Below are 55,598 nucleotides of genomic sequence, written 5' to 3' on the forward strand. Positions count from 1 at the left end.
CATCCACAGCCAGGGCGTGACGATTTTGCTGGTCGAGCAAAACGCCAGCCGGGCCCTGCAGATCGCCAGCCGCGGCTATGTGATGGAGTCGGGTGAGGTGACGATGACAGGTGAGGGCCGAGCCTTGCTGAGCGACCCCAAGGTGCGGGCGGCTTATCTGGGGGAATAAGCGTGGGGCGGATTCCCGACCCCGCGGTGCCCGGTAAAGGAGCGGCCGAGTGAGCGGCCGCTCCCGCATCGATCATTTCTTCTTGTAGCTGAACTTCTGTCCGCTGACGGTGGCTTCATACATCAAGCCGCCATGCGGCAGGGTGAAGATCGCCATGCCGTGGTTGTAGGCGCCGACCGATTTGGCATTCTCGCGCCCGCCGCTGATTTGTGCGGAGGATCCGGTCGTTGTGGCCTTGGCGCCCGCGCCGGCGGTGATGGCCACGGCCGAAGCCTCGGCGCCGAACTCAAACTCGCCCTTGGTGAAGGTCTTCAAGGCGGCTTGGTCCTCAAAATAAATGATCTGGCTGAAGCCTTGACCGCCGAGTTGAAACCCGACGCTGACCTGGGTCATCGAGGTATTGCCAATGTGCTTGCCTTGCTCATAGACGCGACCCTTGCCGTAGGCGCCGCCGATGCCGATGCCGGCCTTGCCGATGGTCGGGAAGACTGCGTAGCCATAGGCCTTTTCCGCAATCCTGCCGCTCTCCTCGGCCTTGGCAAAAGCCTTGACCGTGTTTTGGTATTCGTCCGCCATGACGGGTGCTGCGGCCAGGGCCATGAGAGAAAGCCCCAGGACAGAGAAAAAGCGTCGCTTGTTCATAAGTGTTCCTTGCGGTTGGAAAAAACTGGCAGTGGATTGGGCCTCGCGTTGCTTTGCATCACGCCTTTGAAATTTCACTTTAATCGCATTTGTTGAGCGGCAGGTGACAAGCTGTATCTGCTGAGTAAAGCAGAAGTTAGGGGCTTGTCCCCAGCGTCCATTTGATCAAGGTACGGAACAGGGCCTCGCGGGGAAAGCCGCGCTCACTGGTGCTGGCGCGCATCCAGACGCTGGGGTGGCGTTCGCGCGGCAAGGCAATGTCCCAGTGGTCGGCCCTGACTTCGGCCAACAAACTGCTGTTGGGGAGCATGGCGTCGCGGCTGAGCAACTGGCCGTCATTGCGCGGGTCGACCGTGTTCAGCGCGCTATGGAAAGGGCGCAAGGAAACGCCCACCTCGCTGCTGGGGACAAAACCGACCACCGAGTGATAGCGCAGACCTGGCGGCGGCGGATTTGCCACCAGCCAAGCAACGCTTTCTCGCTGGGTCACACTGCTGACTTCCTGCCCATCGGATGCCGAGCAAGAAAAGGCTTCAATGCGAGGCGAGATGGTTTCAAACAAGTCTTCAAAATGATCGGCCAAGCGCGTGCCCATGACCACGCCCGCCACCGAGATCAGATCAGAGACGGCCCGCGGCACACCCGCAGGCTCGGCTTGCAACAAGCTCAAGGCCCGCAGGCTGTCTGGCACGCCCTTGGAATAGGCCACCAGAACAATACGCTGCACCCCCGGACGCGCGGCCTCCTGGCGGATCGCCTCGGCCACGCGCTTCCCATTGGCCGCACTCGATTCGCGGCCCGGCAAGGCCACCATCCGAATACCCGCCAAACCTAGATCGGCATACTGACGGTAGGCCTCGGTGCGGTTCAGGCTGCGCTCACGAACCAGTCCATCGCCAAAGGGGACGGACTGGTCATCAAAGCAGTCGGAGAACAAGCCTGGAATTAAGAGGACCGAGGTGCCAGGCGCCAAGGCTTCAAAGCGTTGATGGAGTGCCTGAAGGTCTTTGTCGCTGCTGGCCATGCCAGAGCCAGGCTCATCCGATGTGGGACTAAAGCCATACATCCAGGCTTGCACCGGCTGGGGCTTGGCGCCGGGGTGCGCGTGCAACTCTTGTTGGAACAGCGCGCCAAAGCGCTGCCGCTCGTCGCTGATGCCTGCCGCTGCGATGGGCAGGTTCACGATGGGATGCGGCCTCATCACAGCGGGTGGAGTCACCCAGCTGGCACAAGCGCCGAGCCATAGCGGCGCGCAAAGCAGCAGTGCAAATCTTGCTTTCAGACGCAGTGAATTCACGGTCAGTTCATACCCACGGTGGCTTCTGTCAGAAAAAAGCGTTCAGCCCTGCGATTGGCTTCGCTGCGGTTTTCGTTGCGTGTTTCCGCGGTGGCGTCAAAGTCAATCTTGGCGGCCTGGACCGCGCGGCAAGTCATATAGGCCTTGGCGCGCGGCTCGTTCAAATCATCGAGACGGGTGGCCAGCAGGTCGACCACTTTGGCCTTGCGCCGGAACAGATCCACATGGCCAGCGTAATCACTCGGCTGTTCGGTTCGCAGCGAGGCGATACAGGCTTCAAAGCTATGTCCCTTGCACCAGCGAGGCAAGTCGGCCAGTACCAGAGTTTTGGTGTCGGCGCTGACAAACTGCTTGACCTGCAAAATGGCATCCAGCAAGGCATCTTGATACACCTGGGCGTGTTCATACAAGCTCTGGTCGCAGCCTACGCAGTCAGGGCCGAAACGGTCGACGAGCCACCCGAGCAGGCTGCCGCGCGACTCTCTTTGCCTGCGAACCAATTCATGGTCAAAGGCTTGAATGTGTTCAAGGGCCACATCCAATGAGCCGCAGGTCTGCGCCTCCCAGGCGGCTAAGAGATCGGCATCGCTTCGTGTGGGCTGCTCACCGCGCGGCATCAATTCCCCGATCACCTTGATGCGGTTGGCGGCTTCGTCGTAGGCGAAGCTGATGCGGCGGTAGGCGATCGGCCAGTCCGACAGGGAGCTGACGTTCAGTTCCAGCACCGGTCGGGTATCCAACTCTCGATGGGCGGCCCAGAAGCCGCGATGGGTGTGGGCCGACACGTACACCAGGGGGTGGGTCACCTGAGACATCAAGTTGCGCAGCAGCAACCGAGAGGGCAGGCCGAGTGCGCGCCAGTTGTGGTGACCGGCAAAGATGACCAGGTCGCCATCACGCATGGCCTCGGTCACCCAGTGGGTGATGGCGCGGACTTGATCCAAGTTGACATGACCGATGCTGCCTGGGCTGCGCCCCATCAAGGTATCCCAGCTGCTGACCAGGGCGCCGGCTTGATTGGTGTCCAGGCCGATCACGATCACTTGGCGGGCGGCGTCTTTGGCTCGCGGCAGCTTGATGCGCTGCGCCAGAAAAGAGTCGGCATAGGCAAAGCCGTCCAGCACATGGGCCTCGATGCCGCTGAGAAAGGCCTCGGAATTGGGGTTGCGCCAACTGACACGGTAGGAGCCCTTGGCGGGTGGCGCAGCAATGCCGGGTTGGCTGGGTACGGCGGCTTGTCCGGCCAAATACATCTGAATGAAATCGCGCTTGCTGAAGGCTTCATTGCTTGATTTGTGCGCCTTGTTTTCCATCTCTGCGCCGCGACGACAGGCTTGGTTCCACTTCAGCGCGTCGCGGTTGAGGATGTCGTCCATGATGCTGTAGCCATAAATGCCGAACATCAGTCCGTCGTGATTGCCGGGTAGGATGGCGCCGGCGCGCCCTGCGGCATTGAAGACCTTGCTCATGCGTTGCGCTTCGGAGCGGCAGGACATGTCCAGCACATCACCCAGATGGAGGAAGTGCTCATCCGGGTGTGCTTGCAGCGCCCACTCCATGATGCGACGCCCGAACAGGGGTTGCTCGGGTGGGCGCTGCGCCACCTCCACATAGGCATCAATCGCGCTGTCGTTGTCGTACAGCGGCCAGCCGGTCGGCTCATGCTCTTGCGTGTCGCCCAGGGCCACAATCGGCGTGGTCAAGGTTTGGTAGTCGCCTTGGTCTGGATCTTGGCTGTCGGGTGCGGCTTGGGGTGAAAAACTCGCGCAGGCGCTCAAGGCTGCGCTGATGATGAGCAGCACAGCCAGAGCGAGGCGTCGATGAAAGCTTGCGTACATCCCGGGCCTGTCTCAGTAGTAGCTCGAAGGCAGCCATTTGAAGAACCAACTCTGCAGCCGCTGCCAAGGGCTGCGGGCCGGCGCTCTGTCCAGTACTTCCCCTTTCTCGCCATGCCAGACCACGAGCTGCTGATCATTCAGCGCCAAGCGCCAACTGTTGGCACTGCTCATATCCCGCTCCATGCGCAGGGCCAGACTCGTAGCCAAGGCCGGGCTGTCGATGATCACGCCCATTTCTGAGTTGATGATTTCAGACCGAGGGTCCAGGTTCATTGAACCGATGAAGCTGCGTGAACGGTCGATCACCATGGCTTTGGTGTGCAGACCCGCGAAGCCTGAACGTATCGGGTCGGTATCGACATGCTCGGCCTTGATCGCGGGGTCAGGCCTTAACTCGTGCAACGCTGCGCCGGTTCTGAGGATGGGGGCGCGCCAGTCCTCGTAGTGGGCATTGACGGCCGGCACATCGTGGGAAGCCAGCGAATTGGTCAAGAGGCGCACCCGCACGCCTCGCGACTGCAACTCCGCCAAGTCTTGCATGAAGTGGGCATCGGGAATGATGTAGGCATTGGTGATCAAGACTTCGCGCTGCGCCGATCGCATCAAGGTCCGAAAAGCCCCCGGCATATGGTTTTGCACACCCTCTGCCCGGGAGGGCGAGTCGGTGTGAACCGCGCTAAGGCCCGGGGTCAAGGAGGCGCCAAAGGCTTGTTGTTCTGCGTGCTCGCTGTGTCGTCGGCTCAGCAGGGCTTGTAGTGCGGCTTGATGGGCCATCGCCGCGGGCAAGTCGACCAGCGTACTCAGGAGAGGCTTGTTGCCATCTCCCGCAGCGCGCTGCGGGATGGCTTGGACCCAGTCGCTATTCCAATAGCGGTCAAACACGGCGCTGGCCTGCCGGGCGACCGGCCCCACGCCCAGAACATCCAGGTCGTGGAAATTGAATTCCTCATTCAAACCGAAGTACTCGTCGCCGATATTGCGTCCCCCAATAATGGCGACCCGGTTGTCCACCACCATCTGCTTGTTGTGCATGCGGCGGTTGATGCGGCTGAAGTCACTGGCGCCTTCTGTGATGCGGCCCAGCCAGTGGCGCTGATGCCAGGCATTGAAGGTGCGGATCTGGATATGGGGGTGCGAGTCGACGGCGGCCAGCATCTCGTCGCGCAACTCGAGCGCCGACATATTGCGCAGCATGGTGCTCAAGTCATCGACAAGCAGGCGCACCTTCACCCCCCGATCGGCCGCGGCAATCACCCGAGCCATCAGCAACTGGCCGCTGGTGTCAGCAAACCAGACGTAGTACTGCAGATCGATGCTGTGGCTGGCCTGATCGAGCAGGGCCAGGCGCCATTTCAGACCTTCCGAGTTTTTGTCCAGCAAGCGAAAGCCGGACTTCTCTGGGCCATGCAGTGCCTTAACTTGCGCCTCGGTCTGCGCCCAAACGCCCGTGTCTTGGGGCGGCGTGGCGTAGGCTGCAGGGGGCTTGGGGCCGGGTAGAGGCGCGCTCGCGCAAGCGGCCAACAAGAGCAGCAGCCCCCCGTACAGGCAAACTCGCACAACCGTCGATGCAGCCGGCGGCTTGGCGTTCAACGAGAACAGAGCTGGAATCATCAGTTCAAAGCCTGAGCGAGCGTGGTCAAAGCAAGACCTGCGGTGGATGCTAACGCCAAACTCAAGGTGCGGGCCGGCTTGGGGCGCTCAGCCCTGGCGCCAGGGCATGACATGGACCAAGGCCATCTCGAGGCGCACACCGAGCTGCGTCCCCAGGCTCAGTTGCCGGCGTTCGCTGCCCGACAATGTCAACAAGAGGCTGATCCCTGGAGCGCGATCCAGACTGAGGCTGCAAAGACTGATTTCACCCAGATGCCTGGCCTGGGTGACCGTGGCCGAAAACTCGTTGGGCAAGCCTTCATCGGCCTTGTCGAGCAAGGCAATGCCATCCCCTGGAATCACCCAGTGCACCGCCTGGCCTTCGCTCAGACGGCCTTTGTCGCGTACCTTCAGCACAGGCGCAGAAGCAGCGTCTGCGCCATCAACACACCAGCGCAACTGGCCCCACCCCGGTTCCTCGGAGGGGCCCAGCCAATGTCCCTGAAAGCGATTGTGAATCCCGACCAGATCGGCGACGCGGGCATTGCGGGGGGCCTGGTGGATTTGTGCCGGGCTACCCGATTGCAGCACCACGCCTGCATCCATCACCACCAAGCGATCCGCGAGCAGGCGGGCCTCGTTCAGGTCATGGGTGACCAGCACGATGGGGATGTGCAGATCGCGCCGCAGATCGGCCAGCAATCGGTACAAGGCCTGGCGGTTCATCTGGTCCACGGCCGAGAAGGGTTCATCGAGCAGCAGCAAGCGCGGTTCGCGCGCCAGCGCCCGTGCGACCGCGACCCGTTGCTGCTCGCCCCCTGAGAGTTGTGCGGGCCTGCGAGTCAGCTGCGCCGCGCCCAGGCGCACATGTTCGAGCCAGTGCCGGGCCTGGGCCATCCGCTGTTGGCGAGGCAGATGCAGCAGCGACAGGGCCACATTGTGCAAAGCGTCCAGATGCGGCATCAGGGCATAGTTCTGGAAAACCAGGCCCACATGTCGCTGCTGTGGTGGCACGAAAAGCCCGGATTTGCTGTCGGACCATAACTTTCCACCCACACGGATGTAGCCCTGCTGCGGACGCATCAGGCCGGCCAGCACACGCAGCATCGAACTTTTGCCTGCACCCGAGGGGCCCACAATCGCCAGCAATTCACCGGCCTCGCAGCGCAGCGCGCCCGACAGTGGCATCGGATGCGTTTGTTCGATGTTGGCCTCCAAGGCCAGATGCAGAGTTTGATCGGCCATCAACGCCGCACCGCCAAGCGCGCCGAGGCGAAGAAGGAGGCTCCGACCGCCAACAGGGACAGCATCAGCAGCAGTGCAGACATGCGATCCGCCCCTGCCAGGTCAAAAGCCTGCACCCGGTCGTAGATGGCAATGGCAATGGTTTTGGTTTCGCCGGGGATGCTGCCGCCCATCATCAAGACCACCCCAAACTCGCCCAGGGTATGTACAAAGGTCAGCACCATGGCAGACAAGATGCCGGGCCAGGCGAGCGGCAACTCGACGCGCCAAAAGGTCTGCCAACTGCTCAAGCCGCTGAGTGCGGCGGCTTCCCCAAGTTGGCGAGGGATTGCCTCAAAGGCACGCTGCACCGGTTGCACTAGAAACGGAATGTTGAAGATCAGCGAGGCAATCACCAAGCCGAGAAAGTTGAAGCTCAGCTTGAGTTGGAAATGGGTATCCAGCCAGCCCCCAAGCGCGGAGCCCGCGCCAAGATTCACCAAGAGGTAGTAGCCGAGCACGGTCGGCGGCAGAACCAGAGGCAAGACCACCAGGGCTTCGATTGCCGATTTGCCGGCGAACTGGGTGTAGGCCAAAAATCGGCCCAGCCAGAGTCCCAGCGGCAAGAGCAGCAGCAGGGTGACGCCGGCCAGTTTGATCGAGAGCGCAAAGGCTTGCCAGTCCATGGAGGGAGTCAGCTTCAGTCTTGAGGAAGAGCGAAACCATAGCGCAGCAAGACCTGCTTGGCTGCCGGCGTCGCCAGATACTCATAAAAATGACGCGCAGGAGCGGGGGCTCCCTTGAGCAAGACCATGCGCTGACGCAGGACCTGGTGCCAACTTGAATCGATCAAGGCAAAGCGGCCCCTTTCGGCAATGGCGGGCGCGAGCGCCAAGGATTGCGCGATGATGCCGGCCTGCGCCGCGCCGGACACCGCAAACTGGGTCGCCTGGGCCACGTTCTCACCCAGCACCAACTTGCCTTGCAGCGCCTGCCAGAGCCCGGCGTGCTGCAAAGCCTCTTGTGCCCTGGCACCGTAGGGCGCATGTTCCGGGTTGGCAATCGCCAGCTTTTTCAGTCGGCCATCCTTGAGGGCCGCGGCCAAATCTCGCAACTCGGCATCGGCCTGCACCGGCGAGGACTTGGCGACATACAGACCGATGCGCCCCAGCGCATAGGCCCGCCCCCGGTCTTCGGTCTTGCCCGCGGCTGCGAGTCGAAACACCCAATCCTCGTCGGCTGAGAGATACAGATGGAAGGGTGCGCCTTGCAGAATCTGTGCATGGAAGTTGCCCGAGGAGCCAAACACCAGGCGCAGGGCTTGACCGCTTTGCCGTTCATATTGGTCCGCTAACTCTTGCAGTGCAAACTTCAGATCGGCGGCCGCGGCCACAAGCGGCGTGTTTGCAGCGGCGGTACTGGGTTGCGGGCCAAGCATGAGGCCGCAGCCAAGCCCAAGGCCAAGCCCTCCTTGCGCCAATTGCGCCAAGAAACCGCGGCGCTGCAGGGTCGGACCTGGCGCTTGATCCTCGGTTTCAGCTTCGGTGGGAGCTGGAAAAGCGAAGGCTTTTTTCCGTTTGAGAGGTTTGCGGGCGTGGCCTTCGGATTGCATGTCTGTGTTGGGCTGGTGTCGTCGGTCGGGCGCCAGAATTATTCACCGGGCTGAAGCCACTTCGCGTGTGCGAGCGCGGCATTTCTTCGCTGCGGTGATGCGCTGAGGACCACCCATGGGGCGAGGTACTGGCGCTGGCCTGCCGACTGGGTCTTAGGTCTTGGTGACGTCTGTTCCCCTCATGCATCAGGTGAGCCTGCGGAAAATGCGGGAATAACCCTGCTTCGTACCCCTGATGTAACCCACGCGGGGGGTGAATCTTGTAATATGGTTACCAACTTTCACCATGCCGAGTTACACGGCTGCGCGTATGAACAAAACCCTTCTCGCCGTCACCGAGCGCATTCGTCAGCGCAGCGCCTCCAGCCGAGGCGATTATTTGCAACGACTCGACCGCATGGCGGGTCGCAAGCGTGGCGTCGAACGGATGGGATGCGCCAACGTGGCGCATGCGGTGGCGGCGATGCCGGCCAACGACAAGCTGCGCATCGTGGCCGAGAAGGCGCCGCACCTGGCCATCATCACGGCCTACAACGATATGTTGTCGGCGCACCAGCCTTACGAGGCTTATCCGGCACTGATTCGAGATGAAGCGAACAAGCAGGGCGCGACCGTCCAAGTGGCGGGCGGTGTGCCGGCCATGTGCGATGGTGTGACTCAGGGCCTGCCCGGCATGGAACTGAGCCTTTTTTCGCGCGACAACATCGCCATGGGCACGGCCGTGGGCCTCAGCCACGATGTCTTTGACGCCGCCTTGCTGCTGGGCATTTGCGACAAGATCGTGCCGGGTCTGTTGATCGGTGCCTTGCACTTTGGTCACCTGCCTTGCATCTTTGTGCCGGCCGGCCCGATGAGCAGCGGCCTGCCCAACAATGAAAAAGCCAAGGTTCGTGAACTGTTTGCCCAAGGCAAGGTGGGCCGCGACGAGCTCTTGAAGGCCGAGTCGGCCGCTTATCACGGTGCGGGTACTTGTACTTTCTACGGCACGGCCAATAGCAATCAGATGCTGCTGGAAGCCATGGGGCTGCATGTGCCGGGCGCCGCCTTTGTGCACCCGCATGAGCCCTTGCGCGAGGCCCTGACCCGCGAAGCGGTGCGCAATGCCTTGGCCATCACCCACCGTGCACGCTACACCCCGATCGGCCGCTTGGTCGATGAGCGTGTCATCGTCAATGCCATGGTGGCCTTGCTGGCCACCGGTGGCTCGACCAACCACCTGATCCACTGGGTGGCGGTGGCGCGGGCGGCCGGCATCCTGATCGACTGGACCGATTTCTCGGAACTGTCCGGCGTGGTGCCCTTGCTCAGCCGCGTCTACCCGAACGGCTCGGCCGATGTGAACCAGTTCCAGGCGGCGGGCGGCCCGGCCTTCGTGATCCGTGAGTTGATGGATGCCGGCCTGATGCATGCCGATGTCTTGAGCGTGGCCGGTGATTCGCTGCGACCTTTTGGTCGCTTGCCGACCTTGGGCGAGAACGGCTCCGTGCAATGGCAGGACCTGCCTGCCGAGAGCGGGGACGATACCGTGGTGCGCAAGCCCGACGCGCCCTTCAGCGCCAGCGGTGGTTTGAAGTTGCTGGACGGCAATCTGGGCCGCGCGGTCATCAAGACTTCGGCTGTGCCGGAAGACCGCCACATCATTGAAGCCCCAGCCAAGATCTTCAGCGACCAAGAGTCGATGCTTGCGGCGTTCAAGGCCGGTGAATTGGAGCGCGATGTGGTCGTGGTCGTGCGTTTCCAGGGACCGCAAGCCAATGGCATGCCCGAGTTGCACAAGCTCACGCCGCCGCTGGCGGTCTTGCAAGGCAAGGGCTTCAAGGTCGCCTTGGTGACTGATGGCCGCATGAGCGGCGCTTCGGGCAAGGTGCCTGCCGCCATCCATGTGTCTCCTGAGGCGCTGGCGGGTGGGCCTTTGGCCAAGCTGCGTGATGGCGACATCGTGCGCATGGACGCCGTCAGCGGCGAGTTGTTGGCCCTGGTGCCAGCGGCCGAGTGGGCAGCACGGGAATTGGCCGTCATCAGCCCCGAGCAGATGGATGAAAACGGCCATGGTCTGGGACGTGACTTGTTTGCCAGCCTGCGTCGCAATGTGAAGAGCGCCGAAGAGGGTGCAGTCTCCTGGCTGTAAAGGGCGATCCTCGTTTCTCAGCCTGTCCTTCCACAAGAAAAGAACTGTTCATGAGCCTCAGCAATACCCTCAGCCTGGCCAGCCACGGCCCCGTGATTCCCGTCATCGTGATTCAGCGCCTGGAGGATGCGATCCCCATGGCCGAAGCCTTGGTGGCCGGTGGCGTGCGAGTGTTGGAAGTGACCTTGCGAACCGCCTGTGCCTTGCAGGCCATGGAAGCCATGGCGCGGGCCGTGCCCGAGGCCATCGTGGGGGCAGGGACCTTGCGCACTGCGGCCGATGTGGTGGCGGCCAAGAATGCCGGCTGCCAGTTTGGCGTCAGTCCTGGGTTCACTGAAGCGATCGGTGCGGCCTGCCACGAGCAAGGTTTGCCCTTGTTGCCCGGCGTTTCAACCGCCAGCGAAGTCATGCAAGCCAATGCAGCCGGCTACAACTTCTTGAAGTTGTTTCCTGCGGTGGCGGTGGGTGGGGTCAATCTGCTCAAGGCCCTGGGTGGACCTTTCCCGGACGTGGCTTTTTGCCCGACCGGAGGCATCAGCCTGGAAACTGCTCCGCAGTTCTTGAGCTTGCCGAATGTGAAGGTGTGCGGCGGCTCTTGGTTGACGCCGCAAGATGCGGTGGACGCAGGCGATTGGGCGCGCATCACTCGCTTGGCGGCCGAAGCCGCGGCGATCAAACGATGAACTGAAGGACGTCGGCGGGAGCGGGACGGTGATGTCCGCCTCGTCAAACCTTGTCTGCTTGGTTGGCTTCAGTCTGAAGCCGCGGGCTCGGTCCTGAGTCCCTGTTCGGCCAGCCATTGCTTGGCCGACTCCAGGTTCGGGCTGAGTCGATAACGCGTGAGTTGGCTCGCCCGTTCCGCCAAGGCCTTGACCATGGCTTCATGGAATTGCGAGGGCAGCACATCGGTCACGGCGACCATGCCATGGCGAACGCCGTCCTCAAAAAAAGCCCACCAGAGCGCCAAGGCTTCGGGGGTGCCGCCTTCCCACTCACGCGCGTCGCTCAACAAGCCCCAGGCTTTGGGCTTGCCCTCGGGTGACAGGTCTCGCTGCGCCCACAAAAGCCGTGCTTCCAGATGTAAATTGCGCGCGGCCACCTCATTCCAGGTGCCGCCGTAAGTGGCCATGAGAATGTCGCCTTGCCAGTGCAAGGAGAAGCTGCCGTGCTGGGTCCAATTGGGCATGAGCAATGGTGCCGCTGGGGCCTGTCTTGAGAGGGTCAAGTTGAGTGTAGGGCCTGCAGAAGAATCATCTGCCGAGCGCGCGGACACTGGCGTACTCAAGCCGAGGCGGCGATTTGGCGCAGCGCTTGTTCAAACACCTCGGAGGGCTGACCGCCGGAGATCAGGTGTCGTTGATCGATGATGACGGCCGGTACCGATTGAATCCCTTGGGCTTGCCAGAAACGCTCGGCCTCCCGAACCTCCTCGGCAAAGTCTTGCGAAGCCAAGATCGCCGCAGCGGCTTGCGAATCCAAGCCGACCTGATGGGCCGCTTGAATGAGTACTTCGTGCGAACCGGGATTCTTCCCCTCGGTGAAGTAGGCTTTCAGCAACGCCAGTTTCAAATCGCGTTGAAACGGGCCGGCTTGCAATGCAGCCCAATGCAAAAGCCGATGGGCGTCAAAAGTGTTGTAGATGCGGTCGCGCGCGCCCTTGGTGAAGGTGAAGCCCAACTCGGCACCGCGTTGGCGAATCGCTTCACGGGTTTGCTCCAGCTGTGCCGTCGAGGCGCCGTACTTGCGCGCCAGATGAGCATTGATTTCCTCCCCCTCTGGCACCATCTGTGGATTCAGCTCAAAGGGCTGGAAGTGCAAGTCAACTTCAAGCTCAGGCATTCGCGCCAAGGCTTGTTCAAGAGACTTGAGCCCAATGGCGCACCAGGGGCAGGAAACGTCGGAGACAAAATCGATACGCATGGGCCTGACTCTAGCCGAGTCTTCCGGAAACGGCCTTCAGCCTCAGTTGTTGTTGATGCGCAGCCAGGTCGTTTTCAGCTCGGTGTACTTGTCAAAGGCGTGCAGAGATTTGTCACGCCCATTGCCGCTTTGCTTGTAGCCGCCAAAGGGCACGGTCATGTCGTCTTCGTCGTACTGGTTCACATGCACCGTGCCAGCACGCAGCGCTCGGGCTACTCGGTGGGCGCGGTCGATGTGTTGGCTCCAGACGCTGGCTTGCAGGCCGTAGGGGCTGTCGTTGGCGATTCGTACCGCTTCGGCCTCGTCCTTGAAGCGCAGCACACTCATCACCGGGCCAAAGATCTCCTCGCGAGCGATCTTCATTTGCGGCGTGACCCCGTCGAATACCGTCGGCTGTACAAAATAGCCGCCGCTGTCGGCTCGCGATTGCTCGCCGCCCGCTGCCGCACGGGCACCTTCTTCCCGGCCCGATTCGATATAGCCCATCACCGTACCGAGTTGGCCGGCGTCCACCAAGGCGCCCATCACCGTGGCGGGGTCGAGCGGATCGCCAGCCTGGTAACGCGGCACTTCGGCGGTGAGTAAGGCGACGAATTCATCGGCAATGCTCTCGTGCACCAAGACGCGCGAGGGCGCATTGCAAGATTCGCCTTGGTTGAAGAACATGCTGCCGGCGACAGTCTGTGCGGCGCGTTTCAGATCGTCAAAGTCCGGGAAAACCAAGAAGGCCGACTTGCCGCCCAACTCGTTGTAGACCCGCTTGAGGTTGGAACGCCCCGCGTACTCCAGCATCTTGCGGCCCACACGGGTGGAACCGGTAAAGCCAATGGCGTCCACATCCATATGCAAGGCCAGCGCCTCGCCGGCCTCATGCCCGTAGCCCGGCACCACATTGAAGACGCCGTCCGGCAAGCCGGCTTCAAGCGCCAGTTCGGCCAGTCGCAGCGCGGTCAGCGGCGATTTCTCGCTGGGCTTCAAGACCACCGAATTGCCCGCCGCCAGCGCCGGCCCGAGCTTCCAGGCGGCCATGATCATCGGGTAGTTCCAGGGCACGATGGCGCCGATGACGCCCATGGCTTCGCGCTGGATCAAGGCCAGGGCATTGCGGCCGGTGGGGGCAATCTCGTCGTAGACCTTGTCGATGGCCTCGGCATACCAGGCGATGCAGCGTGCGGTGGAGGGCACATCGACGCTGAGCGAATACTGGATGGGTTTGCCCATGTCCAGCGTTTCCAGCAGGGCCAACTCTTCCTTGGCCTGGAGGATTCTGTCGGCGAAGTTCTGCAGCACCCGCTTGCGTTGGGCAGGCGAGCGGTCGGACCAGCGTCCATCTTCGAACGCGGTGCGTGCGCTGGCGACGGCGCTGTCGATATCGGGGGTTTGTCCGCGCGATACGGCGCCCAGGCTTTGGCCATTCAGCGGCGAGATGCAGTCGAATTGCAGACCGGCTGCGGTGTCGACGCGGCGGCCGCCGATGACGGGGCGCCCGTCAATCTTCAGTGCTTGGGCGCGAGCCTGCCAGTCGATGGCGGCTTTGGCAGTGGCATTCATGGATTCGGGCCTTAGAAACTCAGCACCATCGAGGTGCCCAGCAAATGGTTGCGCTTGCCCCAGCTGTTGTTGCTGCGGTTCAGGAAGACGGCCTCACTGGCCGCGTCCATGCGGTACTCCAGCTTCAAAAGGGTGTTCTGGTTGAACAGGTAGTTCACGCCCAGGCTCAGGGCGTAACGGTCCGCTCCCTTGGCTGCGGCAGTGGGGTCTGGGTTGGCCTCGTCCCAGCTGAAGCCGTTGCCTCGGCCCAAGCCGTTGCGGCTGTCGTTGTCGCTGTAGCCGAACAAGCCGCCACCGTTCTTGCTGTTGTTCAGGTAGTCAAAGCGGGCCACGGCTTCCCAGCGCGGGATGAACTTGTAGGCGGCCAGGGCGGACAGGCCGCTCCAACTGGCGTCGCGCAACTGGCCGTCGTCATGGAAGATGGCGCTGCCTTTTTGGCGACCCCAGCTGACTTGGCCTTGGACGGTCCAGTCGCCACGAATGAAGTAAGCATCAAACTCCAGCAGATCCACGCGGCTGTCGCGGGGCCGATCGCCTTCGGCCAAGATCGCGTCGGCGGCGTAGTTGTAGGCCTTGCCATGCAGACCGGTGAAGCCAAAGCCTTGGAACTCGCCCTTGGCATAGTCGACCCGATAGATCAGCGCCGGCTCTTTATTGCCGCTGCCTTTGCGGGCGTTGTTGACATTCGCCAAGCCGGTGCGGATCAGCCATTTGCCCCTTGTCATGTCCAACACCGCGCCGGTGTAGGCGGTGGGCGCGGTGAAATCAAATAAGAGGTTGTGGGTGATCAGTTTGTTCAGCGGCGAGAGCGTCATCTCATAGCCGGTCCAGTCGGGAATCTGGCCCAGCCAGAGGCGGGTTTGCAGGTCGCCCAGGGGGATGTTGACCGAGGCCTCATGCACGATGGAGCCGCCGTTGAAGACCGCGCCGGTGCCGCGTTCGGGCGCCAGCGTCAGCCTCCACTTGCTGCCGCCTTCGGATTCTTTCTGAAAGTCGATCAAGGCCATGCCGAAGTAGCCGTTGTCGTAGGCGTAGGGGTCTTTGTTGAGCAGTTGAAAGCCGGCGCTGTCTTGGGCGCGGTTGTAGATGAAGGTGGGGTCAATAAAGCCGCTGATCTTGAGGTTCTTGATGCCCATCGCTTCGTTGGCATCTTCCAGGGCCTCGGTCTTGACCACGATGCGGTTGAATTCCTGCGCCTGCTGTGGCGTCATGCCCCACTGCGCGGCGGCAGGGGCTTTGGCCTCGGCGGCCTTGAGTTTCTCCTCGAGTTGGTTGACCCGCTCACGCAGGGCGCGCAACTCTTTCAGCACCTCGTCATTGCTCTGGGCCAAGGTCTGGGTGGGGAAGGCCGCAGCAAGAGCAATCGTCAGCGCGGCAAGCGTGAATGAGTGTTTCAAGGTCGTCTTCCTTTTTAGAAATCGAGATCAGCGGAGGGTTGGGTGAGGGTTTCAGGAGCCGCCTCGCATCGCAGCCGCCATCTCGGCGCTGCGCCGGCGCTCGGCTCGGGCAATCAAGTAACTGGCCAGCACCACGCCAAGGGCCACGATGACGATGATGACGGTGGCGACCGCATTGATGCTGGGGCTGACGCCCAGCCGCGCGCGCGAGAAGATCACCAGCGGCAGCGTGGTGGAGCCCGGCCCCGACAAAAAGGCCGACAGCACCACATCGTCCAGCGAGAGCGAGAAGGTCAAGAGCCAGGCCGACAGCATGGACTGCGAAATCATCGGCAGGGTGACCAGATAAAAGACCTGGTGCGGCCGGGCCCCCAAGTTCATGGCGGCCTCTTCAAGCTGCGGGTTCAACTCGCTCAAGCGGGCTTGAATCACCACCGTGGCGTAGGCCATGCCCAGCAAGAGATGACCCATCCAGATGGTCAGCATGCCGCGCTCAGGGAATCCCAAGGCCCTTTGCAGCGACACAAGCATCAGCAACAGCGACAGACCGACGATCACCTCGGGCATCACCAATGGTGCATTGATCATGCCGGCGAACAAGGTACGACCACCGAAACGCTTGTACTTGACCAGCGCAAAGGCGGCAAAGCAGCCGAGCAAGACCGAAGCGGTGGCGGTGGCAAAGGCGATCTGCAAGGACAGCTTCAGGCCGTTCAGCAGTTCGGTATCGCTGGCCAGGGCCACATACCACTTGAAGGTGAAGCCACCCCAGACCGAAGGCAGCTTGGAGTCATTGAAGGAATAGATGATGAGCGTCAGGATGGGCAGGTAGAGGAAGGCGAAGGCCATCACCATCCAGCCGATGCCGAACCGGCGGCTGCCTTTGGGGCCGAGCAGGGCGCGCTTCATGGCCGGCCTCCTGCGGCGTCATGGCCCTTGCTTTGACTCTCCGCCTGGTAACGGTTGAACAGGGCCAGCGGCACGATGATCAAGAGCACCATCACCACGGCCACCGCCGAGGCCATGGGCCAGTCGTTATTGCTGAAGAACTCATCCCAGAGCACGCGGCCAATCATCAAGGTCTGAGGCCCGCCCAGCAACTCGGGGATCACGAACTCGCCCACGCAGGGGATGAAGACCAGCATGGAGCCGGCGATGATGCCGGCCTTGGACAGCGGAACGGTGATGCGCCAAAAGGCCTGCCAAGGTGTGGCACCCAAATCACTGGCGGCCTCGAGCAAGCGAAGGTCCATCTTGGCCAGATTGGCATAGAGCGGCAGCACCATAAAGGGCAGATAGGTGTAGACCATGCCGATCACCAGCGAGAAAGGCGTGTTCATCAGCTTGCCCGGCGCCGGGATCATGCCGGCGGCAAAGAGCAGCTGGTCTAGGCCCAGCGCCTCGATCGCCTCGGCCACCCAGCCGTGTTCGCCTAGCAAGCCCTTCCAGGCATAGACGCGCAAGAGAAAACTGGTCCAAAACGGCAGCATCACCAGCATCAGCAAGGCCGGTTGCAGCGAGGCCCGGGCGCGCGCCATGAAATAGGCAAAGGGATAGCCGATCAGCAGACAGCCCGCGGTGGTGATAGCCGCGTACTTGAGGCTGGCCAGATAGGCTTTGATGTAGAGATCATCCTGGGTGATGAACACATAGTTGCTGGTCTTGATGGCGAGGCGCCAAACGCCGTCGGCATAAGTGATCAGGTCCTTGAAATGCACCGTCTCCATTTCCGAGACGCTGATCTTCACGACGATCAAGAAGGGCAGGGCGAAAAACAGCAGCAACCAGCCATAGGGCAGGGCGATGACCGCGCGCCGGCCTGAAAAGACCAGGGAGAGACGGGTCCGCAATTGTTGGAGCTTGAACATGCGCGCCCCGGCCTCAGTGCGTCAGCACCACTTGCGCGTTAGGGGACCAAGACGCCCAGACCTCTTGATCCCAGGTCAGCGGGGTCTCGCGGTAGCGTGCCAGATTGCTCTCGCTGACCTTGATCACCTGGCCGCTGGGCAGTTGCAGGTGATAGACGGTGAAGGCGCCAAAATAGGACAGCTCGTGGACCTTGGCCCGGACTTGATTGAACTCCCCCTCGGGCTTTTCGATGCTGAGCCGAATCTTCTCAGGCCTCAAGGCCACGCTCACTGCCATGCCGGCGGTGCCGGTGATGCCGTGGCCTACATAGTGTTGGCAGTCCTGACAGCTGATCACCACATGGTCGGGCTCATCGACGCTGAGCGTGCCTTCCATCAAATTGACATTGCCGATGAAGTCGGCGACGAAGCGGCTGGACGGGGTTTCGTAAATGTCCGCCGGCGCGCCAATTTGCAAGATGCGGCCCTCGCTCATCACCGCGATACGTGTGGCCATGGTCATCGCTTCTTCTTGGTCATGGGTGACCATCACGCAGGTCACGCCCACGCTTTCGATGATGTTGACCAATTCAATCTGGGTCTGTTCGCGCAGCTTTTTGTCCAGGGCGCCGAGCGGCTCGTCGAGCAAAAGCAGCTGCGGCTTCTTGGCCAGGCTGCGCGCCAGGGCGACCCGTTGCTGCTGGCCGCCCGACAGCTGGTGCGGCTTGCGCTGCGCATATTTGCCCAACTGCACCAGCTTGAGCATGGCCTCGACCTGAGTCGAGATTTGATCCTTGGGCAGACCATCGCGGCGCAGGCCGAAGGCGATGTTGTCCCACACCGTCAGATGCGGAAAGAGCGCATAGCTCTGGAACATCATATTGATGGGCCGCGCATAGGGCGGCAGACCGGCCAGGTCTTGGCCATTCAGGATGATGCGGCCGCTGCTGGGGGTTTCGAAGCCGGCCAACATGCGCAGCAAGGTGGTCTTGCCGCAGCCGGATGAGCCCAGCAGGGCGAAGATCTCGCCCTTGGCGATATCGATGGAGACGCGGTCCACGGCCACGGCACCGCCGCCGAAGTCCTTCACCACATTGTCAATTTGGAGGTAGTTGCTGCTCATCGGTGAAGGGTTCTCGCTGGGGCCGTGGCAGGGTGGGTTTACAGACCGGTCTTGAAGGAGGTGTAGATGCGCGTCATCTGGCGCCGGATGTCGTTGTTGATGGAGTCGGGCGCGGCCATCTTCTTCATGTCCGCATCGCTCAAGAACACGCTGGGGTTGTTGGCCACCTCGGGCTTGACGAACTTCTTGGCCTCTTTGTTCGGATTGGCGTAGAAGACCTTGTTGGTGAGGCTGGCGTGCACCTCGGGGCGCAAGATGTAATTGATGAATTTGTGCGCATTGCCGGGGCGCGGTGCGTCGGCCGGGATCACCATCACATCCATGAAGATGATGCCGCCGGACTTGGGAATCAGGGCTTCGATCTTCTGGCCGGTCTTGCCATCAATGGCGCGCTGGCGGGCGATGTTGATGTCGCCCGAGAAGCCTAGCGCCAGGCAGATCGAGCCATTGGCCAAATCATTGATATAGCCGGAGGAGCTGAACAAGGTCACGCTGGGGCGAATCGCCTTCAACAAGGCCGGCACCCCTGCAAAGTCGCCGATGGACTTGGTGTAGGGTGGCTTGCCCAAATAGTGCAGGGCGGCGGGCACCACCTCGGTCGCCGAGTCCAACATGCTCACACCGCAGCTCTTGAGCTTGCTGATGTACTCGGGCTTGAAGAGCAGGTCCCAAGCGTTCTCTGGCATGGGCATGCTGCCGAGTGCCGCCTTGACCTTGTCCACATTGATGCCGACGGTGGTAAAGCCCCAGAGCCAGTTGACGAAGAACTCATTGCCGGGGTCAAGCTTGGCGAGCTGCGCCTGCACCTCGGGGTCGAGGTTCTTGTAGTTGGGGATCTGGCTCTTGTCGATCTTGCGCAGCAAGCCGCCATCGGCCTGCAGCTTGGCCCAGTAGCTGGAGGGCACGACGATGTCGTAGCCGGTCTTGCCGGCCACCAGCTTGGCGTGGACGATTTCGTTGTTGTCGAAATTGTCGTAACGCACCTTGATGCCGGTTTCTTTCTCGAAGTTCTTGATCGTGTCTTCGGCGATGTAGTCGGACCAGTTGTAGATGTTGAGGATCTTCTCTTCTTCTTGCGCCTGTGCGGCCGGGCTCAACAAGGCGGCCGCCGTCAGCAAACCGGCCGACATCAACGAGTTCAAAGTCGCGCCGAAACGGGGGAGGGTGCGACGCGAAGCGATCAAGTTCATGGAAGGTTTCCTCTCAAAAAAGGCTGAGCAAAAAACAAGCAACAACAAGCAAAGAACTTCAATCAGTCTAGGGTTTGTGGGCGCTGTGCCCATCCATCGAAACCCGCAGTTGTGGTGGACAAGACACCGCCGCAGCACTGGGGCTTACAGCAGATCTCGACGCATCAATTCCTCCAGCGTCAAGTCCAGACAGCGGCGAATCAAGGTCATCATTTCGTCGATCTGCGCTCGCGTCATCACCAGCGGTGGCGCCACGATCATGCGGTCACCCACGGCTCGCATGATCAAGCCATTACCGAAGCAATGGGCGCGGCACATCATGCCAACCTCCAGGGCTGGGTCGAAGACCTGCGGGCCGTCTTGGCCGCTGGCTTTTTTCTTCACCAATTGCACCGCGGCCATCATTCCGCAGCTCTGGGTTTCGCCGACCAGCGGGTGCCCGTTCAACTCGGCAAAGCGCTGGGCCAGATAGGGCCCGATGTTTTCGCGCACATGCTCCACCACCTTTTGCTCGCGCAGCAGCTTCAAATTGGCCAGGGCCACGGCGCAGGCGGTGGGGTGGCCCGAGTAGGTGAAGCCGTGGTTGAACTCGCCGCCTTGCTCGATCAAGACTTTGGCCACGCGCTCGCCCACCAGCACACCGCCCAAGGGGATGTAGCCCGAGGTCACGCCCTTGGCAAACGTCATCAGATCCGGCTTGAAACCCAGGGTCTCGCAGCCGAACCAGTTGCCGGTGCGGCCAAAGCCGCAGATCACTTCATCGCTGACCAGCAAGATGCCGTACTTCTCGCAGATGCGCTGGATCTCGGGCCAGTAAGTCGAGGGCGGCACGATCACGCCGCCCGCGCCTTGCACCGGCTCGCCGATAAAGGCCGCGACCCGATTGGCGCCCAGGGCGAGGATCTTGTCTTCCAACCAACGGGCGGCCTTGATGCCGAAGTCTTCGCGGCTCATGCCCTGGCCATGCTCAAACCAATGCGGCTGCTCGATATGGCTGATATTGGGGATGGGCAGGCCGCCCTGCGCATGCATGCCACTCATGCCGCCCAGCGAGGCCCCCGCCATGGTGGAGCCGTGATAGCCGTTGTTGCGGCCGATGATGACCTGCCGCTCGGGCTGGCCCAGCACATCCCAGTAGCGCCGCACCATCCGCACAATCGTATCGTTACCTTCCGAGCCCGAGCCGGTGAAGAACACATGCTCGAAGCCCGGCGGGGCGATCTCGGCCAGCAGCTCGGCCAACTCGATGGCCGGCATGGTGGCGGTTTGGAAGAAAGCGTTGTAGAAGGGCAGCTGCTTCATCTGCTCGGCGGCGGCATCGATCAGGCTTTGCTGCCCGTAGCCGATGTTCACGCACCAAAGACCGCTCATGCCGTCAAGAATCTTGTGGCCTTCGCTGTCCCAGAGATAGATGTTGTCGGCCCGCGTGATGATGCGTGAGCCCTTCTTGGCCAGGCCTTGAAAGTCGGTGAATGGGTGCAGAAAGTGGCTGGCGTCGGCGGTCTGCCAAGCCTGAGTGCTACGTGTCGTTGTCGTCATGGCCTTGTTCCTTGTGCTTCAAACATGCAGCAGCAGGTGCTCGCGTTCCCAGGGCGAGATCACCTTCATGAACTCTGCGTACTCGATCTCCTTTACCTCGGAGTACACGGTCACAAAGGACTCGCCCAGCACCGCGGCCAAGTCCTTCTCGGCGCGCAATTGATTGAGCGCTTCGCCCAGGCTGCGCGGCAGCTGGAAGTCGCCCAAATAGGCGTCGCCCTTGCACTCCGGCGAGGGTTCCACCTTGTTCTTGATGCCCAAGTAGCCGCAGGCCAGCGTGGCGGCGAGCGCCACATAGGGGTTGGCATCGGCACCGATGACGCGGTTCTCGATGCGGCGCGCATTCGGTTCGGCCAACGGTGAGCGGATGCCCACCGTGCGGTTGTCGGTGCCCCACTGAATATTGATGGGTGCTGCGGTGAAACGCGCCAGGCGCCGGTAGCTGTTGACATAGGGGGCGAACAGAGCCATGGCAGCGGGGATGTATTTTTGCAAGCCACCGATGTACCAATAGAACTCTTGGCTGGGCGAACCGTCTTCGTTGCTGAAGAGATTGCGGCCGGTCTTTTTGTTGATCACGCTTTGATGCACATGCATGGCGCTGCCGGGTTCTCCGGCAATCGGCTTGGCCATGAAGGTGGCAAACATATCGTGGCGCAGCGCCGCCTCACGCACCGTGCGCTTGAAGAAAAACACCTCGTCGGCCAGACCCATGGGGTGGGCGTGGAAGAAGTTGATTTCCATCTGCCCGGCGCCCACCTCATGGATCAAGGTGTCGACGTTGAGCTCCATCTTTTCGCAGTAGTCGTAGACGTCTTCGAACAGCGGGTCGAATTCATTGACCGCGTCGATCGAGTAGGCCTGGCGCGAGGTCTCGGCGCGGCCGGAGCGGCCGATGGGCGGCTTCAGCGGCATGTCCGGGTCGCTGTTGCGGGCCACCAGATAGAACTCCAACTCGGGGGCGACTACTGGGTCCCAGCCCTCGGCTTCGAACAAGCCGCAGACACGGCGCAAGACCGAGCGCGGTGCAAACGGCACCAACTCGCCATGGCGATCAAAGCAGTCGTGAATGATTTGCGCGGTGGGGTCGATGGCCCAGGGGACCAGGCGGGCCGTGGTCGGGTCGGCGCGCAGGTGCATATCGCGGTCATTCGGGCTGATGACGTCGTAGTAAGGCCCTTCTTCCGGGAACTCGCCGGTCACGCCCATGGCGACCACCGCCTCGGGCAAGCGCATGCCGCGGTCTTCGGTGAACTTTTGGCGCGGCAGGATCTTGCCGCGCGCCACCCCGGTCAGGTCAGGGACCAGACACTCGATCTCGGTCACCCTTTGTTGTTGCAGCCACTGTTCCAACTCGCTGAAAGAAAATTGCGTTCGATTCACCATCGTGATTCACCTTGAAGCTGTGTTCTTGAGACCGAATGGAGTGGAGGCTTGGCGCTAGGTTTCTGGTTCTAGCCCGTGTTTGCTGCTTTGGTAATTGCTGCAGGCTTGGCCGAAAGCCTGTAGCAAGGCCATGGACACCGGGTTGCTGGCGGCGCGCCATTCCGGGTGCCACTGCACGCAGAGATTGAAGCCGGGCGAGGGCGCATGGGAGAAGGCTTCGACCAAGCCGTCTTCCGCCACCGCCTCGATGCGCAAGCCGGGGGCCAACTGCTTGACTCCTTGACCATGCAACGAGTTGACCGCGAAGGCTTCGCGCCCCAGCAGCTCGGCCAGCATGCCGCCAGGCAGCACCAGCACCTGGTGCTGTTCGGCGTATTGAATCTCGGGCGGCTGACCCTCGGGCGCACGGTGATCGTTCAAGCCGCTCTGTTCTTGCACCGCTTGGTGCAGCGAGCCGCCCAGTGCGACATTGGCTTCTTGAAAACCGCGGCAAATGGCGAACAGCGGCATGCCCAGGGCCAGGGCTTTGGGCACCAAGGGCAGGGTCCAGGCGTCGCGCTCTGCATCCAGCGGCAGGGCGGGGTTGTGCACCGTTTCATCGAAATGGCTGGGGTGCACATTGGAGGGCGAACCGGTCAAGAGCACACCGTCGGCCAGCGCCAGCAGTTCATCGAGTTCTTCTGGCGTGCTGGACGGCACGATCAGCGGCAGGCAGCCCGCCAGGCGCACCGCGTCGATGTACTTCTTGCCGGCTATGTGAAAGGGGTGATCGCCCACCATGCGGTTGCAGGCGGGCACCAGTACGACCGGTTTGCCCGGCTTGCCTGACTTTTGATTTTTCAACATGACGCTTGCTTCAGCAGTTAGCGAACTCAAAGCATGTCCCTCAATCGGTAGTAGCTCATGCCCAGTACCAGGGCCGGCATGCGCATCAATCGGCCGCCAGGGAAGGGGCGGTGTTTCAACTTTGCAAAGATGTCAAAGCGGCCGGCGTCGCCCAGCATGGCCTCGGCAACTAGCTTGCCGGCCATGCCGCTCAAAGCCAGGCCATGGCCCGAGAAGCCTTGCAGGTAATAGATGTTCTGTCGCTCACCCAGGCGGCCAAAATCGGGCGCCCGGTTCATCGAGATGTCGACAAAGCCGCCCCAGCCATATTGCATCTGCACGTCCGCCATCTGCGGGAAGCTCAGCAGCATGCGTTCGCGCATGCTGGCCTTCAGGTCTCGCGGCGAGAGCGTGCTGTAGCTGACCCGACCGCCGTAGAGCAAGCGCTGGTCGGCCGTGGGGCGGAAGTAGTCCAGCACGAAATTGGTGTCGCAGACCGCCGCACGCGAGGGAATCAGCGCCCGCAGGCGCGGCTCAGGCAAGGGCTCGGTGCAAGCGATATAGGTGCCGACTGGCATGATGCGGGCACTCAAACTCGGGGCCAATTGCGGCGCAATCTCGGGCAGATAGACATTGCCGGCCAGCAGCACTTGCTTGGCCTTGACCTGCCCAGAGCCGCTGGGTGAGGTGGTGCTCAGCGTGACGAGCCCCTGGGCTTCTTGCATGGACGAAACTGCGCTGTGCTCAAACAAGCTCACCTTCAGCGCAGCCGCTGCTTGGGCCAGACCCAGGCAGTATTTGAGGGGATGCAAATGGCCGGAGGCGCTGTCGTACACACCGCCATGGAAGCGCTCGCTGGCGATCCAGTCTGGCATCTCGGCGGCCGTCAGCCAGCGCTGCTGGTGCCCGTAATCACGCGCCATGCCCTCGTTCCACTCCTGCAATTGCCGGGCTTTGCGAGGGCTGGTGGCGAGACTCAGATAGCCCTCTTGCCATTCGCAGTCAATGCCAAAGCGCTGGCAGCGCTGCTGGATCAAGGCAATGGCTTCCAGGCTCATGGCCCAGATGCGTTGCGACTCGGCCAGGCCGAGTTGCGCTTCGATGTTCGCTTGCTCGCAGGCCAGGCCGGCCAGTGCTTGACCGCCATTGCGGCCGGAGGCGCCGCCGCCGACTTGGCCCGCTTCCAGCAAGACAACCGTCATGCCGCGATCCGCCAATTCGATGGCCGCTGAGAGGCCGGCCAAGCCGCCGCCGACGATGGCAACGTCACAAGCGATGCTGCCCTGCAAGGGCGCAAACCGCTGCGTGCGCGGCGCGCTGGCAGCGTAATAGCTGTCTTGCGCCAGTTTGCGGTCAGAGTCGAGCAGCGAACTCATGTCTAAGATTCAAGCCGCCCGTTTGAGTGCGCCGCGCACGGTGTCGACGATGTGATCGATATGTTGACGCTCGATGATCAGCGGCGGGCTCAGGGCGATGGTGTCGCCGGTGGTGCGGATCAAGACGCCTTTTTCCCAGCAATCCAAGAAGACAGAGAAGGCGCGCTTACCCGGCTCGCCCGGCAGCGGCGCCAACTCCACGCCACCGACCAAGCCGATATTGCGGATGTCGATCACATGCGGTGCGTCCTTCAGCGAATGCAGGGCCTCGGCGAAATAACCCTGCATCTCGTTGGCGCGGGTCAGTAGGCCGTCTTCGGCATAGGTGTCCAGCGTGCCGAGAGCGGCGGCGCAGGCCAGCGGGTGGGCCGAGTAGGTGTAGCCGTGGAAGAACTCGATCAGGTGTTCGGGACCTTGCATAAAGGCCTCGTAGATGAAGTCCTTGGCCAGTACCGCGCCCATGGGCACGCAGCCATTGGTAAGGCCCTTGGCCACGGTCATCAGGTCGGGTGTGACGCCAAAGGTCTGGGCGCCAAAAGGATTGCCGGTGCGGCCAAAGCCGGTGATGACCTCGTCAAAGATCAGCAAAATGCCGTGCTTGTCGCAGATCTCGCGCAGGCGCTGCAGATAGCCTTGCGGCGGGATCAGCACCCCGGTGGAACCGGCCACCGGCTCGACGATGACGGCCGCGATGGTGGAGGCGTCATGCAGGGCGATCAGGTTCTCCAAGTCATTGGCGAACTCGGCCCCGTAAACCGGCTGGCCCACCGAGAAGGCGTTGCGCGCGGGGTCGTGGGTGTGGCGAATATGGTCTACGCCGCCCAGCATCTGGCCAAACATCTTGCGGTTGCCGACCATGCCGCCGACCGAAATGCCACCAAAGTTGACGCCGTGGTAGCCGCGCTCGCGGCCGATCAGCCGGGTTCGCGCGCCTTCGCCGCGGACGCGGTGGTAGGCGATGGCCATCTTGAGCGCCGTGTCCACTGACTCCGAGCCCGAGTTGGTGAAAAAAGCCTTGCCCATGCCGGCGGGTGCGAGGGCGGTCAGACGCTCGGCCAACTCGAAGGCTTTCGGGTGGCCCATTTGAAAAGGCGGGGCAAAGTCCAACTCGGCGGCTTGCTTTTGAATGGCCTCTACGATGCGCGGCCGGTTGTGGCCGGCGTTCACGCACCACAGGCCGGCGATACCGTCCAGCACTTGGCGGCCCTGGTCATCGTGGAAATACATGCCATCGGCACGGGTGATCAGGCGCGGTGACTTTTTGAACTGGCGGTTCGCGGTGAACGGCATCCAATAAGCGTCACGGGGGCTGGACATGGGCGGGTACTCCTAGATCTGAACGGGCGATTGAGGCGATGGATCTGCCTCATTTCTTCCTAACAGTCTAGTCAAGCGGTGACGCAATGTGCGAGCGCAATGGGACCCGATAAACCCGTGGATTTGCAATCCGCTGCGATAATTCATCAACAAAACGACGAATTATTCGATTTATGAGTTCTGAAGTGAAATTGGATGCGATCGACCGCAACATCCTGAACGAGCTGCAGCGCGATGGTCGTTTGCCCAATATCGAGCTGGCGCAACGGGTGCACCTCTCGCCCTCGGCCTGTTTAAGGCGCGTCAAGCATTTGGAGGAGACTGGGGTGATTGCCCAGTATGTGGCGCTGCTGAACCCCAAAGCGGTGGGCAAGCAGGGCACTAGCTACACCATCATCAACCTCGAGCGGATGACGACGGCCGCCTTGGCGGCCTTTGAGCAAGCGGTGCAAGACAGTCCGGACATCCTGGACTGCTTCTATGTGGCGGGGACCAATGACTATGTGATCCGCTTTGCCTACAAAGACGCCGAGGAGCTGGAGCGCTTCCATACCGACGTCTTGATGCAACTGCCCGAGGTGGCGCGGTCCAATTCCATGCTGGTACTGCGCACCATCAAGAGGACCACGGCTTTCAATCTTTGAGCCGTCTCGTGTTTTGAGTCGACCGATCAGGCAGCGGCGACCACGGCGGTCAAGGAGGTCAACCAAGCCAAGGTGAAGGCGGCGGCCGTCACCCATTCTTCGCCCTTGGAGCTCAAGGACTGGCTGCCAAAACTTCCCTGCGTGGCGCTTGGAGCTGCCAGGCGTGCATCGGCGGCGGGCATGGGCGACACAAAATAGTGTTGCGAAGTGGCGATGAAGTTGGACAGTGCAAACATGTCGGTGCTCTTTCAGATGAGTTGTTCGAAGTTTTCTGAAAAGGCCCGAGGCAAAGCAAAACATCCACTTGGCTCAGGCCGTTTGATGCATCAATTGCTGCATCACGGCCGTGAGTGTCACAGTGATTAGTGAAAACCCTATGACAAAACCAAGGGAAATCCCTAGTTTTAAAGGATTCGTGAATTAATGCTCTTTTTGAGCATTGAAAACATCGGAATCAGCTGGATCAGCATCATGCTGGTGAAGATCAGGGCGCAACCCAGCAGCCCGGCCGGGCTCAGGCGATCTCCCATCATGAAGTAGCCAAACATGGCGGCGAACAAGGTCTCGGAGGACAAGATGATGGCCGCATCGGCCGCATGGGCGTAGCGCTGCGCGACCACTTGGGCAGTGAAGGCAATGCCGACCGAGAACACGCCGGTGTAGAGCAGAGCCCCGGCAGCGGCCTGAATGGCGCTCGCGCTGATCGGTTCATTGAACAGGGCCCAGCCCAAAGCGAGGACCCCACAAACCGCAAACTGCCCGCCCGCCACCAAGAAAGGCGCAGCCATGCGATCCGCCACCCGGCCGATCAGTACGACGTGGAAAGCCCAGGGCAGGGCGGACAGAATCACCCACAAATCGCCGCGCCCGATCGTCAAAGACTGTGCGCCCGACAACAGATAGGCGCCCACCAAGCAAGCCAAGGCGCCGGGCCAGACCGACCAATGCGGCAAGTGACGCCACAGCAGCCAACCCAAGACGGGGACCAGGGGGACATACAGGGCCGTCAAGAAACCGGCATTGGTCACGGTGGTGCTGACGATGCCGATTTGCTGCATCGCCGCGCCCATCAACAAAAGGCTTCCCAGGCCGGCGATCTTGGCCCCGTCAACCCGGCGCAAGGGTCGGCCCTGGGTCTTCAGCGTTTGCCATTCGCGCCACATCAGGGGCGCCACAACCAAGGCGCCAATCAGGAAGCGGATCCCGGTGAAGGCCATCGGCCCCAGGTGGTCCATCCCCAGGCTTTGCGCGACAAAGGCCGAGCCCCAAATCACGGCAATAAAGATCAACAGCAAGTTGGCGCGGATGCGGCTCATGGGCAGGAGTCTCGGTGGCACGGGCGCTGCCCGAGGGGTAAAAACCCTCGATTATCGAGCAGGTGGCTGCTGGCACCTGCTGGCACATGCGGGTGCCGGACGAATCGCGCCCTCAGTGCTGCGACCAAGCCTGCAAATAGGCCAATTCCTCTGCACTGAAGCCGGCCGCTTCACGCGCTTGCATATTGAAGGGGGGGCGAAGCTTTGGCGCTTCATAACGCTTGACCAGTTCCGGGTAATGCGCGATGGGGTCCAAACCCTGCTGTTGACACAAGTGGGCATACCAGCGGTTGCCAATCAGCACATGCCCCACTTCGTCACGCAGGATGATGTCGAGAATCTCGACCGCTTTGTGATCCCCCGCTCGGGCCAGCTTGGCTTGTAGCGGCGGCGTGGCATCCAGCCCGCGAGCCTCCAGGGTACGTGGTACTAGGGCCATCCGTGCCAGCGCATCGCCGGCGGTTCGTTCGGCCATGGTCCACAAGCCGTCATGGGCGTCAAAGTCGCCGTAGCTGCGACCCAGGCTGGTTTGCAGGTGCTGATGCAAGAGATCGAAATGAAAAGCCTCTTCGGCGGCCACCTGGAGCCAATCCAGATAAAACGCCGCCGGCATGTCGGGGAAGCGCCAGATCGCATCCAGCGCCAGATTGATCGCATTGAACTCGATATGCGCAATCGCATGCAGCAATGCGGCACGGCCTTCGGGGGTGAAAGGGGAGCGGTTTGGCACCTGCAGCGCCGACAGCAGGCGTGGCCGCTCGGGGCGCCCGGGCAATTCCGCCGGACATTCGAGCCGATGGGACTCATTCAAAGTCGTACGTCCTTGCTGTGCCAAGTCATACAAGGCGCGCGCTGCTTGAGCCTTGGCGCTGGGAACTTTGATGCAAAGAATGTCGAGAGCAGCGGCGCGAATTTCCATGGGCGGGATTATCACGGTGTGCCCGCCCGTGTCGGGTGTGCTCGTCTGACGCAGAAGCGCCGCGACTCTCAAAATCTTCAGTTGCGCAGCTTTGCGGCACAGCTAGCTGGCGCACATCCGGCAGATTCGGGCATTGCTGTCGCCCATTGCGGGTGATTGCTCAAAACTGGAAGCCCGCGGCAGTCGCTCGATGTGGCCGAGCAAACGAGCGCTGCGGCAGCACCCTGCTATTGAGAGTTCCGCTGGGCGTATGTCGACGCCACATCCGAACGCTACCCTCCGCGGCATTCAGCCCGCTGCGAAGGTTTTGCGCCACTGACTGGGCGACACGCCCACCGATTGCCTGAACTGAAGGCGGAATGATTCCGCGGAGCCAAAACCGGCCTGTTCGGCCACGCGCTCGATGCTCAGCGGTCCGCGCTCCAGCAGGCGCTGGGCCAACTGCACGCGCTCTGCCTGCAACCAGACCTGCACCGAGGTGCCGGTCAAGGCCTTGAATTGCCGGGTGAGGGTGCGGCGGCTGAGGCCGGCCTCATGAGCCAAGGAGTCCAAGCTGTGCGACTCATGCAGTCGGGCGCGCACCTCGTCCATCAACCGGCCCAACCGAGTCCCGGTGCGGGCTTTGGGCAAGGGCTGCTGGATGTATTGCGACTGCCCCCCTTCGCGGTGCGGTGGGATCACCAGTCGCCGCGCCAACTGATTGGCCCGTTCGCCGCCCAATTGCTGCCGCACCAGATGCAGGCATGCATCCAGGCCGGCGGCGGTGCCTGCCGAGGTGAGCACGCGCCCCTCCTGGACGTAGAGCACGTCTGGCTCCACCTTGACGTCGGTGAAACGTTGGGCGAACAGCGGGGCGTACTCCCAGTGGGTGGTGGCCCGCCCACCTGCCAGCAGACCAGCCTCGGCCAGCACATGACTGCCCAAGCAAAGCCCCACGATGAGGGCGCCACGCGCATGAGCGGCACGCAGGGCGCGCAGCAGCGGCTCCGGGGGGCGCTCGTTGACGTCACGCCAACTCGGCACGATCACCACATCGGCTTTCTGCAGGGCGCGCAACGATGGCAAAGCGGTCAAGGCAAAGCCCGCGCTGGTTCGCACGGGTGCGGGGTCCACGCTGCACACGACGAGGTCGAAGGGTCTGTCTGGCGCCAGGCCCTCGCCGAACACCACGCAAGGCACCGAAAGATGAAACGGGCTGATTCCTTCGAACGCCACCACCGCCACGCGGCGACGCGGCGCTTGCTCAGCGGCAGGTGAACTCATTGGCATCGATGAATTGGAAGTAGTAAATACAAGTTGGCCTGATCTTACCGATAATTGACTTTCGGGCCGGTGGCCGCGCGCGACTGTTCTCGCAAGAATGAAGACTTCACTCATTGCCCCGGAGAACTTCCATGTCCAAACCAGCCTTGCTGCTGATCGATCTGCAGAACGACTACTTTCCTGGCGGCGCCTTCCCGCTGGCCAATACCGAAGCCACCTTGGTCGCTGTTGAGCAGGCGATCCGCGATGCGCAAGCAAGAGGCCTGCCGGTGATCCATGTGCAGCACGTGGCCGACGCCACCCAGGGCATCGCCCCGTTCTTCAACGCCGGCACCGAAGGCGTGATGATCCATCCCCGCATCTTGGCGGCCGCGCCGGATGCACCCGTGGTGGTCAAGCATTTCGCCGACAGCTTCGAGCGCACCACGCTGCACTCGACACTGCAGTCGCTGGGCGTCACCGAACTGGTGCTCTGCGGCATGATGACGCAGAACTGTGTGACCCACACGGCCCTGGCTCGCCAAGCGGATGCCTACGAGCGCGTGACGGTGCTCACCAACGCTTGCACCACGGTCAGCGAGATGCTCCACGCCATTGCCCTGCATGCCTTGTCGACCCGTGTTCGACTGGTATCTTCCGAGTCGATAGGGGCCTGATCGCCGAACATTGGGGTGTGGAGCAGGCGGTGCCGGCGCAAGTCCCAAAAGCCCTGCAAGCCGGAGCGAATTGGCGGGCAACTGACGCTCAGTTTCAGATGGCAATGGAGGTAAGCAGCATGGACAAAGAATTTCAACTCGACTCGGAGGGACTGCATCAGGCCGTCGAGTTGATGAGTCGTGACTTCAGCAGTGCGGCCGCGCTATCCCTGGATTCAGAACTGCCACAGGTCGGGATGGGTTCAAGGGCTGCACTGAATTTGCTTGCCCCGAGCATTCTTGGCGGCGCCGCGCGTTTGGGCGAAGCCACGTCATTTGCCCACATGGACCCGCCAACGCCCTGGATCACGTGGGCCATGACGCTTTGGAACGCGTCGCTCAATCAGAACCTGCTTCACCCCGCCACAGCACCTGTGGCTCGCCAAATGGAAGAGCAGGTCGTGGCATGGCTTGCGCCATGCTTTGGCATGAACGGCGGGCACATGACGCCGGGTTCAAGCGTGGCCAATTTGACCGCCTTGTGGGCTGCGCGCGAATGTGCCGGCATTAGGGCGGTGATCGCATCGGCGGGTGCTCATCTCTCCATTGCAAAAGCGGCGCATCTCTTGGGTCTGAAATACCAGAGCGTGCCGATAGACGCCAAGGGTTCGATGGACGCGGCGTGCTTGCCGAGCGACTTGAGTCAGTCTGCCTTGGTCCTTACAGCCGGAGCGACCAGTACAGGTGCCATCGACCCACTTCATTGGGCCGGCAAGGCTGCCTGGACCCATGTCGATGCGGCCTGGGCAGGCCCCTTGCGACTGAGCAGGTACGCCGACTCACTGGCCGGCATCGAGGCGGCTGATTCGGTGGCCGTGTCCGCGCACAAGTGGCTGTTTCAACCCAAAGAGTCGGCGCTGGTTTTGTTCAAGGACACCGCGAAAGCCCATGCGGCAGTGAGTTTTGGTGGGGCCTACCTTGCCACGCCCAATGTCGGCGTTCTGGGTTCTCATGGCGCCGTGGCCACAGCCCTGTTGGCAACGCTGCTGGCCTGGGGGCGCGAGGGAATTGCTCAGCGCATTGAGCACTGCATGGGGCTTGCTCGCCACTTGAGAGATTTTGTGGCTGCTGACAAGCGCCTTGAGCTATTTGCCGAACCCCAAACCGGCGTTGTGGTCTGGCGTCCCAAAGACGAGGGTTTGTTTGACCAGGTACTGCAGCAGTTGCCTGTCGGTTCGACGTCGACAACCTCAATTGAGGGTGTGAGGTGGTTCCGTAATGTCGCGGCCAATCCGAGTGCAGACATCAGCCTTTTGATTGCCTGCATTCAGGACGTTCTGCCTGCGCGTGCCGCTTGACCTGTGGCCATTGACGAGGGATCAGCTACCGATAGTTCGCAAGAATCGCGTCCAGTTGTCCCGCTCTAAGCAATACGTCCAAAGCGTCCAGAATCTTCTGTGCGTTCACACGGCCGTTATTGGGGATCGCACATTGAAAGCCTTGGCTTGAAAACGGCATCCGCCAGGTGGCCAATCGGTGCTTTGGCGTGTTGCGTACGTACCAGTCCAGCGCACGAGACTCACTGACGCCGTATGGCGTACGTCCGAGTGTCAGTTTCAGGAAGACTTTTTCCTGGTCTATCGCGTCCTCCCGTCTGAGGTGGCCATCAGCAAAGGATGCCTCAAGAGCAGGATACTTGTAGCCAATCACGGTGCTGATTCCCGACCCAAGGGGCAGGGACTTGATGCCCTGAGGCTCCGACACGCTCTCACCGCCAAAGATGACGTCAGAAATGTCCCATAGCTTCTTGCTCCACGTGTAGTGCTCGGGCTTCTGGGTCCACTGAGGCGTGGTGTAGCAGCGAAGATCGACCTCGCCCGCTAGGCCCGCGCTTTCGATGCGTTTGCGCGGCAGTACAACAAAGTTCACCCTCATGGCCAGCTGCTTTTCTAGCGCCGCACCAAGATCGAAGACCATGCCGCCCACCAAGCGTTGATTCGCGAATTTCGCATAGGGAGGATTCCATGCGCTGCTAACGCTCATGCGCAAGACCTCGGCCGCATGGAGTTGGCTGCAGCCGATCGACAGCAAGAGCAAAGCCGCGGCTGTTCTGTGAATGTGCAATCCAAGCTCCTATAGCCGCGCAAAGGCCAAGCTCGTGCCATTGTGACTTAAGCAACTCATCAAGAGGGCCTGAGAAATGCGTCGTGGCAGCGGTGATCGCTTGCTCAGCAGGGCCACGAAGGAAGCCAAGCGAGCCATGGCAGATTCTTTGTCTTCCTGGCTTGTGTTAGTTTTCTGTTGTGCGCAGTGTCCGGGCTTGTCGCATTGAAAGCGGCAGGCCCCGGGAACTGGCAGTTTTGATCTTGTGGGCGCTGACTGAACCTGAGGGTGGCTTTGATGGCAATAGCAAATGAATTCGATCTGTTCCCGCTGGAGCGGGATGTGCTGGCGGCCAGCACACTGCTGACCGAGCAGTCAGATTGGAACTCGCGCCTGTATGTCGCCTGGGGTCTGCGGCAGCTCAACAGCCCGCGTGCACTTGAGTTGGCGACCGGTCTGCAAGCCGAGCTCGCGCGGGAGGTGGAGCAGGTTGCTTTCGTCGACCCGGCGGCCTTGAGTCATATGCGCGGGCGTTTGTTCTTGATCCAGGCCGAAGTCGCGATGTTGATGATGAGCTTGGACGAAGCCGAGCAGCGTTTGGCCCAAGCGCGGACCGAGTTGGAGGCCTATCCGAATGCTTGCGCGCTGGCCGACATGATTTGGCTGCGCTCTTGTGTGCACGCCGACAAAGGCGAAGTCGACGCCCATCGCGAGGCGATGCAGCAGGCGGTTGATTTGGCCGATCAGGCCGGGGACACGGAGCGCCAGCTTTACTACCGAGCCAGCCTGGCTCGGTCTGACCTGTTTCGCGACTTTGAATTGGCCCGCGTCACTTGGTCTGAACAACTGCCACACAGTCTTTACGGCCTGAGAACGCAAAGCAGCGCGGCACTGGCCGACTACCGAGCACTGGAGCATGGCCTGGCATCCGACTACCTGGAAGCCGCCCGCTGGCTGAATCTGGCATATGAGGCCAGCCTGGAGTCGGGGCAGGTTCGCCGCGCGATTTCGGTGGCGTCCAATCAAGGCTATACCTACACCCAAATTGCTGACTTTGAGACCGCACTGACTTGGTTGAAGAAGGGCCTGACCTTGGCGCGCAAGGTCCGCTGGCCTGGCGCTATCGGCCTGTGCCTGGCTCATACCGGGGAAGCTTTGCGTCGCGTCGGCCAGACCGCTTCCGCCCGCGAGCTCTTGCGCGAATGCCTGCAAACCCTGGCTCAGCACCCGAACAGCCATACCTCCATGCTGGCCCTGAATTACCTCGGCCTCACCGAGATGGATGAGGGCCATTTTGAAGCGGCGCTGAAGCATTTTGAAACGCTCGGTGAACGCGAGATGCAGGCCCACGCCAGCGATATGCGCAACAACGTGGTGCTGGGGCGCGCGCGCGCGCTGATGAATTTGAACCGCCTCGATGAAGCGCGCGAGGTGGCGCTGGAAGCCGCCAAGGCCGCAGCGATCCAACAACAGAAATCCAGTCTGGTGGAGCTCTGGCAAGTGCTCGCGGAGATCGAGAAACGCTGCGCCGGTACACCGGAGGCGGTGCTGGCTTGGCTGAATCTGGCGCTTGAGCAGGCACAAGCCCTGGAGGGTTTCCAAGCGCCGCCGCGCCTTTTGGAAGCCGCAGCCGAAGCGCTGGACCAAGCCGGTCGCCCGCAAGAGGCCTACACCATGGCGAGGCGGGCGGCGCTGGCGCAGCAGGTGAGTTGGAGTATTGCCGCCAAGCATGGGCGGCAGCAGGTTGAGATTGCCCGCAATGAGCGACAACATGCGAGGGCCTTGGCGCATGCAAAAGAAACGCGCATGAACAAACTGCAGACGGCGCATGAGGACTTGCAGCAACTGGTCATCTTGAGTCGGGAGTTGTGGCGGCAGCCGAGTCCAGGGCTGATTTTCACCGCCCTGGGCCGCGCCCTGAGGTCGGTGTTGGGCGTCGAACTGCTGGCCACCTACCGGCCCAATGCCGCGGGCCAAGCGCTGCAACTGGGCGAGTCATCCAAAGGTGAGCATGAGGGATTGCCGCTGAGCATCGCCCTCAATGATGCGCAGCACCCCTGTGCCGAATGCAGCCGTGACTGGTCCGAGCAGCAGCTTTTGCTGCCATCCGGGCTGACCCGAGTCTTCGCTCCAATGGTCGGTGACGATGCCACCCCCGGCGTGCTGGTCCTGGACTTGGCCCCAGGTCACCCCTGGGGAGTGCGCGAGCAAGGCATGCTGCGACACCTGAGCACCGATGCCGCCTTGGCCTTCAAACGCTCATTGATCTGAGCGGCTGAGTTGACTCACCGCGCGGCCGACCGCAACCCGTCAGTGCTCCGGTCGAACTGGTCATCAAGGCGGCTGCGAAGGCTCGGTATCGGCACCGAGCCTTCAGATCAATACGGATTGGCCGCTGGTCGGCGCTGCTCAGCTCAGACAAATAGTCCCCACGCCTTCACGTACGAGCCCGTGATCTGAGATTCGCGGGCGCTGCCGATGCCAGCCTAAAATCTCGTCCTTGGGCCAAAGGCCAAAGACTTCATCAAAGGCAGGAGGGACGATATGGCTGTTTACCAGTTGGACGAGCATTGCCCCCAAGTGGATGAGTCGGCCTGGGTGGCCGAGAGCGCCGAGGTGATTGGCCGCGTGAGCTTGGGCGCCGATGTGTCCGTTTGGTTCCAGGCTGTTTTGCGTGGCGACAGCGAGCAATTGACGATTGGCGCGGGCAGCAATATTCAGGACGGCTCGGTGCTGCATGCGGACCACGGCTTCCCCTTGGTTTTGGGTGAGGGCGTGACGGTCGGCCACAAGGTCATGTTGCATGGTTGTTCCGTGGGCGACCATTCTTTGATTGGCATCGGCGCGGTGGTCTTGAATGGCGCACGCATTGGCCGCAACTGTTTGGTGGGAGCCGGCGCCTTGGTCACCGAGGGCAAAGAGTTCCCGGATGGCAGCCTGATCGTCGGCAGCCCCGCCAAGGTGCTGCGTGAATTGAGTCCCGAGCAGATCATGGGCCTGAGGGCCAGTGCGCTGCATTACATAGGCAATGGCCGGCGCTACGCGCAAGGCCTGAAGAAGAAAGAAAGCTCTGCATGAGCGAACTGCATAAATTTTTGTTCGAAGGCCTGCCGGTGCGCGGCATGTTGGTTCGTTTGACCGACAGCTGGCGCGAGGTCTTGAGACGCCGCGAGGTGGTCGGGGCGCATCCTCCCGAACTGCGTGCCTTGCTGGGCGAGATGGCGGCTGCGGCCGTGCTGATGCAGTCCAACATCAAGTTCAATGGCGCGCTGGTCTTGCAGGTTTTTGGCGATGGACCGGTCAAGTTGGCCGTGGCCGAGGTGCAGCCGGATCTGAGCTTTCGCGCCACCGCCAAGCTGGTCGGCGAGGTGCCTGAGGGCGCCAAGCTGGAGGCCATGTTGAACGTCCATGGCCAAGGTCGCTGCGCGATCACGCTCGACCCCAAGGATCGTCTGCCTGGCCAGCAGCCTTATCAAGGCGTGGTGCCCTTGCATGGCGATCAGCGCGAGCCGCTGCAAAACCTGTCGGAGGTGCTGGAGCACTATATGTTGCAGTCCGAGCAACTCGACACCAAGATGATTTTGTTCGCCAATGACGAGATCGCTGCTGGACTCTTGATTCAACGCCTGCCGATGCAGGGAGAGGGCAATCTGGAGGGGCAGGGCAAGCGTGATGAAGACGATATTGGACTGTCTGACGCCTTCAATCGCATCAGCATGCTGGCTTCAACGCTGACTTCAGAAGAGTTGTTGGGCTTGGATGCTGAAACCGTTTTGCGTCGCCTGTTCTGGGAAGAAACGGTGCGCCGCTTTGAGCCGCTCGCGCCCGAGTTTGCCTGCAGCTGTTCGACCGGGCGAGTCGGGCAGATGCTCAAGGGCTTGGGCCGCGAGGAGGTGGATTCGGTGCTGGCCGAACGCGGCAAGGTCGAGATCGGCTGCGAGTTCTGCGGCCAGCAATATCACTTTGACGCGGTCGATGTGGGCGAATTGTTCGCGGCCGAGCATGCGCAAGCCGGAGGCAGCGGCACCGTTCAGTAATGCCTTCTTGGCCGCGCTCTGCGCATGACTAAGATGGCAGCGCACGCATCAGCAAAGGACACAGCATGTTTGGTATTGCGGACTACAGCGCTTTCGTCGTCGCCATCATTGTGTTTTTGTTGATCCCAGGGCCGGGCAATCTGGCCTTGATCACCTCCACCGGCAAGGGCGGCATTCGTGGCGGCCTGGCGGCCACGCTGGGTGTGATTGCCGGTGACCAGGTGCTGATGTGGCTGGCCGTAGCTGGTGTCGCCGCTTTGCTGACGGCCTATCCGGCGGCTTTTCATGCGGTCCAGTGGATTGGTGCGGCCTATCTGGCTTGGCTGGGATTCAAGATGCTGTTGGCCAAGCCCGGCGGCGCGCCGGTTTTGAGCATGCAGCCCCGTCATTTCTTTCGGCAAACGGTGCTGATCACCTTGCTGAACCCCAAGGCCATCGTGTTCTACATGGCCTTCTTTCCGCTCTTTGTCGACCCCAAGCGGCATCTGGGTTTGCCCACTTTCGCGGCCATGGCGCTGACGATTGCGGCGCTGACTTTTCTCTATGGCTTGGTGATGGTCTTGTTGACTCATTTCTTGGCCGAGCGCATGCGCGCCAACCCTCGTGTGAGTGCTTGGCTGAATCGCTTGGCCGGTGTGTTCTTGATTGGTTTTGGCATCAAGTTGGCGATCAACCGGTGAAAAGGCAGGGCCAGGTTTTCAGAGGTGATTTGGGAGCTTTTCTATGCACATCGGGATACTGACCGGCGGTGGCGATTGCCCGGGCTTGAATGCAGTCATCCGCGCGGTCAGCTTGGCGCTGATCAATGAATGTGGCGCCAAGGTCAGCGGCGTTCGGCAGGGTTTTCTGGGACTGATTGAAAAGCGAACGCTGGACTTGGATCGCTCGGCCGTGAGTGGCATCTTGGCTCAGGGCGGCACCATCCTCGGCACGCACAATCGCTGCGACCCTTTCCATTACTTTGCGGCAGGCGGCGCCGATGTCTCGGCGCAGTTGCTGGCCTATGTGGCCGAGTTGCAACTGGACGCTGTGGTGGTCATCGGCGGCGACGGCACCATGGTCATCGCCGAGCGGCTGAGCCGCCTGGGCTTGCCGGTGGTGGGCGTGCCCAAGACGATTGATAACGACCTGCCGCTGACCGAACGCAGCTTCGGCTTTGACAGTGCCGTGGCTGTGGTCGCCGAGGCCTTGGATCGCCTGGCCACCACCGCGCGCAGCCATGGCCGCGTGATGATTGCCGAGACGATGGGGCGTTATGCCGGCTGGATCGCCTTGGAGGGCGGCATTGCCGGCGCTGCCGATGTGATTCTGTTGCCCGAGCTGCCTTATGAGGTTGAGGCGGTGGCTGAGTTCTGCCGTGCGCGCGAGCCAGAGCCGGGCTACACCTTGATTTGCATCGCCGAGGGCGCCCATCCGAAGAACGCCGAGATGGTGGTTCACCAAACGCTGAAAGACAGCCCCGATCCCTTGCGCCTGGGCGGCGTAGGCGCGGTGTTGGCGCATCAGCTGCAAGAGCGTTTGGGCAGCGAGGTCCGTTCTACGCTGTTGGGCCATGTTCAGCGGGGCGGCACCCCGACGGCTTTTGATCGGATCTTGGCCACTCAGTTTGGCAGTTATGCCGCTCAGATGGTCAAACAAGGGCGCTACGGCCGCATGGTGGCCTTGCAAGCAGGCGCCTTGACCGATGTTTCGCTGGCTGAGGTGGCAGGAGGCAACCGGCGGGTGCCGCTTGATCATCCGCTGCTGCAGGCGGCGCGCGGCTTGGGCCTCAGTCTGGGTCAGTGATCGGAGCCAGCCTCAGCGCTTGAAGGCGAGGTGCTCACACTCCGGCACATCGCAGTTCTCGCAAGCCCAGCGCCATTCAGGCAAGGCGTCCTGCCGCTCAGTCAAGCGGCTGAACAAGCCTTGGCGAGGTGGTTGCTGCCGTTTCAGCAATGGGGTCATGGCATTCAGCGCGGCTTCCAAGCGGGCTGTGCCGCTGCCTGCGACCACGGCCCAGTTGAGCCCCGCGCTGAGCAGCACGGCGCGTAGGGCGCTGTCGATCGGTTTGCGAACATGGGCGCCGTCGCGCTGCAAACCGTCTGCCACCCAAGGCAGGTCCAAGGCGGTCAAAAGAGTGAGGGCACAGCGGCGATGAAAAGCCCGCCCGGTCTCGAGCAGCGAGTTGTCGCCAAACAGGTATTGGCTGTAGATCGCCGTCATCAAGGCGCTGGTGTCACAGATGACGATGTCATTTTCCTGTGCAGCTTCATCGATGCGGCGAGTCTGTTCGGCCGCGATTTGCGCTTGCTCCTCCACTCGCGGCGTGCGGCCTTGGGTGGCGCACCATTCACGCAGGTACTCGCTGACGAGGGCACAACGCAGGCCCGTGGCTGCTTGCAGGGCCGGGGTCAGGTCTTGCGTCAAGGTACTCTTGCCCGTGCTCTCGGCCCCGATCACGGCAATCAATAGTGCAGAACTCACGGTACGAATCTGCCGGCCTTGCGGCTCATGAGGCGAGCGCTGTTGTGGGCTTGATTTTGCGCGCCCACGCCCGCCAGCCAGCGATCGACATGGGGATGAACACCGCATACAAGACGACGGTCAGCCAATATCCCTTGTAGGCGAACAGCGCCACGCTGACCGCATTGACCAGCACCCAAACGCCCCAGTTCTCCTGGTACTTGCGGGCCAGCAACCACTGGCCCAGAAGGCTGGCCACGGTGGGGAAAGCATCCCAAAAGGGGACGGGAGAGTCGGTCTGATGATCGAGGAACAGGCCGAGAGCCGGCCAGGCCAACAAGGTCGTGGCCACCGAAAGCGCCAGGCCTTGGGGGCTGAGTCTGCGGATCCGTAGGGCACGGCCGTCTTGTGTCTTGCCGCGCAGCCATTGCGACCAGCCCCACAGGGCCAAGGCCACAAACACCAGCTGCAAGGAGGCCTCGCCGTAGAGCTTGCCACTCCAAAACAAGAGGAAGTAAAGCAGCGAGCTGGCAATCGCCAAAGGCCATGCCAGCATGTGCACCCGCATATTGCAGATCACCATCCAGACGGCCAGGACGAAGGCCAGCAACTCTACCCAGGTGATCGGGCTGCCAAACAATTCAAAGGCCGGCAACAGCAAGGGTTGCAGCGTCAGCAGCAGTGCATCCATGCTCAGAGGAAATCAGGCGGTTCTATTGTCCAAAAACGGGGCAAGAGCTCAGCGCCGCACCTGAACAAAGATCTCGTCGGGTTTGATCATGCCAAGCTCGAAACGGGCTTTTTCTTCGACCATTTCCAAGCCCTCTCGCAAATCACGCAGTTCGGCCTCGAGTTGGGCGTTGCGCTGCCTCGACTTGTCGTTCTCGGCCTCGATTTGAGCCAGCTCGGCTCGCAATTGGCCGCCGCGCGGCAAGCCACCCTTGCCCAGCCAGAGTTGGCCTTGGATGGCGAGCAAAAAAGCGACGAGGAGCAGGCTGATCGTTTTCACGCGCGAAGTTTAGCCCAGCGGCTGGGGCTTGCCCCCGGCCGCCGAGCCAGAGCCCTTTAACGCAGGTTGTAGAACGCAGCGCGGCCGGGGTACACGGCCACATCGCCCAGGTCTTCTTCGATGCGCAGCAGCTGGTTGTACTTGGCCATGCGGTCCGAGCGCGACAGCGAGCCGGTCTTGATCTGGCCGGCGTTCAGGCCCACGGCGATGTCGGAGATGGTCGAGTCCTCGGTCTCGCCCGAGCGGTGCGAGATCACGGCGGTGTAGCCGGCGCGCTTGGCCATCTCGATGGCGGCGAAGGTTTCGGTCAGGGTGCCGATCTGGTTGATCTTGATCAGGATCGAGTTGGCGATGCCCTTGTCGATACCTTCTTTCAAGATCTTGGTGTTGGTGACGAAGAGGTCGTCGCCAACGATCTGCACATTCTTGCCCAGGCGGTCGGTCAGCAGCTTCCAGCCGTCCCAGTCGCCTTCGGCCATGCCGTCCTCGATCGAGATGATGGGGTACTTGTCGACCCAGGTGGCCAGCATATCGGTCCATTCTTGGGCCGTCAGCTGCAGGCCGCCTTCGCCTTCGAGCACGTACTTGCCGTCCTTGTAGAACTCGCTGGCGGCGCAGTCCAGGCCGATGGCGATCTGCTCACCGGCGGTGTAGCCGGCCTTGTCGATCGCGTCCAGGATCAGCTGGATGGCGGCTTCATGGCTTTCCACGCTGGGCGCGAAACCACCTTCGTCACCCACGGCAGTGGAGATGCCCTTGTCGTGCAAGATCTTCTTCAGCGCGTGGAACACCTCGGCACCCCAGCGCAGCGCTTCACGGAAGCTCGGTGCGCCCACGGGGATGATCATCAGCTCTTGCAGGTCGAGGCTGTTGTTGGCGTGCGCGCCGCCGTTGATGACGTTCATCATCGGCACCGGCAGCTGGTTGCCGTTCATGCCGCCGAAGTAACGGTACAGGGGCAGGCCCGACTCTTCAGCTGCAGCGCGAGCCACGGCCATGGAGACAGCCAGCATCGCGTTGGCGCCCAGGCGGCTCTTGTTCTCGGTGCCGTCCAGATCGATCAGGGTGCGATCCAGGAAGGCTTGCTCGGAAGCGTCCAGGCCCAGCACGGCCTCGGAGATTTCGGTGTTGATGTGTTCAACGGCTTTGAGCACGCCCTTGCCCAGGTAACGGCTCTTGTCGCCGTCACGCAGCTCGATGGCTTCGCGCGAGCCGGTCGATGCGCCCGAAGGCACAGCGGCACGGCCCATCACGCCGGATTCCAGCAAGACATCGCATTCGACGGTGGGGTTGCCGCGGCTGTCCAAAATTTCGCGGCCGACGATATCAACAATGGCACTCATTCAAGCTCTCCAAAAGGTCAAAAATTCGGGTTCGGCGCGCATCTTGCCAGCTGGCAGTTACCGGCGCTGAACAATCTTGCGCGGCGTCCGCCCCGCAGGGCGGGCGATTCAATTCAGGCGGTGAAGTCGTTCTCGAGCAGGGGCTGGCTCTTAACCACTTGGTCCAGTGCCACCAGCTGCTCCAACAAGGCGCGCATGCGCTTGAGCGGCACAGCGTTGGGGCCGTCGGACCAGGCTTCGGCCGGGCAGGGATGGGTTTCCATGAAGAGACCCGCCACACCGGCGGCGACGCCAGCACGGGCCAGCACCGGCACCATCTCGCGGGCACCGCCGCTGCTGGTGCCCTGGCCGCCGGGCTTTTGCACCGAGTGGGTCACATCGAACACCACCGGCGCGCCGGACTTGCGCATCTCGGCCAGGCTGCTCATGTCGGCCACCAGGTTGTTGTAACCAAAGCTAACGCCGCGCTCACAGGCCAGGAAACGGTCTTCCGACAGGCCGGCTTCCCGCGCAGCGTCGCGGGCCTTGTCGATGACGTTCTTCATATCCCAAGGGGCCAGGAACTGACCTTTTTTGATATTGACCGGCTTGCCGGACTTGGCCACCGCACGGATGAAGTCGGTCTGGCGACACAGAAACGCCGGCGTTTGCAAGACGTCAACCACGCTGGCGACTTCGGCCACCTGCGACTCATCATGCACATCGGTGATGATGGGCAGTTGCAACTGCTTGCGCACCTCGTCCAAGATTTTCAGGCCGGCATCGATGCCGACGCCGCGCTTGGTCGAACCCGAGGAGCGGTTGGCCTTGTCGAAGGAGCCTTTGTAGATCAGCGGAATGCCCAGAGCCGTGCAGGCTTCCTTCAATTGGCCAGCGACATCGATCGACATCTCCAGGCCCTCGATCGAGCAAGTACCGGCGATCAAGAAGAAAGGCCGGTCGATGCCGACCTCAAAACCGCAAAGCTTCATGGGCTAGATTCCTTCAGGCCTGTTGGTGGTCCAGCGCCGCCTTGATGAAGGCGGTGAACAGCGGGTGGCCGTCCCAAGGGGTGGACTTGAACTCGGGGTGGAACTGAACGCCCACATACCAGGGGTGAACCGTGCGGGGCAACTCCACCATCTCGGTCAGCTTCTCGCGCTGGGTGATGGCCGAGATCACCAAGCCGGCTTTTTGCAACTGATCGAGGTAATGCTCGTTGGCCTCGTAGCGGTGGCGGTGACGTTCGCTGACCACCGGGCCATAGATGTCATGGGCCAGGGTGCCGGGGGCTACGTCAGAGCTCTGGGCGCCCAGGCGCATGGTGCCGCCCAGATTGGACTTCTCGTCGCGCTTTTGAATGCTGCCGTCGGCGTCTTGCCACTCGTCGATCAAGGCGATCACCGGGTGCGGGGTCTCGGGGTCAAACTCGGTGGAGTTCGCGCCGCCCAGGCCGGCCATATGGCGCGCGTATTCAATCGTCGCGACCTGCATGCCCAGGCAGATGCCCAGGTAGGGCATCTTGTGCTCGCGGGCATATTGGGCCGCCAAGATCTTGCCTTCCACACCGCGCTTGCCAAAACCGCCGGGCACCAAGATGGCGTCGTACTGCTTAAGTTGGTCGATGTTGGCCGCACTCAGCAATTCCGAATCCACATACTCGATATTGACGCGAGCGTGGTTATGGATGCCGGCGTGGCGCAGCGCCTCGTTGAGCGATTTGTAGGAGTCGCTCAAGTCGGTGTACTTGCCGCACATCGCGATGGTGACGTTCTTGGCTGGGTTCAGCACCTCGTGCACCAGAGTGTCCCAACGCTTCAGGTCGGTGGACTTGGTGTTGAGTTGCAGCTTGGTGCAGATCAGCTGATCCAGACCTTGCTCATGCAGCATGCGCGGCACCTTGTAAATGGTGTCCACATCCCACATCGAGATCACGCCGTACTCGGGCACATTGGTGAAGAGCGAAATTTTTTCGCGCTCGTCGTCAGGAATGCGCCGGTCGGCGCGGCACAGCAGCGCGTCGGGCTGAATGCCGATTTCGCGCATCTTCTGTACCGTGTGCTGGGTCGGCTTGGTCTTGAGTTCGCCGGCAGCGGCGATCCAAGGCACATAAGACAGATGCACAAAGGCGACATTGTTCGGACCGGCCTTCAGGCTCATCTGACGCGCCGCTTCCAGGAAGGGCAGCGATTCGATGTCGCCGACGGTGCCGCCGATTTCAACAATGGCCACATCGACCGCATCGGCGGTGCCGACACCGGCGCCACGACGCACGAAGTCTTGGATCTCGTTGGTGATGTGCGGAATCACCTGCACCGTCTTGCCAAGGTAGTCGCCGCGGCGTTCCTTCTCCAGCACGGACATATAGATTTGTCCGGTGGTGAAGTTGTTGGCGCGCTTCATGCGCGTGGTGATGAAGCGCTCGTAGTGGCCCAGATCGAGGTCAGTTTCCGCGCCGTCTTCGGTGACGAACACCTCGCCGTGCTGGAAGGGGGACATCGTGCCCGGATCCACATTGATGTAGGGATCGAGCTTGATCAGGGTGACCTTGAGGCCGCGAGATTCGAGAATGGCAGCCAGTGAAGCTGATGCGATGCCCTTGCCGAGTGAGGACACCACACCGCCCGTGACGTAGACGTATTTGGTCATGTCTTGCAGCGTCCATCAAAAACGCTGTGGTGGTAAAGCGCGATTATAGAGGAGGCGAACCTTGGGTTTCAGGCTCGGCGTGAGGCAAGTGCATCAGGTCCAACATTTGCAGCACCAAAGCGGCGGTGTCGTCGGGGCGCTCGAAGGGGTAGAGGTGCGAGCCCTCCATCCAGACAAAGTGCGGGTGGGCAAGCGCCTTGCTGGCGGCCGAGCCCGCTTGGCGCAGTTCTTCCGACTGAGTTCCCGCAATGAATCCGACCGGGCATTGCGGCGGATGCTTTTGCGTCAGGCGACCGAGGTGGTGGGGCAGGGTCTCGTAGATGCGGGTTTCCAATTCGCGGCGAAAGCGCAGATGGATGCTGCCGTCAGCAGCTTCTTCAAAGCCGCTGTCCACATAGTCTTGCAGCACACGCGGGTCCCAACGGGCGAATTTGTGCTTGGGGGCAAAGTGCGCCAGCACCGCCGCTCGGTTGGGCCAGATATGGCGGCGCTGCCTTGAGACACGCCCCGGCGATACCCTCGGCATCAGGCCTGTGGCCTTGATGACCTGCACACTGTGCGCGCGCCAGCCAGTCACCAAGGGAGAGTCCAGCATCAGCAGCGATTGCGCCAGGTCAGGGCGGCGGCAGGCGGCCATCAGGCTCAGCAAGCCGCCCAGCGAATGCCCGACCAAGGTCACAGGCCCGGGCACAGGCATCGAGGGCTGGACCTGCTGTTCGATGAACTGAATCAGCTGCTCGCGCAGATGCGGCCAGTTGCTGGTGATGGGAAAGGCCGGGTCATGGCCAATCTGCGGCAGGGCATGCACCGTCCAACCGGCGCGCTGCCAGGCCTCGAATAGCACCCGATAGCAACCGGCGCCAAAACCATTGGCGTGCGAAAAAACAAGGGTCTTGGAAATGCCGGTGGCGCGTGTCATCGAGTTTTCAGCCAAGCTTGGATTTGCTCAGCTTCTTCAATTGGTAGACCAGGGCCAGCGCATCGCGCGGGCTGAGGGCGTCGGGGTCCACATCTTCCATCGCCGCGACCAAAGCGTGGGTCTCCTGGGTGACAGTGGTCTCGGGTGTTGCGGGCGCGGCAAACAAATCAATTTGCAGTTTGCTGTCCGAAGCCTTGGCTTCCAGCGCTTCCAAGGTGGAGCGCGCCTGGCGAACCAAGCTGGCTGGCATGCCGGCCAAACGCGCCACTTGAACGCCATAGCTGCGGCTGGCCGGGCCCGGCTGAATCTCGTGCAAGAAGACGATGGAGTCACCACTTTCCACCGCGCCCACATGGCAATTGATGGCCTGCGGATGCTTGGTGGGGAACTCGGTCAGCTCAAAGTAATGGGTAGCAAAGAGGGTGAAGGCTCGGGTCTTGTCGTGCAAATGGCTGGCGATGGCGCCGGCCAGGGCCAAGCCGTCAAAGGTAGAGGTGCCGCGACCGATCTCGTCCATCAAAACCAGCGAGTGCTCGGTTGCGCTGTGCAGAATCGCCGCGCCTTCGGTCATCTCCAGCATGAAGGTGGACTGGGCATTGGCCAAATCATCGGCCGCGCCAATGCGGGTGTGGATGGCATCCATGGGGCCCAAACGGCAGGCGTTGGCCGGAACATAGCTGCCCATGGCGGCCAGCAAGCTGATCAAGGCCGCCTGGCGCATGAAGGTGCTCTTACCGCCCATATTCGGGCCGGTGATCATCAGCATGCGGGTACGTGCATCCAGCCGGCAGTCATTGGCCATGAACTCGCCGGCACCGGTTTCGCGCAGCCGGGCTTCCACCACGGGGTGGCGGCCGGCCATGATGTCGATGCAGGGTTGGCTGACGAACTCCGGCCGGCACCAGCGCAGGCTGTGCGCCCGCTCGGCCAGTGCGGCCAGCGCATCCAGGCTGGCCAGCGCCCGGCCGAGTGCGGTCAAGGCCTGCAGCTCTTCGGTCAGTTGATCCAGCAACATCTCGAACAGGAGCTTCTCGCGCGCCAGGGCGCGCTCTTGGGCGGACAAGGCCTTGTCTTCAAAGGCCTTCAACTCGGGCGTGATGTAGCGCTCGGCGTTCTTCAGGGTTTGGCGGCGCTGATAGTCCAGCGGCACTTTGTCGACCTGGCCTTGGGTGACTTCGATATAGAAGCCATGCACTTTGTTGAACTGCACCCGCAGATTGGGAATGCCGGTGCGGGCGCGTTCGCGGGTTTCCAGGTCCAGCAAGAAGGCATCGCAATTGCTTTGGATGCCGCGCAACTCGTCCAGCTCGGCATCAAAACCATCGGCAATCACGCCGCCGTCACGCACCAGCACGGCCGGCTCTTCGGCAATCGCATGGCGCAGCAGCTCTTCGATATGCGGCGAGGCGCGCAGACCTTGCGCCAAGCTGTCGAGCAGGGCGCTGCCGCTGGGCAGCGTTTGCTGCAGTGCGGGCAAGACTTGCAATGTGCTGCGCAGCCCGGTCAACTCGCGCGGGCGCACTTGGCGCAAGGCGATGCGTGCGGCAATCCGTTCCACATCGGAGACTTGGCGCAAGCCTTCACGCAGCGCTTCGGGCGAAGCGCGCATGAAGGCCTCAATGGCGCCGTGTCGCGCCAGCGCCTCGCCCCGTTCACGCTTGGGGTGCAGCAACCAGTGTCTCAGGGCGCGGCTGCCCATGCCGGTGCGGCAGCTGTCCAGCAAGGACATCAGGGTGGGAGAACTTTCTCCGCGCAAGGTCTGGGTGAGTTCCAGATTGCGCTGCGTGGCGGGCGGCAAGTCCAATAAATCGCTGCTGCGCTGCACCTGCAGGCTCTTGACGTGGGCGAGTGCTCGGCCCTGTGTGTGTTCGGCATAACTGAGCAAAGCAGCGGCTGCGGCTTGGGCCGCGCTGAGTTCTTGCGCATTGAAGCCGGCTAGGCTGGCCACGCCGAGCTGCTCGCACAGTTTGCGCGCGCCTAAGTTGGTGTCGAACTGCCAGCTGGGGCGGTTGGTGATGGCTACATGTGCGGCGAGCACGCCGGCGGGTTGACGCTCGCGGTCCACCAGCACTTCGGCCGGGCTCAGACGCGCCAACCAGGAGGGCAGCTCCTTGTCGCTGCATTCGGCCAGCCCGAGCTGACCTTGGGTCATGGACAACCAGGCCAGCCCGTGGTTCTTGCCCTGCTGCACCACCGCCAGCAGAACAGAGTCTTGCTTGTCGGCCAGTAATTCGCTGTCCGTGACCGTGCCCGGGGTGACCACGCGCACTACTTTGCGCTCAACCGGCCCTTTGCTGGTGGCCACATCGCCGACCTGTTCGGCAATCGCCACCGCTTCGCCCAGCTTGATCAGCTTGGCCAAATAGCTTTCCAAGGCGCTGACCGGAATGCCAGCCATCACCACGGGTTGGCCGGCGCTTTGGCCGCGAGCGGTCAGGGTAATGTCCAGCAGCGCATTGGCCTTGCGGGCATCATCAAAGAAGACCTCGTAGAAGTCACCCATGCGAAAGAACACCAGCTCATCGGGGTGCTCGGCCTTGATGCGAAGGTACTGCGCCATCACGGGCGTGTGGGCGCTGAAATCTGGGGTCTGGCTCATTGGGCTTTCAAACATGAACAAAGCCCTCGGATGGAGGGCTTTGCCTTGAGGTGAATGCGTAGTTTAAGCGTCGAAGCTCATCGCATTCCGTGTAGCTGAGTTGGGTTGGGATCAAAGCGCGCAAGAAAAAGGCCCTCCGAGGAGGGCCTCGTCGAAGTGCACAACTGCCTCGGCAGGGTTTACTCGGCGTCAGTCTTTTTGATGCGTACTGCGGCGCGCTTCTTGGTGGCCGGCGCAGCGGCGGCGGCCAGGGCGTCAACAGCGGAAGTCTTGCCTTCAGCATCACCCCCCTCGGCCTTGGCCTCGTCGTCGGCGCTGATCACGCGAGTGTAGGGCGCCAAGATGGTGACCAGTTGGCCGTAGATCTTGGGGCTGCCGGCCACCACTTCGCGCTGATGCAAGAAGTCGGATTCGCCGGTGAAGTTGCCAATCAGGCCGCCTGCTTCGGTGATGATCAGCGAGCCGGCTGCCACATCCCAGGGCTGCAGGCCGGTTTCAAAGAAGGCGTCGTAATAGCCGGCGGCCACATAGCAAAGGTCCAGTGCAGCAGCACCGGGGCGGCGCAGGCCGGCGCATTCCACCATCACGGCCTCGAACATCTTCATATAGCGCTTGAAGTTGTCGCCGCGGCGGAAGGGGAAGCCGGTGCCGATCAGGGCGTCGCTCAAGCGGGTGCGCTTGGAGACGCGCAGGCGGCGGTCGTTCATGAAGGCGCCGCGGCCCTTGGTGGCGTAGAACAGGTCGTTGCGGGTCGGGTCATAGACAACGGCTTGCTGCACCACGCCGCGATGCGCCAGCGCGATGGACACGCAGTACATCGGCAGACCGTGGATGAAATTGGTGGTGCCGTCCAGCGGATCGATGATCCAGACGTATTCAGAATGCTTGGCGCCATACTCGCGGCCCGACTCTTCGGCGAGGATGCCGTGGTCGGGGTAGGCTTGCAGCAGCGTTTCAATGATGATTTTTTCAGCAGCTTGGTCCACCTCGGTCACAAAGTCATTGGGCGACTTGGTGTTGATCTTCAGAATGTCGAGGTCCATGGAGGCGCGGTTGATGATGGCACCGGCCGCACGTGCCGCCTTGATGGCGACATTGAGCATGGGATGGAGTGAAGCTTGCTGCGTCATTCGTGAAAACCTTGGTTGGCCGGCGCACATGGCTTGTGCACCATGAGGCTCGGGAGGTGAACTGGCGGAAAAAAAGAGCGCCCTGATTTGGGTTTCGCGGTCAATGCCGGCCCGGACTCAGGATAATCCCGCATTTTAGCCGAGCCTTGCCGATTCCTCCAAATGCCAGCCTTTCTGGACTTGAAGCCGGCGTAGATATGACACGATTTATCCTGATTCAAACCAGCCACCCCGGCAATGTCGGCGCCACCGCCCGCGCCATGAAGGTGATGGGTTTTTCTGAACTGGTCTTGGTCAAGCCGCGTTTTGCGGATGTGCTGAGCCAGGAGGAAACGGTGGCCATGGCCAGCGGCGCCGCCGATATCTTGGTGCGCGCCCGGATCGTGGACACGCTGGAAGAAGCGCTCGACGGTATCACCTTCGCTTGCGCCACCGCCATGACGCCGCGTGACTTTGGCCCGCCAGTGCGCGAGCCGCGCGTACTGTTTAGCGAGTTGGCCGCCAGCGCGCACAAAGTCGGTCTGGTCTTTGGCTCCGAGCGCTACGGCATGAGCAATGAAGATGTGTATCGCTGCCACGCGGTGCTCTCGATCCCGACCCATCCAGACTACGGCTCATTGAATCTGGCCCAGGCGGTGCAACTCTTGGCTTATGACTGGCGCCAAGCTTTGGGCGGCTTTTCTGTGGCCCCGCGAACAGAAGCCCCGAACTTTGCCGACGCGAAGGCGGTGCAAGGCTTGCTGCAACATTTGCAAAGTTCGTTGGAAGCAATTGGCTATTTGAACCCGGCCGCTCCCAAGAAGTTGATCCCTCGGCTCAACCAACTCTTCAATCGCGCCGGGCTGACGAACGAGGAGGTGCATGTTTTTCGCGGCATTGCCCGTGCCATGGTGGAAGCACCGCGCAGCCCTCATGCCAAGCCAGACGCAAGCCTCACCGCGAGCGAAGATTGAATCGCACCGCTAAACTGGCCGGCCCTCTCTTGCTTTGAGTCTCCATGTTCCAGCGCATCCGCGAAGACATTGCCTGCATTCTTGAACGCGACCCCGCCGCACGCACGGCCTGGGAAGTGTTGACCTGCTATCCAGGGTTGCATGCGCTGATCCTGCATCGCCGGGCACATTGGTGCTGGACGCACGGGCTGAAGTGGCTGGGCCGATTCATTTCCCATTGCACCCGTTTCTTGACTGGCATTGAGATTCATCCGGGCGCAACCATCGCTCGCAAGGTCTTCATCGACCACGGCATGGGCATCGTCATCGGTGAGATGGCAGAAATCGGCGAGGGCTGCACCATTTATCAGGGCGTGACCCTGGGCGGCACGGCGCTGGTGAAAGGCGCCAAGCGTCACCCGACCTTGGAGGCCGGCGTCATCATTGGTGCCAACGCTTGCGTTTTGGGCGGCTTTACCGTGGGTGCGGGCGCGCGGGTCGGTTCAGGGGCGGTGGTCACCAAGCCGGTTCCTGCAGGCGCCACGGCGGTGGGCAACCCGGCGCGCATCATCGAGGCCAAGGCCGATGTGCAGCGCGAGGAGGCTGCGGCCAAGATGGGTTTCTCAGCCTACGGCGTCAGCCAAGGCGACGATCCGGTGGCGCAGGCCTTGCGCGGCTTGATTGACAACGCGTCCGGCCATGATCATCAGATTGCCTTGCTTTGGCAGGCCGTTTGCAAGTTGTCGGCGGCTTCGCGCTCGCCGGTGGGCGATTGCGTGCCCCAAGACGCTCAACAGGATGAAGCCTTTGACGCCGCTTCGTTGAGCCGCTTGGTCAAGGAGTAAGCCTGGAATGGTGGGGGTGCCCCAATCCGCGTGCCAGGCGCTGTGATTCAGCCTGGTGAGCGAGGCGGGCGTTGGGCCGACTTGGGGCGGAAGGCGCGAACGATGTCCTCGCGAGTTTCCATGTAAGGCCCGCCGATCAGGTCGATGCAGTAAGGCACGGCGGCAAAAATGCCGTCCACCACTGGCTCGCCTTCGGCGTCCTTCAGTCCGGCGAGGGTCTCGGCAATCGACTTGGGCTGACCCGGCAGATTGATGATCAAGGCCTTGCCTCGAATCACCGCGACCTGGCGCGACAAAATCGCGGTCGGGACAAAGCGCAGCGAGATCTGCCGCATCTGTTCGCCAAAGCCTGGCATTTCCTTGTCGGCCACGTCCAAGGTGGCCTCTGGCGTGACGTCGCGCAAAGCCGGCCCGGTGCCGCCGGTGGTCAAGACCAGATTGCAGGCCTGTTCATCGACCAATTCACGCAAGGTGCTGGCAATCAAAGGCCTTTCATCGGGGATCAGCCGTGCCTCGAACTGAATCGGGTTGATCAGGGCTGCGCTCAGCCAAGCCTGCAAGGCCGGCAAGCCCTTGTCTTCATAGATGCCGCCGGACGCCCGGTCGCTGACCGAAACAATGCCAATGCGAAGCGCATCTGGCGGGCTCATCGATTCACTCATCCGCATCGTCCTTGGCCACGTCCTCCTCGGGGGCGACGCGCAGTTGTTCGGTCTTGATGAACTGAAACAGATCGCGGTAGGCGCGGCCGGAACGTTGCTCGGGCGCGGCTGCTGCATCTTTTCTCGCGGCGCGAACCAAGCTGCGCAACTGCTGCACATCAATGCCTTCGTGTTCGGCAATGAATTCTTGCAATGCCGCGTCTTGAGCCAGCAAGCGCTCGCGCCAGCGTTCGCTCTGGTGCAAGGCCAAACTGTCCTTGGCGTGGCCGAGTTTGAAGGCGGCGACCGCCTCGCGCAGCGGCTCGGGGTCCACGCGCCGCATCAGCTTGCCGATGTATTGCATCTGGCGGCGACGGCCTTCGTGTGATGTGATTTTCTTGGCCGCACGCAAAGCATCCGCGAGGATCTCGGGCAAGGCCAAAGGCTCCAGGCGGCTCGGGGGGAGGTTCATCAACTCCTCACCCAGCGCCTGCAGTTCGGTCATGTCGCGTTTGAGCTGGCTTTTGCTGGGACGATCGAAGTCATCGTCCTCGGCTGCGAATTCTTCTTGTGTTCTCATGGTGCTATCGGGCGTTTGAAGCGGGGCTAACCGAAAATTCGGTCTGTGCAAGTTGCCTGAGTGGCGGCCTAGCGCGGCTCGTGCCGGGCGAAAAAGCTTGCTCGGTAAGGCCGGGTGAGCGGCTCGGGCATCTCTGCGGCTCGTATGATTGTCCCCCACTTCTGTATTTCAGCGCAGTCCGACTTGCACGCAGGTGGACTGCGGCGCCTACTTTTCATCCGGCTCATCACCCCATGTCCAAGCTTGCTCAGCCTTCCCCCAGTTCCAGCACCAGCTCCGCCACCGTTTCAGGGATGAGCGGCGGCAGTGGTTTCGCCTACCGGGTGGATCAGTTCCAGCAACTCATCGAGGACGTGTTGCTCGAGGCCAAGAAACTCGGCGCCTCGGATGCGGGCGCGGAGGTTTCCGAGGGCTGTGGTTTGTCGGTCTCCACTCGTATGGGCTCGCTGGAAAACGTCGAACGCAACCGTGACAAGTCGCTGGGTATTTCGGTGTACGTGGGTCAGCGACGCGGGAATGCCAGTACTTCAGATTTTTCGCCCAAGGCCTTGCGAGACACGGTCAGGGCCGCGTTCGATATCGCGCGCTTCACCGCGGAAGACCCGGTGGCGGGTCTGCCCGATGAGGAGGACTTGTCCTTGGATCCGAGCAGCCGCCCCGAATTGGACTTGTTCCACCCCTGGAGCATTGACGCGCAAGCGGCGGGCGAGCTCGCCTTGCGCTGCGAGGCGGCGGCGTTCGCGGTGGATCGCCGTATCAGCAATAGCGAAGGCGCCGCAGTCTCGGCGCAGCAGTCCCATTTCTTTTCTGGCAACAGCCGCGGCTTTCGGGGCGGCTATGCCAGCTCGCGCCATTCGATTTCGGTGGCTCCCATCGCGGGGCGCGGCGCTCAGATGCAGCGGGATTCGTGGTACAGCTCTCAGCGCGACGCCCGCGATTTGGCCTCAGCCGAGGCGATTGGACGCTACGCGGCGGAGCGGGCGCTGGCCCGCTTGAAATCTCGACGCGTACCAACAGCGGAAGTCCCGGTCTTGTTTGAGAGCACCGTGGCGGCCGGCTTGCTGGGTGCTTTGGTCCAGGCAGTCAGCGGCGGCTCTTTGTACCGACGCGCCAGCTTCTTGCTCGACAGCTTGGGTACGCCGGTGCTTGCTTCACACATTGATATTCACGAGAACCCACACGAAGTCAAGGGCAAGGGCAGCGCCCCGTTTGACGATGAAGGCGTCATCACTCGGCCGCGCCATGTGGTGGAGGCGGGTGTGTTGCAGGGTTACTTTTTGTCGACCTACTCGGCGCGTAAGCTGGGGATGCGCACCACCGGCCATGCGGGGGGCTCGCACAATCTGCGCATGACTTCTCGCTGGACCGCGCCAGGCGATGACCTGAAGACCATGTTGCGGCGACTGGGGACGGGCCTGCTGGTCACCGAGTTGATGGGGCAGGGCGTGAACTACGTGACGGGTGACTATTCGCGTGGCGTCAGTGGCTACTGGGTTGAGCAAGGAGAGATTGCTTTTCCGGTCCATGAACTGACGATTGCGGGCAATCTGCGTGAGATGTATCAAAACATCATTGGCATTGGCTGTGACACCTACACCATGGGTGGCAAGACCATCGGCTCGGTTTTGATCTCGCGGATGAAATTGGCCGGCAGTTAACTCGAAATTTCAGCGGACTTTAAGCTGCCGTTCACCTGGCTGTCAGTTCAGTGAATTCGCCCCTAAAAAGGGCATGTTTCGCACGGGTTTGCCCCCATCGGCATGGTTTTGGGGCACCCTAGAATCAGTTGGCAATTACTGCAACTTACTTTCTAGGAGTCCCAAGATGGAGCGTCGTTCCTTTGTTCGGCAGGCAGGTCTGGCTGGTGTTTTTGCCGCCGGTGTTGCACCTGCTGTCGTCCATGCGCAAACCAATGTGCGTTGGCGTCTAACTTCCGCTTTTCCTAAGGCCTTGGACACGATTTACGGGGCGGCCGATGTGTTCTCGAAGTCCATCTCGGACATGAGCGGCGGCAAGTTCCAGATTTCCGTTCACCCTTCCGGTGAGCTGGTCGGTGGTTTCGGTCAGGTGGACGCTCTGCAAAGTGGCACGGTGGAAATGTGCCATACCGCTCCTTACTACTACTTCGGCAAGGACCCAACATTTGCGCTGGGTTGTGCCATTCCTTTCGGCTTGAACAGCCGTCAGATGAGCGCCTGGATGATCGAGGGCAACGGCCTGAAGCTGATGCGCGAGTTCTATGCGAACTACAACATCATCAACTTCGTTGGCGGCAACACCGGCGCGCAAATGGGCGGCTGGTGGCGCAAGGAAATCAAGTCTCTGGCTGACATCAAGGGCTTGAAGTTCCGTACCGGTGGCTTCAGCGGTGTGATTTTTGGCAAGCTCGGCGGCGTGGCTCAGAGCATTCCTGGCGGCGAGATCTATCAGGCGCTCGAGAAGGGCACCATCGACGCTGCAGAGTGGGTGGGACCGTACGACGATGAGAAGCTCGGCTTCAACAAGGTCGCGCCCTTCTACGGCTACCCCGGTTTCTGGGAAGGTGGCCCGCAGCTGGACTTTTACATCAACACCAAGGCCTACAACTCGCTGTCTTCGGAGTACAAGGCCATGATTGAAGCGGCTTCCGTTGAGGCTGCAACTGTCATGCAGGCGCGCTATGACGCTCGCAACCCGGCCGCACTGAAGCGCCTGGTCGCCGGGGGCACCAAGCTGTTCCGCTTCCCCAAGGACATGCTGGACGCCGCGTTCAAGGAGTCGATGGCCACCTACGCCGATCTGAGCGCCAAGAACCCCGCTTGGAAGAAGATTTACGAGGACTACAGTGCCTTCCGCCGGGATCAGAACCTGTGGTTCCGCTTCGCTGAAGCCGGTTTCGACGACTTCATGCAGCAGCAAAGGCTCTAAGGTTCAGAGCAAGCGGGGCCGATACGGCTCCGCCAGCAAGATCCAGACCTCGCCTTGGCGAGGTTTTTTTTCGCCTGTCGGTTCCAGGTTCGGTCACCGCAGCCCCTGGATTCGGGGCTGGTGTGTGCGGCGTCCAGGCTCTTGGTCGGGGGCGAGATGCCCATGAAGAACAAAGGCACCGGACACCTCTTGCATCATGTTTCCATGCATCAGGGTGGCGGTGCCTATATCGAGCTTCTTGACGCCCATTTGGTGCAGCGTCAGGAGCCCAGGCCGAGAAAGAGAAGGGCTACTTTTTGGCTTTGTCTTCCTTTACCGCATCGAGCAATCCCTTCATCGGATCGTCCTCGGCTGCTGAAGCTGCAGGGTCCGCAGGAGGAGCAAAAGGATCATGCGCGGGTGTCGAGCTGCCCTCTTGCGCTGAGTTCGCATTGGGCTCCGTGCTGTCTCTGCCGCCCATATTCTCCAACTGCTGCAAGACCGAGGCGTCGTCGAGTTTCTGGGTCTGCACCAAGCCTCCGATGACCAGTTCCGGCTTGGCAATGATGACCCCGACCATGATCAGCTGAAGGATGATGAATGCAATCGAGCCCTTGTAGATCTGTGCGGTGGTGACGGCGGGAATGGTCTTGGCGGTGACGCGATCCTTGTAGTCCTTCTTGGGCGCGACGCTGCGCAGATAGAAGAGCGCAAAGCCGAACGGTGGTGTCAGGAAGGAGGTTTGCAAATTCATGG

General features: G+C 61.7%; 52 protein-coding genes and 1 pseudogene (1 of these 53 running past the window's edge). 16 read left to right on the forward strand and 37 right to left on the reverse strand.

Annotated elements, in window-relative coordinates; translation table 11 throughout:
• Positions 1-169, forward strand: a pseudogene (locus ACOVRJ_RS11045) (ABC transporter ATP-binding protein); the annotation flags it as partial.
• A 72-nt stretch (positions 170-241) separates the two neighbouring features.
• Here the strand turns inward: ACOVRJ_RS11045 and ACOVRJ_RS11050 are convergent.
• The 7 genes from ACOVRJ_RS11050 to modA form a co-directional block, all read right to left on the reverse strand.
• Positions 242-811 (reverse strand): YSC84-related protein, encoded by a 570-nt coding sequence (locus ACOVRJ_RS11050; RefSeq protein WP_422043903.1) that lies wholly within the window; start codon positions 809-811, stop codon positions 242-244.
• Positions 812-947: 136 nt separating this feature from the next.
• On the reverse strand, positions 948-1,994 hold the full coding sequence (locus ACOVRJ_RS11055; RefSeq protein WP_422043904.1) for a hypothetical protein: 1,047 nt from the start codon (positions 1,992-1,994) through the stop codon (positions 948-950).
• Positions 1,995-2,110: 116 nt separating this feature from the next.
• Positions 2,111-3,946 (reverse strand): hypothetical protein, encoded by a 1,836-nt coding sequence (locus tag ACOVRJ_RS11060; RefSeq protein WP_422043905.1) that lies wholly within the window; start codon positions 3,944-3,946, stop codon positions 2,111-2,113.
• Positions 3,947-3,958: 12 nt separating this feature from the next.
• The gene (locus tag ACOVRJ_RS11065) at positions 3,959-5,557 is read right to left on the reverse strand and encodes a phospholipase D-like domain-containing protein (RefSeq protein ID WP_422043906.1); all 1,599 of its coding nucleotides are present in this window, start codon (positions 5,555-5,557) and stop codon (positions 3,959-3,961) included.
• A gap of 87 nt (positions 5,558-5,644) precedes the next feature.
• Positions 5,645-6,781, reverse strand: coding sequence for an ABC transporter ATP-binding protein (locus ACOVRJ_RS11070; protein WP_422043907.1), 1,137 nt, complete (start codon positions 6,779-6,781; stop codon positions 5,645-5,647).
• The gene (gene modB / locus ACOVRJ_RS11075; protein ID WP_422043908.1) at positions 6,781-7,446 is read right to left on the reverse strand and encodes a molybdate ABC transporter permease subunit; all 666 of its coding nucleotides are present in this window, start codon (positions 7,444-7,446) and stop codon (positions 6,781-6,783) included. The genes ACOVRJ_RS11070 and modB overlap by 1 nt, the downstream gene beginning before the upstream one ends.
• A gap of 14 nt (positions 7,447-7,460) precedes the next feature.
• Positions 7,461-8,198, reverse strand: coding sequence for a molybdate ABC transporter substrate-binding protein (gene modA, locus ACOVRJ_RS11080; protein ID WP_422043909.1), 738 nt, complete (start codon positions 8,196-8,198; stop codon positions 7,461-7,463).
• Positions 8,199-8,231: 33 nt separating this feature from the next.
• Here modA and ACOVRJ_RS11085 point away from each other — a divergent pair, with 33 nt between their 5' ends.
• The 3 genes from ACOVRJ_RS11085 (at position 8,232) to ACOVRJ_RS11095 (ending at position 11,183) form a co-directional block, all read left to right on the forward strand.
• Positions 8,232-8,426 carry a hypothetical protein gene (locus ACOVRJ_RS11085; RefSeq protein ID WP_422043910.1) on the forward strand — a complete coding sequence of 65 codons (195 nt, stop codon included), beginning with the start codon at positions 8,232-8,234 and terminating at the stop codon, positions 8,424-8,426.
• A 256-nt stretch (positions 8,427-8,682) separates the two neighbouring features.
• A complete protein-coding gene (gene edd, locus ACOVRJ_RS11090) occupies positions 8,683-10,500 on the forward strand; it encodes a phosphogluconate dehydratase (RefSeq protein WP_422043911.1) in 1,818 nt (605 codons plus the stop codon).
• A 50-nt stretch (positions 10,501-10,550) separates the two neighbouring features.
• Positions 10,551-11,183: a bifunctional 4-hydroxy-2-oxoglutarate aldolase/2-dehydro-3-deoxy-phosphogluconate aldolase gene (locus ACOVRJ_RS11095; RefSeq protein ID WP_422043912.1), complete on the forward strand. Its 633-nt coding sequence runs from the start codon at positions 10,551-10,553 to the stop codon at positions 11,181-11,183.
• Between the two features lie 68 nt (positions 11,184-11,251).
• Here the strand turns inward: ACOVRJ_RS11095 and ACOVRJ_RS11100 are convergent, their stop codons facing one another.
• The 13 genes from ACOVRJ_RS11100 to ACOVRJ_RS11160 all read right to left on the reverse strand — a co-directional run bounded on the left by ACOVRJ_RS11100 (position 11,252) and on the right by ACOVRJ_RS11160 (position 25,971).
• Positions 11,252-11,686, reverse strand: coding sequence for a hypothetical protein (locus tag ACOVRJ_RS11100; protein ID WP_422043913.1), 435 nt, complete (start codon positions 11,684-11,686; stop codon positions 11,252-11,254).
• Positions 11,687-11,781: 95 nt separating this feature from the next.
• Positions 11,782-12,420 carry a DsbA family oxidoreductase gene (locus ACOVRJ_RS11105; RefSeq protein ID WP_422043914.1) on the reverse strand — a complete coding sequence of 213 codons (639 nt, stop codon included), beginning with the start codon at positions 12,418-12,420 and terminating at the stop codon, positions 11,782-11,784.
• 42 nt (positions 12,421-12,462) lie between these two features.
• Complete coding sequence (locus ACOVRJ_RS11110) at positions 12,463-13,971, reverse strand: aldehyde dehydrogenase (protein ID WP_422043915.1); 1,509 nt, start codon at positions 13,969-13,971, stop codon at positions 12,463-12,465.
• A gap of 11 nt (positions 13,972-13,982) precedes the next feature.
• Positions 13,983-15,368 carry a DUF3138 family protein gene (locus ACOVRJ_RS11115; RefSeq protein ID WP_422043916.1) on the reverse strand — a complete coding sequence of 462 codons (1,386 nt, stop codon included), beginning with the start codon at positions 15,366-15,368 and terminating at the stop codon, positions 13,983-13,985.
• A 51-nt stretch (positions 15,369-15,419) separates the two neighbouring features.
• Positions 15,420-16,277, reverse strand: coding sequence for an ABC transporter permease subunit (locus tag ACOVRJ_RS11120; RefSeq protein WP_422043917.1), 858 nt, complete (start codon positions 16,275-16,277; stop codon positions 15,420-15,422).
• Positions 16,274-17,236, reverse strand: a complete 963-nt coding sequence (locus tag ACOVRJ_RS11125; protein WP_422043918.1) for an ABC transporter permease subunit — start codon at positions 17,234-17,236, stop codon at positions 16,274-16,276. Before ACOVRJ_RS11125 ends, ACOVRJ_RS11120 begins: the two co-directional genes overlap by 4 nt.
• Positions 17,237-17,249: 13 nt before the next feature.
• Positions 17,250-18,338 (reverse strand): ABC transporter ATP-binding protein, encoded by a 1,089-nt coding sequence (locus tag ACOVRJ_RS11130; RefSeq protein ID WP_422043919.1) that lies wholly within the window; start codon positions 18,336-18,338, stop codon positions 17,250-17,252.
• A 38-nt stretch (positions 18,339-18,376) separates the two neighbouring features.
• Complete coding sequence (locus ACOVRJ_RS11135) at positions 18,377-19,528, reverse strand: polyamine ABC transporter substrate-binding protein (protein ID WP_422043920.1); 1,152 nt, start codon at positions 19,526-19,528, stop codon at positions 18,377-18,379.
• A 144-nt stretch (positions 19,529-19,672) separates the two neighbouring features.
• Positions 19,673-21,067, reverse strand: a complete 1,395-nt coding sequence (locus tag ACOVRJ_RS11140) for an aspartate aminotransferase family protein (RefSeq protein ID WP_422043921.1) — start codon at positions 21,065-21,067, stop codon at positions 19,673-19,675.
• Between the two features lie 18 nt (positions 21,068-21,085).
• On the reverse strand, positions 21,086-22,453 hold the full coding sequence (locus ACOVRJ_RS11145) for a glutamine synthetase family protein (protein ID WP_422043922.1): 1,368 nt from the start codon (positions 22,451-22,453) through the stop codon (positions 21,086-21,088).
• A gap of 54 nt (positions 22,454-22,507) precedes the next feature.
• The gene (locus ACOVRJ_RS11150; protein WP_422043923.1) at positions 22,508-23,299 is read right to left on the reverse strand and encodes a gamma-glutamyl-gamma-aminobutyrate hydrolase family protein; all 792 of its coding nucleotides are present in this window, start codon (positions 23,297-23,299) and stop codon (positions 22,508-22,510) included.
• Between the two features lie 26 nt (positions 23,300-23,325).
• Positions 23,326-24,654 (reverse strand): NAD(P)/FAD-dependent oxidoreductase, encoded by a 1,329-nt coding sequence (locus tag ACOVRJ_RS11155; protein ID WP_422043924.1) that lies wholly within the window; start codon positions 24,652-24,654, stop codon positions 23,326-23,328.
• Between the two features lie 9 nt (positions 24,655-24,663).
• Positions 24,664-25,971 (reverse strand): aspartate aminotransferase family protein, encoded by a 1,308-nt coding sequence (locus ACOVRJ_RS11160; RefSeq protein ID WP_422043925.1) that lies wholly within the window; start codon positions 25,969-25,971, stop codon positions 24,664-24,666.
• Positions 25,972-26,144: 173 nt separating this feature from the next.
• Between ACOVRJ_RS11160 and ACOVRJ_RS11165 the strand changes: the two genes are divergently transcribed.
• Positions 26,145-26,615 carry an Lrp/AsnC family transcriptional regulator gene (locus ACOVRJ_RS11165; protein WP_422043926.1) on the forward strand — a complete coding sequence of 157 codons (471 nt, stop codon included), beginning with the start codon at positions 26,145-26,147 and terminating at the stop codon, positions 26,613-26,615.
• Between the two features lie 26 nt (positions 26,616-26,641).
• Here ACOVRJ_RS11165 and ACOVRJ_RS11170 read toward each other — a convergent pair whose 3' ends face one another.
• The 4 genes from ACOVRJ_RS11170 to ACOVRJ_RS11185 all read right to left on the reverse strand — a co-directional run bounded on the left by ACOVRJ_RS11170 (position 26,642) and on the right by ACOVRJ_RS11185 (position 30,113).
• Positions 26,642-26,851 carry a hypothetical protein gene (locus ACOVRJ_RS11170; protein ID WP_422043927.1) on the reverse strand — a complete coding sequence of 70 codons (210 nt, stop codon included), beginning with the start codon at positions 26,849-26,851 and terminating at the stop codon, positions 26,642-26,644.
• A 168-nt stretch (positions 26,852-27,019) separates the two neighbouring features.
• The gene (locus ACOVRJ_RS11175) at positions 27,020-27,931 is read right to left on the reverse strand and encodes a DMT family transporter (protein ID WP_422043928.1); all 912 of its coding nucleotides are present in this window, start codon (positions 27,929-27,931) and stop codon (positions 27,020-27,022) included.
• Between the two features lie 112 nt (positions 27,932-28,043).
• Entirely contained in the window at positions 28,044-28,850 is an 807-nt protein-coding gene (locus tag ACOVRJ_RS11180; protein WP_422043929.1) for a ferritin-like domain-containing protein, read from the reverse strand.
• A gap of 288 nt (positions 28,851-29,138) precedes the next feature.
• Positions 29,139-30,113, reverse strand: a complete 975-nt coding sequence (locus ACOVRJ_RS11185) for a helix-turn-helix domain-containing protein (RefSeq protein ID WP_422043930.1) — start codon at positions 30,111-30,113, stop codon at positions 29,139-29,141.
• A gap of 131 nt (positions 30,114-30,244) precedes the next feature.
• Between ACOVRJ_RS11185 and ACOVRJ_RS11190 the strand changes: the two genes are divergently transcribed.
• Entirely contained in the window at positions 30,245-30,769 is a 525-nt protein-coding gene (locus ACOVRJ_RS11190; RefSeq protein WP_422043931.1) for a cysteine hydrolase family protein, read from the forward strand.
• Positions 30,770-30,888: 119 nt separating this feature from the next.
• A complete protein-coding gene (locus tag ACOVRJ_RS11195) occupies positions 30,889-32,106 on the forward strand; it encodes a pyridoxal phosphate-dependent decarboxylase family protein (RefSeq protein WP_422043932.1) in 1,218 nt (405 codons plus the stop codon).
• A gap of 25 nt (positions 32,107-32,131) precedes the next feature.
• On the opposite strand, the gene ACOVRJ_RS11200 is transcribed toward ACOVRJ_RS11195, so the two are convergent.
• Positions 32,132-32,791: a substrate-binding periplasmic protein gene (locus ACOVRJ_RS11200; RefSeq protein ID WP_422043933.1), complete on the reverse strand. Its 660-nt coding sequence runs from the start codon at positions 32,789-32,791 to the stop codon at positions 32,132-32,134.
• 357 nt (positions 32,792-33,148) lie between these two features.
• Here ACOVRJ_RS11200 and ACOVRJ_RS11205 point away from each other — a divergent pair, with 357 nt between their 5' ends.
• The 5 genes from ACOVRJ_RS11205 to ACOVRJ_RS11225 all read left to right on the forward strand — a co-directional run bounded on the left by ACOVRJ_RS11205 (position 33,149) and on the right by ACOVRJ_RS11225 (position 38,673).
• Positions 33,149-35,122, forward strand: coding sequence for a hypothetical protein (locus tag ACOVRJ_RS11205; RefSeq protein WP_422043934.1), 1,974 nt, complete (start codon positions 33,149-33,151; stop codon positions 35,120-35,122).
• A gap of 273 nt (positions 35,123-35,395) precedes the next feature.
• A complete protein-coding gene (locus tag ACOVRJ_RS11210; protein WP_422043935.1) occupies positions 35,396-35,929 on the forward strand; it encodes a gamma carbonic anhydrase family protein in 534 nt (177 codons plus the stop codon).
• On the forward strand, positions 35,926-36,888 hold the full coding sequence (locus tag ACOVRJ_RS11215; protein ID WP_422043936.1) for an Hsp33 family molecular chaperone HslO: 963 nt from the start codon (positions 35,926-35,928) through the stop codon (positions 36,886-36,888). Before ACOVRJ_RS11210 ends, ACOVRJ_RS11215 begins: the two co-directional genes overlap by 4 nt.
• Positions 36,889-36,953: 65 nt before the next feature.
• A complete protein-coding gene (locus ACOVRJ_RS11220; RefSeq protein ID WP_422043937.1) occupies positions 36,954-37,568 on the forward strand; it encodes a LysE family transporter in 615 nt (204 codons plus the stop codon).
• Between the two features lie 43 nt (positions 37,569-37,611).
• Entirely contained in the window at positions 37,612-38,673 is a 1,062-nt protein-coding gene (locus tag ACOVRJ_RS11225; protein ID WP_422043938.1) for a 6-phosphofructokinase, read from the forward strand.
• A 12-nt stretch (positions 38,674-38,685) separates the two neighbouring features.
• Here ACOVRJ_RS11225 and ACOVRJ_RS11230 read toward each other — a convergent pair whose 3' ends face one another.
• The 9 genes from ACOVRJ_RS11230 to ACOVRJ_RS11270 form a co-directional block, all read right to left on the reverse strand.
• Positions 38,686-39,351 carry an AAA family ATPase gene (locus ACOVRJ_RS11230; RefSeq protein WP_422043939.1) on the reverse strand — a complete coding sequence of 222 codons (666 nt, stop codon included), beginning with the start codon at positions 39,349-39,351 and terminating at the stop codon, positions 38,686-38,688.
• A gap of 25 nt (positions 39,352-39,376) precedes the next feature.
• Positions 39,377-40,021, reverse strand: a complete 645-nt coding sequence (gene pnuC, locus ACOVRJ_RS11235) for a nicotinamide riboside transporter PnuC (protein ID WP_422043940.1) — start codon at positions 40,019-40,021, stop codon at positions 39,377-39,379.
• A gap of 48 nt (positions 40,022-40,069) precedes the next feature.
• Entirely contained in the window at positions 40,070-40,339 is a 270-nt protein-coding gene (locus ACOVRJ_RS11240) for a septum formation initiator family protein (protein WP_422043941.1), read from the reverse strand.
• A gap of 56 nt (positions 40,340-40,395) precedes the next feature.
• Complete coding sequence (gene eno / locus ACOVRJ_RS11245; RefSeq protein WP_263536459.1) at positions 40,396-41,682, reverse strand: phosphopyruvate hydratase; 1,287 nt, start codon at positions 41,680-41,682, stop codon at positions 40,396-40,398.
• A 113-nt stretch (positions 41,683-41,795) separates the two neighbouring features.
• A complete protein-coding gene (kdsA, locus tag ACOVRJ_RS11250) occupies positions 41,796-42,653 on the reverse strand; it encodes a 3-deoxy-8-phosphooctulonate synthase (RefSeq protein ID WP_422043942.1) in 858 nt (285 codons plus the stop codon).
• A gap of 13 nt (positions 42,654-42,666) precedes the next feature.
• Entirely contained in the window at positions 42,667-44,310 is a 1,644-nt protein-coding gene (locus ACOVRJ_RS11255) for a CTP synthase (RefSeq protein ID WP_422043943.1), read from the reverse strand.
• Between the two features lie 43 nt (positions 44,311-44,353).
• The gene (locus tag ACOVRJ_RS11260) at positions 44,354-45,229 is read right to left on the reverse strand and encodes an alpha/beta hydrolase (protein WP_422043944.1); all 876 of its coding nucleotides are present in this window, start codon (positions 45,227-45,229) and stop codon (positions 44,354-44,356) included.
• A 7-nt stretch (positions 45,230-45,236) separates the two neighbouring features.
• Positions 45,237-47,828, reverse strand: a complete 2,592-nt coding sequence (gene mutS / locus ACOVRJ_RS11265) for a DNA mismatch repair protein MutS (RefSeq protein ID WP_422043945.1) — start codon at positions 47,826-47,828, stop codon at positions 45,237-45,239.
• A 179-nt stretch (positions 47,829-48,007) separates the two neighbouring features.
• Positions 48,008-48,958, reverse strand: a complete 951-nt coding sequence (locus ACOVRJ_RS11270) for an inositol monophosphatase family protein (protein ID WP_422043946.1) — start codon at positions 48,956-48,958, stop codon at positions 48,008-48,010.
• A 197-nt stretch (positions 48,959-49,155) separates the two neighbouring features.
• On the opposite strand from ACOVRJ_RS11270, the gene ACOVRJ_RS11275 reads away from it, so the two are divergent.
• Both ACOVRJ_RS11275 and cysE read left to right on the forward strand, forming a co-directional pair.
• Positions 49,156-49,911 (forward strand): RNA methyltransferase, encoded by a 756-nt coding sequence (locus ACOVRJ_RS11275; protein WP_422043947.1) that lies wholly within the window; start codon positions 49,156-49,158, stop codon positions 49,909-49,911.
• Between the two features lie 44 nt (positions 49,912-49,955).
• Positions 49,956-50,735 (forward strand): serine O-acetyltransferase, encoded by a 780-nt coding sequence (gene cysE, locus ACOVRJ_RS11280; RefSeq protein WP_422043948.1) that lies wholly within the window; start codon positions 49,956-49,958, stop codon positions 50,733-50,735.
• A 47-nt stretch (positions 50,736-50,782) separates the two neighbouring features.
• On the opposite strand, the gene mog is transcribed toward cysE, so the two are convergent.
• Positions 50,783-51,385 (reverse strand): molybdopterin adenylyltransferase, encoded by a 603-nt coding sequence (mog, locus tag ACOVRJ_RS11285; protein WP_422043949.1) that lies wholly within the window; start codon positions 51,383-51,385, stop codon positions 50,783-50,785.
• A 4-nt stretch (positions 51,386-51,389) separates the two neighbouring features.
• Positions 51,390-51,956 carry a ribosome biogenesis factor YjgA gene (gene yjgA, locus ACOVRJ_RS11290; RefSeq protein WP_422043950.1) on the reverse strand — a complete coding sequence of 189 codons (567 nt, stop codon included), beginning with the start codon at positions 51,954-51,956 and terminating at the stop codon, positions 51,390-51,392.
• A 293-nt stretch (positions 51,957-52,249) separates the two neighbouring features.
• Between yjgA and pmbA the strand changes: the two genes are divergently transcribed.
• Together pmbA and ACOVRJ_RS11300 are read left to right on the forward strand one after the other, a co-directional pair.
• Positions 52,250-53,614 (forward strand): metalloprotease PmbA, encoded by a 1,365-nt coding sequence (gene pmbA, locus ACOVRJ_RS11295; RefSeq protein WP_422043970.1) that lies wholly within the window; start codon positions 52,250-52,252, stop codon positions 53,612-53,614.
• A 166-nt stretch (positions 53,615-53,780) separates the two neighbouring features.
• Positions 53,781-54,863 carry a TRAP transporter substrate-binding protein gene (locus tag ACOVRJ_RS11300; RefSeq protein WP_422043951.1) on the forward strand — a complete coding sequence of 361 codons (1,083 nt, stop codon included), beginning with the start codon at positions 53,781-53,783 and terminating at the stop codon, positions 54,861-54,863.
• Positions 54,864-55,152: 289 nt separating this feature from the next.
• On the opposite strand, the gene ACOVRJ_RS11305 is transcribed toward ACOVRJ_RS11300, so the two are convergent.
• Positions 55,153-55,598: the end of a TRAP transporter large permease gene (locus tag ACOVRJ_RS11305; RefSeq protein ID WP_422043952.1), read on the reverse strand. It continues 1,393 nt past the right edge of the window; 446 of the gene's 1,839 nt are visible here — the last part of the coding sequence; its start codon lies off the right edge, out of view — the gene reads right to left on this strand; the stop codon is at positions 55,153-55,155.

Origin of the sequence: Roseateles sp. (assembly GCF_049240545.1) — a bacterium.
GTDB lineage: Bacteria > Pseudomonadota > Gammaproteobacteria > Burkholderiales > Burkholderiaceae_C > Paucibacter_A.

Excerpts from the sequence above, each read along its gene's own strand:
- ACOVRJ_RS11050 (WP_422043903.1), bottom strand. The coding sequence starts at position 811 with ATGAACAAGCGACGCTTTTTCTCTGTCCTGGGGCTTTCTCTCATGGCC.
- ACOVRJ_RS11060 (WP_422043905.1), bottom strand. The coding sequence starts at position 3,946 with ATGTACGCAAGCTTTCATCGACGCCTCGCTCTGGCTGTGCTGCTCATC.
- ACOVRJ_RS11065 (WP_422043906.1), bottom strand. The coding sequence starts at position 5,557 with ATGATTCCAGCTCTGTTCTCGTTGAACGCCAAGCCGCCGGCTGCATCG.
- ACOVRJ_RS11070 (WP_422043907.1), bottom strand. The coding sequence starts at position 6,781 with ATGGCCGATCAAACTCTGCATCTGGCCTTGGAGGCCAACATCGAACAA.
- modB (WP_422043908.1), bottom strand. The coding sequence starts at position 7,446 with ATGGACTGGCAAGCCTTTGCGCTCTCGATCAAACTGGCCGGCGTCACC.
- modA (WP_422043909.1), bottom strand. The coding sequence starts at position 8,198 with ATGCTTGGCCCGCAACCCAGTACCGCCGCTGCAAACACGCCGCTTGTG.
- edd (WP_422043911.1), top strand. The coding sequence starts at position 8,683 with ATGAACAAAACCCTTCTCGCCGTCACCGAGCGCATTCGTCAGCGCAGC.
- ACOVRJ_RS11095 (WP_422043912.1), top strand. The coding sequence starts at position 10,551 with ATGAGCCTCAGCAATACCCTCAGCCTGGCCAGCCACGGCCCCGTGATT.
- ACOVRJ_RS11100 (WP_422043913.1), bottom strand. The coding sequence starts at position 11,686 with ATGCCCAATTGGACCCAGCACGGCAGCTTCTCCTTGCACTGGCAAGGC.
- ACOVRJ_RS11105 (WP_422043914.1), bottom strand. The coding sequence starts at position 12,420 with ATGCGTATCGATTTTGTCTCCGACGTTTCCTGCCCCTGGTGCGCCATT.
- ACOVRJ_RS11110 (WP_422043915.1), bottom strand. The coding sequence starts at position 13,971 with ATGAATGCCACTGCCAAAGCCGCCATCGACTGGCAGGCTCGCGCCCAA.
- ACOVRJ_RS11120 (WP_422043917.1), bottom strand. The coding sequence starts at position 16,277 with ATGAAGCGCGCCCTGCTCGGCCCCAAAGGCAGCCGCCGGTTCGGCATC.
- ACOVRJ_RS11125 (WP_422043918.1), bottom strand. The coding sequence starts at position 17,236 with ATGTTCAAGCTCCAACAATTGCGGACCCGTCTCTCCCTGGTCTTTTCA.
- ACOVRJ_RS11130 (WP_422043919.1), bottom strand. The coding sequence starts at position 18,338 with ATGAGCAGCAACTACCTCCAAATTGACAATGTGGTGAAGGACTTCGGC.
- ACOVRJ_RS11135 (WP_422043920.1), bottom strand. The coding sequence starts at position 19,528 with ATGAACTTGATCGCTTCGCGTCGCACCCTCCCCCGTTTCGGCGCGACT.
- ACOVRJ_RS11140 (WP_422043921.1), bottom strand. The coding sequence starts at position 21,067 with ATGACGACAACGACACGTAGCACTCAGGCTTGGCAGACCGCCGACGCC.
- ACOVRJ_RS11145 (WP_422043922.1), bottom strand. The coding sequence starts at position 22,453 with ATGGTGAATCGAACGCAATTTTCTTTCAGCGAGTTGGAACAGTGGCTG.
- ACOVRJ_RS11150 (WP_422043923.1), bottom strand. The coding sequence starts at position 23,299 with ATGTTGAAAAATCAAAAGTCAGGCAAGCCGGGCAAACCGGTCGTACTG.
- ACOVRJ_RS11155 (WP_422043924.1), bottom strand. The coding sequence starts at position 24,654 with ATGAGTTCGCTGCTCGACTCTGACCGCAAACTGGCGCAAGACAGCTAT.
- ACOVRJ_RS11160 (WP_422043925.1), bottom strand. The coding sequence starts at position 25,971 with ATGTCCAGCCCCCGTGACGCTTATTGGATGCCGTTCACCGCGAACCGC.
- ACOVRJ_RS11165 (WP_422043926.1), top strand. The coding sequence starts at position 26,145 with ATGAGTTCTGAAGTGAAATTGGATGCGATCGACCGCAACATCCTGAAC.
- ACOVRJ_RS11170 (WP_422043927.1), bottom strand. The coding sequence starts at position 26,851 with ATGTTTGCACTGTCCAACTTCATCGCCACTTCGCAACACTATTTTGTG.
- ACOVRJ_RS11175 (WP_422043928.1), bottom strand. The coding sequence starts at position 27,931 with ATGAGCCGCATCCGCGCCAACTTGCTGTTGATCTTTATTGCCGTGATT.
- ACOVRJ_RS11180 (WP_422043929.1), bottom strand. The coding sequence starts at position 28,850 with ATGGAAATTCGCGCCGCTGCTCTCGACATTCTTTGCATCAAAGTTCCC.
- ACOVRJ_RS11185 (WP_422043930.1), bottom strand. The coding sequence starts at position 30,113 with ATGAGTTCACCTGCCGCTGAGCAAGCGCCGCGTCGCCGCGTGGCGGTG.
- ACOVRJ_RS11190 (WP_422043931.1), top strand. The coding sequence starts at position 30,245 with ATGTCCAAACCAGCCTTGCTGCTGATCGATCTGCAGAACGACTACTTT.
- ACOVRJ_RS11195 (WP_422043932.1), top strand. The coding sequence starts at position 30,889 with ATGGACAAAGAATTTCAACTCGACTCGGAGGGACTGCATCAGGCCGTC.
- ACOVRJ_RS11200 (WP_422043933.1), bottom strand. The coding sequence starts at position 32,791 with ATGAGCGTTAGCAGCGCATGGAATCCTCCCTATGCGAAATTCGCGAAT.
- ACOVRJ_RS11205 (WP_422043934.1), top strand. The coding sequence starts at position 33,149 with ATGGCAATAGCAAATGAATTCGATCTGTTCCCGCTGGAGCGGGATGTG.
- ACOVRJ_RS11210 (WP_422043935.1), top strand. The coding sequence starts at position 35,396 with ATGGCTGTTTACCAGTTGGACGAGCATTGCCCCCAAGTGGATGAGTCG.
- ACOVRJ_RS11215 (WP_422043936.1), top strand. The coding sequence starts at position 35,926 with ATGAGCGAACTGCATAAATTTTTGTTCGAAGGCCTGCCGGTGCGCGGC.
- ACOVRJ_RS11220 (WP_422043937.1), top strand. The coding sequence starts at position 36,954 with ATGTTTGGTATTGCGGACTACAGCGCTTTCGTCGTCGCCATCATTGTG.
- ACOVRJ_RS11225 (WP_422043938.1), top strand. The coding sequence starts at position 37,612 with ATGCACATCGGGATACTGACCGGCGGTGGCGATTGCCCGGGCTTGAAT.
- pnuC (WP_422043940.1), bottom strand. The coding sequence starts at position 40,021 with ATGGATGCACTGCTGCTGACGCTGCAACCCTTGCTGTTGCCGGCCTTT.
- eno (WP_263536459.1), bottom strand. The coding sequence starts at position 41,682 with ATGAGTGCCATTGTTGATATCGTCGGCCGCGAAATTTTGGACAGCCGC.
- kdsA (WP_422043942.1), bottom strand. The coding sequence starts at position 42,653 with ATGAAGCTTTGCGGTTTTGAGGTCGGCATCGACCGGCCTTTCTTCTTG.
- ACOVRJ_RS11255 (WP_422043943.1), bottom strand. The coding sequence starts at position 44,310 with ATGACCAAATACGTCTACGTCACGGGCGGTGTGGTGTCCTCACTCGGC.
- ACOVRJ_RS11260 (WP_422043944.1), bottom strand. The coding sequence starts at position 45,229 with ATGACACGCGCCACCGGCATTTCCAAGACCCTTGTTTTTTCGCACGCC.
- mutS (WP_422043945.1), bottom strand. The coding sequence starts at position 47,828 with ATGAGCCAGACCCCAGATTTCAGCGCCCACACGCCCGTGATGGCGCAG.
- ACOVRJ_RS11270 (WP_422043946.1), bottom strand. The coding sequence starts at position 48,958 with ATGACGCAGCAAGCTTCACTCCATCCCATGCTCAATGTCGCCATCAAG.
- ACOVRJ_RS11275 (WP_422043947.1), top strand. The coding sequence starts at position 49,156 with ATGACACGATTTATCCTGATTCAAACCAGCCACCCCGGCAATGTCGGC.
- cysE (WP_422043948.1), top strand. The coding sequence starts at position 49,956 with ATGTTCCAGCGCATCCGCGAAGACATTGCCTGCATTCTTGAACGCGAC.
- mog (WP_422043949.1), bottom strand. The coding sequence starts at position 51,385 with ATGAGCCCGCCAGATGCGCTTCGCATTGGCATTGTTTCGGTCAGCGAC.
- yjgA (WP_422043950.1), bottom strand. The coding sequence starts at position 51,956 with ATGAGAACACAAGAAGAATTCGCAGCCGAGGACGATGACTTCGATCGT.
- pmbA (WP_422043970.1), top strand. The coding sequence starts at position 52,250 with ATGAGCGGCGGCAGTGGTTTCGCCTACCGGGTGGATCAGTTCCAGCAA.
- ACOVRJ_RS11300 (WP_422043951.1), top strand. The coding sequence starts at position 53,781 with ATGGAGCGTCGTTCCTTTGTTCGGCAGGCAGGTCTGGCTGGTGTTTTT.